Source organism: Paenibacillus sp. HGF5 (assembly GCF_000204455.1).
Taxonomy (GTDB): domain Bacteria; phylum Bacillota; class Bacilli; order Paenibacillales; family Paenibacillaceae; genus Paenibacillus_AQ; species Paenibacillus_AQ lautus_A.
Genome location: NZ_AEXS01000056.1, coordinates 57,672 through 103,060, shown reverse-complemented (window position 1 = coordinate 103,060; position 45,389 = coordinate 57,672). Strand labels below are relative to the sequence as shown.

Below are 45,389 nucleotides of genomic sequence, written 5' to 3'. Positions count from 1 at the left end.
TTGCCGATACGGCGCTATCGATTGGTGAAACTTCATTGGTAACGATCATGTTCTCGGAAGCGGTAACAGGCTTTACGCTAGCAGATCTGACAGTAGCGAATGGCACATTAAGCGGTTTGAGTACGTCCGATGGCGGGATCACATGGGCGGCGACGTTGACGCCAGTCCCTGGCATCACAGATGCAACCAATATCATTACGCTCGACAATACGGGCGTACAGAATGCAGCAGGTAAAGCGGGTAAGGGTACCTCCGATTCGAACAATTACGCGATCGATACACAGCGGCCGACCGCTACCATTGTAGTTGCGGACACGGCGTTATCTATTGGCGAAACTTCATTGGTGACCATTACATTCTCGGAAGCGGTTAGTGGCTTCGCCAACGGTGACCTGACGGTGGCAAACGGTGCGTTAAGCAGCGTAAGTTCAACTGACAACATGACATGGACAGCAACGCTCACGCCGAATTCCAATGTAGACTCGGCGACGAATACCATCACGCTTGATAACTCGGGGGTGACCGATTACGCAGGTAATGCGGGAGCAGGCTTGACGGAATCCAATTCGTACTCAGTGTTCACGGTGCCGGCATCTGCGGATTTAAGCAGTGTGACGTTATCGAACGGGACACTAAGCCCTGTCTTTGCTTCTGGAACAGAAGTGTACACGTCAAGCGTGCCTAATTCCGTTTCCTCGCTGACCGTAACCGCGACTGCACTCGATAGTCATGCCACGATGACGGTTAACGGTAATTTAGTAATAAGCGGGCAAACAAGTTCCAATATACTGCTGAACGTAGGATCCAATACGATTGTGATTGTTGTAACGGCAAGCGATCAATCGACGAGAACCTATACGATCACTGTGACCCGTGAGAATAGTTCCTCTACCGGTGGTGGTTCTTCTAATGGGGGAGGTTCATCCACTGACAGCGGTTCGTCTACGCCACCGGCTCTCATAGACAATACAGTTACATCATCCGATGGAAAAATCACGCTGCCAACAGGAAGACCTGGGTTGGTTAGCCTGGGGAAAGAAATCATCATTTCCATTCCGGCAGGCGCCACATCTCAGGAGCTGAAATTATCAATTCAGAAAATTCGAAATACCGAAGCTCTCTTAAAGAACAACGAGGTTTTGGCAAGCCCGGTGTTTGATGTTCTAACAAACGTCTCAGGGAACTTTAGCAAACCGGTGAAACTGACTCTAGCTTACGACGCTGCAAGCTTAAAGAGCGATCAAACGGCGGCCGTCTTTTATTTTGATGAAGTGAAAAAGGCATGGGTGAAAGTCGAGGGCGGCATGAAACAGGTGAATGATATATCCGTAGAGGTCAATCACTTTTCGAAGTATGCAGTACTCGTAGTAAATAAAGCCAACGGAATGCCCGTAGTCGACAAAACAACAGACTCGACAACGGAAATTTCCTTTACCGATATTTCCGGGCATTGGGCTGAAGTCAGCATTAAGGAAGCGGTACGTGAGGGGATCGTTGCGGGATATCCGGATGAAACGTTCAAGCCAGGCAACACCGTGACGCGTGCAGAGTTTTCCGTCATGCTGATGAATGCGCTGAAGTCGACAGATGCGGGAGCGGAGTTGATATTCACAGATACAGCATGGATCGGGGATTGGGCTAAGAAGGCAGTTTCGCAGGCGGTCCAGGCTGGCATTATTCGAGGCTATCAGGATGGCTCTTTCCGTCCAAATGCAAAAATGACTCGCGCTGAGATGGCAGCAATGATTGCGAATGCGCTCGAGCTAACGAACAAGGACATCCCCACAACCTCTTTTTCAGATGACAAGGCAATTCCTGATTGGGCGAAAAGCTCTGTTGAAGCGCTGAAGGAACTTGGTATTGTTAAGGGAATAGGCGCAGGCGAGTTTAATCCAAGCGCTCAAACCACGAGAGCAGAGGCCGTAATCGTTCTGATGAACATGTTAGGTCTATCCAAATAAAGTTTAGCGACAAATACAGAGTACACCGATCAAGTGTCCTCTGTATTTGCATTGAACGTAATAAACCGCAGATACGCTTGCTTGTTGTCATATACTCGATCAGTTCTGTAGCTTCCATGCTGGAGAGGGCCATGCTGGAATGGTATAATTTCAGAAAGGATGAATAGAGTGGGAGGCATGAACGATGAATGAGGAGCTTTTGGAGCAGCTGGAAGAGTGGCATGAAGAGGACGAATTTGAAGAAATCGTAGATGCGATTACGGAGATCCCGGAACAAGAGCGGGATTATGCGCTGATCAGCCATTTGGGCCGGGCGCTGAACAATCTCGAACGTTACGAAGAGGCGGTTGAGCAATTTCTGTCCATTCAGGAAGAGGGCAAGGACGATCCGCTGTGGCATTACCGCATTGGGCTCGCGTATTACTATTTGGACCGTTACGAAGATGCTCGGAGAGCGTTTGAAGTGGCTGATCATTTAGAACCTGGAGATGAGGATACGCTGGAGTTTCTGGAATGGATCCGGAACAAAACGGCTCCGAAGCCAGCAGAGAAGTCCAGTGCCGCCGTGTCTTATACGGATCCTGACGTACTGAATTTCTGGGATGACGACGCCCCGGAAGCTGACAAATACGTCTCGGCTCCGCCTACGGACGAGCTGATCGAATCCGTGGAGGAAACGCTGGTCTTCAAGCTGCCGGCATCTTATATTCAAGCCATGAAAATACATAACGGGGGTATTCCCCGAAACCGGAAATTCCCTATAGAGGGTGGAGCACAGGATTTTATTGAAATATCAGGTATTCTGGGAATCGGACGAGACAAGAAAAAATCCCTGTGCGGAAGCCTGGGCAGCCGCTTTATGATCGAGAACGGCGGGTATCCTGAGATTGGCGTGGTGATCTGCGATTGTCCGTCCCCGTCCGAGGTCGTGATGCTGGATTACCGTTCATCGGGGAACGATGGGGAGCCGGAGGTTATTCATGTGGACAAGGCCAGCGATTACAAGATCACCCGTCTTGCTGCGAACTTCGAGGCCTTCATTAGTGGATTGGAGTAAAAAGATAGGCAAGGCGAATTCACGATCCATGATCTCGCTTCTAACAAAGAAAGCATCCCCTGCAGGAGATGCTTTTTCTTTTTGCATACAGTTATCGTCATCATAGCTAGTTTCTAGTTCGGTTGGATTCGTCCTTAATGCAATATTTTGCGTATCCTAAAATATTCCAACCCATGTTAAAATGGATATAAAACAGACAGTTAGGGAGGCAATTTATTTGATAGGGCGCAGTGGAAATCCGACACTCAACGAAGATACCTTCGAGAAGAGTGGGTATTACAACAATCAAGAAACGATGACGATTGGCGGAACGGTGAACAAATCGTTCATGCTGCTCGCGCTGCTGATCGGGGCAGCGGTCATTTCTTGGGTTATGTTTTTTAACGGGTATGAGGTATTCCCGTTCATGATCGGCGGAGCGATCGGCGGTTTTGTCCTGGCGCTGATCATCAGCTTCGTGCCGAAGGCAGCACCGTATCTGGCGCCGATCTATGCGATCCTGGAAGGCTTCTTCCTGGGTGCACTATCCGCGCATTACGAATATCTGTACTATGGCATTACTTTGCAAGCGGCTTTACTGACGATGTGCATATTCCTGGGCATGCTGCTCGCATATAAGACAGGTTTGATCCGGGCCACGCCAGGCTTCAAAAAGGGGATTATCGCGGCAACGATCGGCATTGCGCTTGTCTACCTTTTTAGCATGGTTCTCGGCCTGTTCGGCGTAGCCGTTCCTTACCTGCATGACAGCACCCCGATCGGTATCGGAATTTCCGTTGTGATCATCATCATCGCCGCACTGAATTTCGTGCTGGATTTTAACTTTATCGAAGAGGGCGCTCAGCATGGAGCACCTAAGTATATGGAGTGGTACGGCTCGTTTGGTTTGCTGGTAACACTCGTCTGGCTGTACATCGAAATTATCCGGTTGCTGGCGAAGCTGGCGAATCGGGACTAAAGATGCGTTTGAACCAAACATCGCTGTCGAGGGATTCTCGATGGCGATTTTTTTATGAATGCAGCAATTAACCAGCAGAATAATAAATTTCCTTCAGTAAACCCTACAAAGAGCGACTTGTGTTTAAATAATAGGTAGATACCGTCATCATCAAACTGCATGAAGAAGGAGATCCCATGACCAACCGGAAAGCTTTGAACGATATAGGATGGAATTTTGACAATAGTTACGCGAAATTGCCGGAATCTTTTTTTACCAAGCAAGATCCTACGCCTGTGCGCTCGCCGGAGCTGATTGTTCTAAACGAACCGCTGGCAGCATCGTTGGGATTGGACGCCGATGCCCTGCAAAGCGCGGAAGGAGCGGCAATGCTTGCTGGCAACGAGATACCCGAGGGGGCCGAGCCGCTCGCCCAGGCATATGCCGGGCACCAATTCGGATATTTTACGATGCTGGGCGACGGCCGTGCGATTCTGTTGGGTGAACAAATCACGCCGCAGAAGGATCGCATGGATATTCAGCTCAAGGGCTCGGGCCGGACGCCGTATTCCCGGGGAGGCGATGGCCGGGCTGCCCTGGGTCCGATGCTGCGCGAGTATATTATAAGCGAAGCCATGCACGCGCTGGGCATTCCGACTACCCGCAGCCTGGCGGTTGTGGCGACCGGCCAGCCTGTCACCCGTGAAAGAGATTTGCCGGGCGCCATCCTGACCCGCGTGGCTGCAAGTCACGTGAGGGTGGGGACGTTTCAATACGTTAGGGGAGCGGGGACAACCGAGGATTTACGGGCTCTGGCCGATTACACTCTAAAGCGGCATTACCCGAAGGCAGACCTTGGAGACGGTGCCAACCGTTATCTGGTGTTGCTTCGGGAGGTCATCCAGCGTCAGGCGGTCCTGATCGCCAAATGGCAGCTTGTCGGTTTTATCCACGGGGTGATGAATACCGATAATATGACCCTCAGCGGCGAAACGATAGATTATGGGCCTTGCGCCTTCATGGATACCTTTGACCCGAATACGGTATTCAGCTCCATCGACTCTCAAGGCCGCTATGCCTATGTGAACCAACCGTATATTGCAGCTTGGAATCTCGCAAGATTGGCGGAAGCCTTGCTTCCGCTGCTGCATGAAGAGGAAGAGCAGGCAATCAAGCTGGCCGAGGGTGCGATTGGGTCCTTCACCGATCTGTATCACGAGCAGTGGCTTGCAGGCATGAGAGCCAAGCTGGGGATCTTCCATGAAGAGGAGGAGGACGAATCCCTGATCGAAGACCTGCTCAAGATGATGAAAAATCATCAGGCAGACTATACCAATACCTTCCGTGCGCTAACGTTTGACAAGCTGGAGGACACGCCTCTAAACGGCACGCCGGAATTAGCTTCCTGGTACGAGCGCTGGCAAGCAAGGCTTGGCCGTCAGCAGGAATCCAGGGACCAATCCCATCAGCTGATGCGCAGCAGCAATCCTGCGGTCATTCCGCGGAACCATCGGGTGGAGGAAGCGCTGGAAGCCGCGGAGAACGAAGGGGACTACAGCGTGATGAAAGAGCTGCTGGACGTTCTGTCTAATCCATATGCGCATTCCCCGGAACAAGCGGAATATGCGATCGTGCCCGAGCGTTCCCGTCCTTACCGAACCTTCTGCGGCACGTAAGGGAGGATAGCCGCCCGTGGAACGTCCCGAAGATGATGGCTGGATAGTAGAGGGCTCCCTTGGTCGCCCGATTATAACGCTCTTCCATCTGTGATCATCGTGTACCACGGGAAACGAATGCGAGATCCGAGATCCCTCAAGAAGACCGAGCAAGAAAGACCTTGCTTGGTCTTTTTTTATATATAAACACATCAAAAAAGCCCCTGGACCAAGCATCCAAGGGCTATAAATCGTATAGCTGTTTTATTCGAGACCTAATTCAACATCATAGCAGAGCCGAAAGAAATAGTCTATATTTTTGCCCGGAAATGCCATAGAGTGGGGGAGCCGGCAAAAACAATGGAATGGGGCGTGGTTTCTCGTGAGTTGGACTTGTCACCTCGATGAAACAGATGTACAGGAGTATGTCGGGAAGGTTCTAGGTACCGGATATACTGTGGCGGATGTAACGAAGATGCATGGCGGAGCGCAAAAGGTGGTCTATAAAATTCACTGTCGCAATGGATTTGCCTGCGTTCTGTATGTGTGGGATTTGACGAAGAATTATTTTCAGGAAGAAATAACGAACGAGCGTGTGCATGAACGATCCTTTGGCGGTCATTCGTTCGAAACCAATAACCGATGGTTAAGGAATCATGGTATTTCTACGCCTGCTCTATATGATCTTCACACGAGACAGGACCGTTACCCGTTTGACTATGCTCTTGTTGAATGTATTGAAGGACAGAAGGCAGAAGCTTACTTCCAAGATCCGGATCAACGGGCCCGGGATGAGGTCCTGGAACAGATAGGCAGCATGATCGAACGCATGCATGCAAACCACAGGCAGAGTTACGGAAAGCCCGATCAAAGCGGGAACCAACGGGAGCGATGCCATCTTGTACAGCTGGAAAATGCCAAGGAACAGCTGTCCTACATCGTCCTGCATAACGAGAGTATCCGGAAGAATCACGACAGGCTGCTCACTGTGCTGCATGAACTGGAATCAAGGATAGATTCACGCAAGCGATATGGCTTTATCCACGGCGAGTTGGGACCCGACCATGTCCTGGTCACAGACCGTTTAGAGCCCTATCTCATTGATATTGAAGGTGCGCAATTCTTCGACATCGAGCATGAGCATACATTTCTGGAGCTGCGATTCGGGAAGCATTATCGGTATTTCCAACAAAACGGGCTCGATCCGAATCGGATGCTATTTTACCGTCTGCATCACTATATCTCATTAACCTCGGGCGGCTTGAAGCTTCTTCACCGAGGATTTCCGGATCAGGTCTTTGCTTCAAATTTGGCTGATTATCATGCGCGCAACACCCTACGATTCATGGAGGAATGGCAGCTCGATAACTAGCCTTCTTGGGATCGACTGAAAACATCACGGACTCTTCGCTGCATAGGTTCTAAGACTTGGCTGCAAACTCCTGCTTATAGATTAGCTCGATCGTGCTAAGCAGCTCTGCACCTTGGCTTGAGAATTTTAAAGGCGTTGCTTTACCCTTGTTGAGAAATGCCCCCGTCGATTGTCGGGATTGACCTAGCGCTGCTTCATACAGACGTGAAGCTCCTTCACTGGGATGGGAGAAGAACAGGTTACGGATCGGGATCATGAATTTTGGCATCCCGGCGTTTTTGGTCATGGTTGTTTTATTCCCTCCCGGACAGACGCTTCGGATCGTAATGCCATCTGCCTGCATCGAAGTGGCGATCTCCTGAGTCCACAACGATAAGGCTAATTTGCTCGCAGCATAAGGCCCAATCAGCTTCTTGAACCCGACAGGGGACGCCAAGGTACGGTGATCGAACTGTTTGAGATACAACAACGCATTCGAAGACGTATTGATTACCGTCTTGAGGCTCCCCTTCCCAAGAAGGTCCTTCAGTTCCATCAAGATGATATAGGGGACGATAGAGTTTACTTCAAAATGCATCTCGCGCCCTTGTTGAGAGTAGGACAATTCGCCGAAGGAGACGCCTGCGTTATTAAACAGCAAGTCAATATGACTCTCGTGTTTCTTGATCTGATCCAATGAGGCATGGAGATCCGTGAAATCCGACAAATCAGCCTTGTACGTTCTGAGCTGCCGCAATCGCAGTGCATCTTGAATCCGTGCATCGTCCGTTGGAAAGACAGAACGGATCAAAGCGAGGACTTGCCAGCCTTCGGATAACAATCGCTTGGTTAGCTCCAAGCCAATGCCGGAGCTTGCGCCCGTGATCAAGGCGACGTTATTCATTCTTTTCTCTGTCATGTGTAAATCTCCTATACTTCAGATTCTTTGCTGGCCGCCTTGTCGGGATTAAGCAGGGACTGATTTTGGCTCAACTTGTCATCGATGAACCGCAGAATGCGCTGCAGGTCCGAAATCTGACCGGTAATTTTTTGACGGTAATTCTGGAGCATGGCATTCAGCTCCGGAACGGATTGAATATTTTCCTTAAAGGGAAGATGCACATAGGCTTTCATATCCTCCAGCGACATTCCTGTCTTCTTCAGGCATGTGATCAACTCCATAATTTCGGCATCCTCTATGTGATAGACACGATGGCCGTTATCCTTTCTTTTGGGAGAGGGGAGGAGTCCGATTTTTTCGTAATGGCGAATGGCATCCTCGGTCAATCCGGTTCGTTCAGACACTTGTTTGATGGAGAATGTTTCTCCCATAGGGTCACCTCTTTTCTGCAGCTCGTAACGGGTTGTAACGTTATCGTACAACTTGGTGTTAACACCAAGTCAATATCTATTTTTTATTTATGGAGCGGCCCTATCCGCCTTTACAGATCATTTACGTCTCTGTGCCCTTTGATGAAATGGATCATAACGTATTGCCAGATTAATCTTTTGGAAATGCTTATATAAAGACTATTATCTTTTCAGTTGTTATTTCTCTAGCTGCTTCTAGAAAGGGAGAATGAAATGCAAGCTTATGCATTGCCTATTTTCATTGCGATCTCCGTATGTTTTTTATTAGCGTCCTTTCTGACGCTTCCTTGGGCCGTTTATCAGTATCGTAAACATGGGTACTTTAGCTTTTGGAGAACATTACTTATCTTAAGTTTTATCTTTTATGGATTAAGTGCTTTCTTTTTAGTGATTTTTCCACTCCCCAGTGCTCGGAATAATTGTGCTTCAATGGATCCCGGTACGATTCTCATTCAATATCGACCTTTTCAATTTATACGGGATATTCAGCGTGAAAGCGGATTTCATTGGACGAACCCTTCAAGTTATCTCCATTTGTTAACAACGCGGGCCTTTTATCAAATGTTTTTTAATGTTTTGCTTTTGTTTCCTTTAGGTGTGTTTCTGAGGTATTTTTTCAAGGGTAAAGCAAAATGGTTTCATGCTGCTCTTATTGGCTTTGGTGTTTCGCTTTTCTTTGAAATAACCCAACGAACCGCTTTGTTTGGCTTTTTTGAATGCCCCTATCGTATATTTGATGTAGATGATTTGTTGACGAATACGGTTGGGACTGTACTTGGCTTTATACTCGCCCCCATGTTTTTGGTGTTAATACCATCGCGGGAAACCCTTAGTGAGCAAAGCCACTTCTTTCACAACCAGAGAAAAGCAACCTTTGGTGCCCAAATCATGGAGGTTCTTCTAAATATTATGATTGCCAGAGTGATAACCAGCTTTATATTCGGGTTGCTGAAGAGTCGAGGATTATTTGTTGACGAGATCATCTTTGCCATTGTTTTCTTTGTGTTGATGGTCGTTATCCCTGTGATTTGGAAGGGAAATACGGTGGGCTCTAAGATCGTTCGCATGAGATTACTTCCGGAAAAGGGGAATTGGATAGGAAGCTTGAGCCGACGTTACGCCATTGTCTATTTGCCTTTATTTTGCTCAGCCTTATCGGAGATATTTTCTAATCATATGGGAGTGGATCTTCTAGCCAACCTTTTTGCAATTGGGGTGGTTTTCCTTACAGGTCTGTTATGGTTCTTTATCTTCTGCCATATCGTGATAAGATGGATCAAAAAGGACAAAGTTCTCTACTTTAATCGATACAGTCACATAGAGGCGGTTAGAATCACGGGTGAAAAGTGATCAATGTAAAAATTACGGATGCATGTGGAACCAAGAATAAGTCGATTGCGTTATTAAATCGAGACGATTCCGGTTTCCATAGGAAGTGGCATGGTGAATACGGAACAGATGGGAGCTGAGGGAGCATGAATTTTGATATCAAGGAAGCCGTTGAGATTCTGGAACGAACCCCCGTCACCTTGGAGCACATGTTATCCGGTTTATCGGATGGATGGCTTAGGAGCCATGAAGGGGAAGGCACCTGGAATGCGATGGAGGTGATCGAGCACCTTATCGAAGCTGAGCGGACCAACTGGATACCGCGGCTGGAGTTTTTGCTGCAGGAAGGGGAGGGTAAGCCGTTCCCGCCCTTTGACCGTTACGCCCACTTGAACGAGGCGGCGGAGCAATCCATCGATCAAAAACTGCAGGCGTTCGAGGCTATCCGTGCTCAAAATCTGGCTAAACTGAAGGTTCTGATGGATTCGGCGCCGGATTTCGAACGGACGGGTCTGCACCCGGCATTCGGCGTGGTGAAATTAAGAGAGCTGCTGTCGACGTGGGTGGTTCATGATTTAACGCATACGTCTCAAATTGTGCGGGTTTTGGCCGAGCGATACCGGCATGACGTGGGGCCATGGATCGAGTACTTGGGAATTCTGAAGAGACGATAATGATGTCAATCGGCAGGCCCTACCCTCTATACAGCCGGGGGAAAGCACCGCAGGAGTCTTGCCTACATAATAAAAAGCCGATGAACCGCATTCGACTGCGAGGATCACCGGCTTTTTTCACGTATAGAGTTGGTTGCTACCAGAACTTCGCTCCCCAAGACGGGGGTGCAGCTCCACTTAAGGCAGGCACCGCTGTTACCGTTTGGCGGCTTGCTGACGCTCGTTCAAATGCTCACTCAAATAGTTCACGATGCCGTCCTCCGCATCCTGCGAATACTGCCAGACCATCGCGCCCGCGAGATTCTTGCTTTGGATGTAGCTCACCTTCTCCTTCAAGGCCTCCTGATCCTCGTAACTGATGAAGGTATGGCCGTCATAGAGGTAGGCAGCCTTGGCTTTGTTGTCATAGTAGCGCTTGAAGCCATTTTTATTCAGGTACGCTTTCTCGATCTGCTTATAATGGAGATTTACCTTGTCGATGTCGATGGGCGTTCCGGGAGCGAACAGGCCGTTCTTGGCACCCTTGTTTTCCTTCACGTTCTTCCAGCCGTATGAGTAGGCTGGGATGCCGAGCAGCAGCTTCCTGCCGTCGATGTCGTGGTCCAGGTACATGGAGATGATGCCGTCAACGGAGTGTTTGGATTTGCCCTGGCTGTCCGCGTACAGATTGGAGTTAAAGCCCGTGGTATCCGACCACTTGCCTGTCAGGTCGTAGGTCATGACGTTGATGAAATCCACGTATTTCTCCACTTTTTTGACCTCGACGTTCTGGAAGTACCAGTCCTGCGTTCCGGAAGCGAAGGTCAGCAGATACTTCTTGTTCTTGTGAGGCAGCCTGTACAGCTTCTCCCGCAGCTCCTTCATCAGACTGGTAAAATTCTTCGTATCCTCCGGCCGTGCCTTCTGCGTGTTCCAGGCATGGAACGCCGGATACTCCCAGTCGATATCCACGCCATCTAGGTCCAGCTCCTTGACCAGGTTGATGATGTTCTCGGTGAAGAGGTACCGGTTGCCGTCCAACGAAGCGTCGGAGAAGCCGTCTGCCCCGTAGCCGCCTATGGCCAGCACCATTTGGGTCTTCGGATTCGCCGCCTTCAACTGCTTGATGTTTTCTTTGATCTGGTTGTTGGTCGTGCTGTCTTCATGGAAGTAGAGCTCCGTTCCCTTGATCTTCGCAAAAGCGATAAACGCAATGTCCACGCCTTTCTCCGATAGCTTGATATTTCGGTAATCCTGCCAAGCCTCCACGTAGACCGCCGTGATTTTCCGTTCCTCCGCCGCGGAGATCTGATAGAAGTAAAGACCCATGCCTGCAAGCAGCACCACAATGAATATTTTCGTATATATCGTTATTCTCATCGTCCTTTAACCCCGCCCGCCGAATAGAATGTAGGTTGCCGTTTTGCTTAGGTTCAGCACCTTGACGGTGATGTAGCTGATGGCGAAGATGATGGTGATATTCACGATCAGACTAAGGGAGGCTTCCAGGAACGTGGACTCGATTTCGGTTCGGCCGGATAGCATCATTTCAACCAGCAGGTGAATCAGGTAGATGCTGAAGCTGGCCCGGGAGAGCGAGCTGATCAATTTCTGGATTTTATGGTTCACTTTATCGCTGATTCGGGCTTCCTTCTCCTTGAAGAAGATAAACAACCCGACAGCCATGAAGAACGTGGTGATGGAGTAATTGCCATAGAACATCTCATCCAGTACGCCGCTGCGCAGCGATACGAAGTAGGTGGCAACCGGCGTGATAAAAAACGAGACGATGCCTAGATTGTACAGGATGTTTTTGGCTTTAAGCGGCAGCTCGAAATGGAAGAGATAGTACCCCAGAATGAAATAACCCAGAAATCCCATGAAGAACGGGATGTTCATGATCGGAATGTTGATGTATTGATCCGTTGCGCGGAAGACGGCATCCGAGATGAAACGATAGGCGATGCTGACGATGAACCAGAGCAGCAGATAATACCGCAGATCCTTCTCGCTGCACGATTTGATGAATTTGCTGATCAGCGGCACCGTCATATAGATGGCAATAATAGCGTATAGGAACCAGAGATGGACGTAATTTCGGTCGGTCAGCAGCCGGTAGCCGAAGTCGATAACGAACTCGTACGCACTCAGCTTGCTTCGCATCAGATAGTATTGATTGTACAAGCCGTAGATGAGCGACCAGGTCAGGAGGGGGATGAGCAGCGGCACGACGCGCTTCGTATAGAACTCACGGTAGGAGGTTATCTTCGTCCGCAGAATCATCGCTCCGCTGATCATGAAGAAGACCGGGACGGCAAAGCGGGAGATGGAGTTGAATCCATTGCTGATCCACCATGAGGAGGAGTGGAAATCATTCGTGCTGGTCAGCACCTCCGCCGTGTAGTGCAGGATAATGACGGCTACGATAGATAGAATTCTTAGAATATCGACATAAACAATTCGTTTGTTGGGAACCATGCGGTTTCGGCAGTCTCCTTCACTATAATTTAGTTCGATCCAGCGGCAATGTTCTGGCTGATGGCGGCCACGCCTTTGCGCTCCACGAATCCCCAGCCCTCATCATTGTCAAAATATTTGAACGTGCCCGCAATGTTGATGTACAGCAGCAAATTCCGATAGGTTAGCAGCTCCGCTTGGCTGAACAGGAACATCCTCACGTAATCGCTAAACGCATAGGTGCTGCCATATTTACGGCATAAGTACAGAGAGATGACGACCTGCGCGGCATTCAGCACCACGCTCATCAGCAAAAAGATAATGGCATGCCATAGGTTCCCGCCCACAACCAGCGTCTGTCCCAGATAAAATATCGTGGTAAACGCCGAGAGCGTCCCCAGCATAAATCCGTCAATCGCAAAGAACAGACTCACGTTGACGCTGAACTTTCGGGACAGCCTGGACCAATAGATCAGGATGCAGTCAATGAAGGCCTTCTGCCAGCGAATGCGCTGTTTATAGAAGTTCGGGAGATTCTCCGGGCATTCGGTATAGCATACCGCTTCCGGGGCGTAGACGAGTTTTTCTTCAGCCGATGGGCCTTGATGTATTCATGGATTTTCAGGGTAATGTCGATATCCTCCCCCACCGTGCTGCGGAAGCCGTCGACATGAACGAGAACCTCTTTATAGAAGGCGCCAAAGGCACCTGAAATTACCACGATCGAATTAAAATACGATTGCGTGAGCTTGCGGACGTAGAAGCCGTGCGTATAATTGATGATCTGGCTTTTGATGAGCCCTTTTCCGCGAAACTTCTCGACGATGGCACCATTCTTGTCCCGGACGGCCCCCTGCACGATTTTGACCGTACCGCCCAGCGCAATGATATCGTCATCGTGAAAATATTGATTCACATACTTGAGCGAGTCGGCTTCCAGCATGCTGTCCGCATCCAGGGTGATGACGATGTCGGAGACGGCATAATCGATGCCAGCATTCAGCGAGTCGGCTTTCCCGCCATTCATCTTATCGATAACGTAAATATGGCGGTATCGATTGGAACGATAGAATCCTTTTATTGGCTTATAGTTCAGCTTGCTGTCGGCCGTCCTGGCATTCGGCTCTAAATCCAAGAGCTCGTCTAGGGCGGATAAGGTTCCGTCCTTGGAGCCGTCGTTGATGATCATGATCTCATAGTTGCTGTAGCGCAAGCCCGCCATGGCATCGATGCAATTCCGGATCGTCAGTTCTTCGTTGTAAGCGGGGACGAGCACCGTGATTGATTTTTCGGCGAGATCGGAATTCAGTTTCTTCACCTTGCTGCACATCAGCGGTATGAATGTGTAGAGGGCCTGAAACACGAGAAACACGCCGGCTAATCCATAAAAAAAGTACTGCAAACTCCTCACTCCTCTCTTTCTCTGTCTTTTTGTGATGAAGACCAGTATGATGCGCCTTGGGCCTACTCTATGGGGTAGCGGATTAGAGCGCTTTTTCTGTCCATTCGATGTCAAGGGATAAAATCGGGCATAGAGGGATAAAATCATACATTTATATACTCCAATTCCATATAAATACAAATAACATCTTATGAAATAAACTATCGCAATCGTGCTAGAAATGTAAACCCGCTCCATGGATCAAGAAAACGAATACATAGATGCTTTTCGAGAACAGTCTCTGTATAGGTTCGTCTTTCTATATTTTAGGCGGCTAAAGCGATTAAGCATCTATGTACATGGAGCCCGTTCATCTTTCGCCTAACTTCGATTCAACTCGTCTTAAATCGACAAACATTCGGCAAAATGACTTGATATTTACATAGGGTCCCTTAGAATGGAGAGAAAGATGGAAGAGCATAGAGGAGTTTATGTCATGAATGAGGTTATTGCACGGAATCACGTGAAGGTGCTGGGGACAGGGGAGCGTACGCTCATGCTGGCGCACGGCTTCGGCTGCGACCAGAGCATGTGGAGATACATCCTGCCTGCCTTCGAACCGTTTTATCGTATCGTGCTGTTCGATTACGTGGGCTCGGGCGGTTCTAATTTGTCGGCGTATACATCGGAGAGGTACGGCAGCCTTCGCGGTTATGTGCAGGATGTGCTGGACATTGTGGAGGCGCTGGAGCTTCGGGACGTGATTTTTATAGGCCATTCGGTCAGCTCCATGATCGGGATGCTGGCATCGATCGAACGTCCGGAGTATTTCGCTCAATTAATCATGATCGGGCCATCTCCGCGATATCTGAATGATGACGGGTACGTCGGAGGATTTGATAAAAGCGATGTGACGGAGCTGCTGGATATGATGGAGATGAATTTTGCCGGATGGGCAAGCTTCCTCGCGCCGATCGCGATGAAGAACCCGGAGATGCCGAAGCTGACCCAAGAGCTGGAGCGCAGCTTTATTTCGGCGGATCCGGCGATTACGAGGGAGTTCGCCGAGGTCACCTTTTTCTCGGACTGCAGGCAGGCGTTATCCCAAGCTACGGTTCCCTCGCTGATCCTGCAGTGTTCGGATGACAGCATCGTCCCTATTGCGGCAGGCGAGTATTTGCACAGTCATCTGGATAACAGCACGTTCCGCTTGATGGAGGCGAAGGGGCATTATCCCCATATCAGCCATCCCGAAGAGACGATTGCGTTGATACTTGACTATCTGAAATCTGAAGCAACATATACAGGCTAACGGGAATGTACTTGGAAAGGATCGATCGATTAGCAATGGATGAACGATTGAATTATGCGCCATGCGGCTATGTCTCCATCACCCACGAAGGCATGGTGGCGGATGTCAACCAGACCTTCCTCGACATGATGGGGTATCGGCTGGAGGACGTGGTGCCGAAGCATTTTGAAGCTATGATGTCGACGGCGAACAAGCTTATATTCCACTCTTACTTCTATCCGCATATCAATCTGGACGGGCATGTGGAGGAGCTGTTTATCCGGCTGAAGAACAGCCGGGGGGAATCGGTACCGTTTATATTGAATGGACGCAAATTTGAGCGTGAGGGCCAGGAACGGCTGGACTGCGTATTGGTGCAGATGGGCAAACGCATCGATTATGAAATGGAGCTTCGGACGGCCAACAAGCAGATCGAGAAGGCTTATTGGGAGAAAGACCAGGCATTGGCCGAGCTGCAGCAGATCCATGCCGAGATTGAACGGAAGCAGACGGAGCTCATGGAGATTAACGCGGTTCTGTTGGAACTGTCGAATACCGACAAGCTGACCGGATTGAAGAACCGAAGATTCTTTCAGGAGAAGCTGGAAGAGCAGCTGATGCAGTATAACCATAACCGGATTCCGCTCTCGTTGTTCATCATCGACATTGATCATTTTAAGCGCGTGAACGATACTTGGGGACATGGGTATGGGGATGAGGTTCTGTTTAATGTAGCAACCATTCTGAAGACCCACGCCATCGAAGGGGAGACGGTGGCCCGCTATGGCGGAGAGGAGTTTGTCATGATCCTGCCGGAAACGGATGCGGAGAAGGCAAAGGCCGGCGCGGAGCGGTTACGGCGGGCAGTCCAGGATTTCAGCTGGAAAACGGGCAGCATGACGATCAGTATCGGCATTATCACGGCCACTCCGGACGCCAATGAAGCGACGCTCCTGCAAAAAGCGGACGAAGCCCTCTATGCCTCCAAGCAAAACGGACGAAACCAGGTTACCCATTATGAGGATTTGAGGCTCCAGGGATATTCGCCTTAATACATTCTGTTCATCAAAAAGCCATAACCAAGTTGAGCCTAAGCTCGCATGGTTATGGCTTATAGAGGTTCAGGCCCCCGAGCCTTGTTAACCTATTTTTTGCGTGAGAGGCGAAACTACATAAAATCGTAAAAGTAACGGATGAAATGAAAAAAGATCGGCGAGGTATACGTCAGGCTGTCGACGCGGCTCAGGTAACTTTTCTTCAAAGCATCGAATCGTCCGTCATCCCCGATTAATAAATCGCGCTTCAGCACGGAAACCGTTAAGCTGCCGAAGAAGCCGGCGAGGCTGATCAGCATGCCGGACAAGAGACCAAAGGTCGGGCTGAGCGGCGTCAGATAGGGATAGATGAGATAGGAGCATCCGGTGGTAACGAGAAACGCGCACGCAAAGCCTTCCCAAGTGAGATTCGGGTTCGATGTCGGCACGATTCTCCGTTTGCCGAAATAGAGGGAAGCGATCGTGTGCACCACATCGTTCAGCTGCGTTAAGACGACGAGAAACAGCACGAGCCCAGCTCCATACTGGGGCGTGGCAAACTGAAAATAGGCCAGGTGGCTGAGACCGAATACCATGAGCATCAGTCCCCACTGGGTCGAGCTGACGCTGCGCATAAATCCGACGGTGCCCTTGTTGATCAACCGCGGAAGCGGCAGCACCAAGAATACATAGATTGGAATGAACACGATGAACATCCCGTACCATTCGATATAGATCCAATAGAATTGGACGGGTATGGTTAGATAAGCCCACAGAAATAAACGGCGGTCGGCCTTCCGGGTTTTGATCATCGAGAAATATTCTTTGAGCGTAAAGAAGGTCAGCACCATAAGGGATAGCAGGGATACAACGGGATTCAAAAGGGTCGCCAAACAGAAGATGACGAGCATGCCCCACCAGGTTTTGATGCGGAATCCTACTTCGGTATAGTCGATATTCGGCTGCGTCTTGCTCATCACGTAATACAGGAGCTGGATGACCGATAAGACGGAGAATATAAGGATCAAGGTTAAAAGCGAGCTTTCCATATGCCTGTCATCACCAACTTGTCACGGGGTACGATTCTTGTTCTACTAAAAGAATCATATGTTATTATGAAGGAATAATTCAATACGGATAAGGGGAAATTTCGTAAATGGTAGACGATCAATCGGTCTTTATATTGCTTACCAATACCGGAACGCTCTTTACGAAAGTCATTCAGGGTTATACGAGAGCGCCTTATAATCATGCCTCGATCTCCTTTAACCGGGAGCTGTCGGAGTTATATAGTTTTGGGAGGAAGAATCCGAACAATCCCCTGAACGGCGGGTTCGTGAAGGAGGATTTGAAGACGGGAACGTTCAGCAAGTACCCCAACACGACCTGCGTGATCTATGAGCTTCAGGTATCCGAACGCGACATCGCGAAAATGAAGCGGGTCCTGCAGGCTTTTATCCGAAAGGATAAAAAGTATTTCTATAACATATTGGGCGTCCTGGGCATCGCCCTGAAGGAACCGATCGAATTCAGCAATTCCTATTTCTGTTCGCAATTCGTGGCCGAGATTCTGCAGCGCTCCGGAGTAAGGTTATGGGATAAGCTGCCTGCCTTGGTGACGCCGGACGATTTTCGCCAAAGCGAGCGCCTGCAGTTGATCTATGAAGGGAAGCTGAGCGAGTATGAGCCTTGAACTTCACAAGGCATTGCCGGCTTTCGGCGGACATGGCCAAGCTGTACGGGGACGGTAGCCAAGACATTTTCATGCGTCGGCAGCGTCAGCTTGTTCTATTCGAATGACCACGAGATAAGGAAAAGCCCGCTTAGTCTGTAACCAGATGAGGCTGGGCTTTTTGTAGTTCGTGGATGATGAAGGTCGGAAGCCCCTTCCAGCAGCAAGTACTGGAGATTAAACAGCATTTGCTATAAAATGGAGTTATGAAAATGAAATGAAGTTTCATCTAATGAAACGGTAAGTCGTTGGTGTCAGGATTCGCTTATATCTTGGATGGGAGCGTGGTTTAGGATGAACAGCAAGGAACGGTTTTCGAATCGCGTGGATTCGTACACGAAGTATCGCCCGAGTTATCCGCAGGAGGTCATGGATTATCTGTATGGCACGGTGGGACTGGATGGCGAGATCGCCGATATAGGCGCAGGGACGGGGATATTCACGAAGCTGCTGCTGAAACGGGGGAGTCATGTGACCGCCGTGGAGCCCAATCAGGCGATGCGGGAAGCCGCCGAGTCGGACCTTGGCGGCGAGCCCGGCTTCCGCATGGTTTCCGGTTCGGCCGAAATGACGGGACTGCCCGATCAATCGGTGGATCATATCGTGAGCGCCCAGGCTTTTCACTGGTTTGACCGTCATGCGGCCCAGGCGGAGTTTCGGCGGATTCTGAGGCCGGGCGGGAAGGTTGCCCTGATATGGAATTCCAGGCTCACGGAGGGAACGCCGTTCCTGGAGGCATATGAGCAGTTGCTCCTTACCTATGGCACCGACTATAAAGAAGTGGACCAGAAGAATATTGGTAATGAAACGCTTGCGGCCTTTTTCCGGTCAGGAGATATGAAGGAGGCGAAATTCTTCAATCGGCAGACATTCGATTATGAAGGCTTATGCGGCCGCCTTCACTCGTCATCTTATGCTCCCCTGCCCGGGCATCCGAACTACGAGCCGATGATGAAGGAGCTCCAAACCATCTATGAACGGAATGAGCAGGATGGCTGCGTGTTTTTTGACTACGAGACGAAGGTGTACTGGGGAGAGGTTTAAGTCCTTCCGGAGGTAAATATAGAATGAACAAGACCGATCGATTACTGGCCATCCTGCTTGAGCTGCAGCAGCGCAAGGTTATGCGGGCCGAAGATTTGGCATCCCTATTCGAAACGAGCGTCCGGACCATCTACCGGGATATTCAGGCTCTTAGCGAAGCAGGCGTACCCGTGATCGGAGCCCCCGGGCAAGGATACTCGTTAATGGAGGGGTACTTCCTGCCGCCCATCATGTTCACGGCGGAGGAAGCCGTGGCGCTGCTCATAGGAACGGATTTCGTCGAGCAGCGCTTTGACGCAGAATATGGCAAGAAGGCTAGGGCTTCCCGCAAGAAGATAGAGTCCATTCTGCCGGACCGTGTCCGCGCAGACGCTGCCCGGGTTCGAAAGACCATGCGGCTCCTTGCTCCCGGCAGCAAGGCAGCTTTAGGAGAAGAGGGGGATTATCTGGAATCGGTTCGTAGGGCCATACTTGAGGAACGGAAGCTAGAATTCCATTACGTGAAGAACATGCCGGATTCCAAAGGCAACCGAAAGAGCTTTCGCTCGGCGGCCCCTTATGGCTTGGCCTTTCTTCAAGGCTCATGGACATTGATTGCCTGGTGCGACCTCCGGCAAGGCATTCGCCATTTTCGGTTGTCCCGCATGAAGGATCTGACGATCCTTGAGGAGCGCTTTGAGATGCCGCCGGATTTTCATTTGGAGAATTATCGGCCACGGGATGACCGCAACCTGCTGGTACGGGTTCTGGCAAGTCATGGCATCGCGGATCGAGTAAAGGAAGCCGGCAACTATTATATGGAGACTTTAGAGGAATGCGAGGAAGGACTGCTTGTGAGCTTTCGCGTCCGCCGTCCGGAGGAGATCCTGCATTGGGTGCTGAGCTGGGGATCGGCTGTCGTTGTGCTTGAACCCCAATCCTTCCGAGACCGAATCCGCGACGAAGCGGAGAAGATGTTTAAACGCTACTGACATGACGTTGTCAGTAGCGTTTTTGTATATTCGGTACAAAGATGATGAAGGAGTTTTTGATATGAATACAAAGGAAGCATTGCAGCGTTTTGAAGAGACGGTGAAGGTTTATGTGCAGGAGCTGGATGGATTCAGTGAGGAGCAATTAAGATATAAGCCGGCAGAGGACGAGTGGTCGATCGGGCAAATGTACCAGCACTTGATTCAATCCGCACAGTATATGCATCTGCGTAACATCGACCAGTGCTTGAAGATGAATGGAGATGCGGCAGCTTCCCCGGCCGGAAAAACGGAGCAGGGAGCGGCAATATTCGAACAGGGCAGTTTCCCGCCCATCCGCATTCAGGTTCCACCGTCTCCACAGTATACGCCGGAACAGCCTGAAAGCAAAGAGCAGCTGGTTCAAGGCATGAACACCGTCCTCCATCGGATGAAAGAAACCGAACCGATGCTTGGAGAAGCATCCCTGAAGCCTACCGTTTCCCACCCGCGGTTCGGAGGATTGCATGCCCAAGAGTGGTTTTTGCTTATCGAGATGCATTATCGTCATCATATTCGACAGCTGAATCGGTTGAAACAGGCGATAGCGCAGCGGGTATGATGACATATCAGGCTGCGGATGTCCGAATACAACAAGAGAACGGTCAAAGTGCTTTGACCGTTCTCCATAGTATCTCCTTCTGAACATTCGGATGATGGATCCGCCGCTGCATGAATCGGACCATGTCCGCATTGTCCGCTTCGACGAAGAATATCCAATCTTTGTATTGCCCTTCACGTACAATTCGCCGGCTAGCCTCGGCCAGAAGCGCAATTCCGCGCCCTGTTCGTTGATGGGACTGCCTCACAAACATCGTTTTAAAGAGCAAGGTTTGTACATGGAATGGCTCCAGTATCATCCAGCCTATGATCGCGTCCCGATACCGCAATGCCAGGCTCCGCTGCCGGTCGATCAAATCTTCTTCGGCAAAAGGATCCAGGATGGGCGGATACCAGTCGCCGTTTCCTTTGGCAATCTCCACTCGTTCCTTGCACGTAAGCTCTTGAAACGGAATAACGAGGTAATCGCCGGGCAGCTTCAGAGACTGGATCCGCGGCAGTTCTTTCAGGATGTCAAAGGAACCGTTCCATACATGGATACCGGGTGCAGGCTCAGGAAATCCGCATGACTGAAGAAAGGAAGCTTCCAACGAAGGAACATGGCTGGACCCCAAATATTCGGTCCTGATCCAACATATCCCTTGCTGCCTCAGCAGCGATTCGAGCATGCCGCACAGCTGGTGCCCAATCCCCTGCCGTCGGCAGGGTTCGGTTACGACAAGTGCTTGCAGGTTGGCTGACAATTCCGTACCGTTCCGCTTTGCAATCGCAAGTCCAAGCGGCATGCCTGCGCCGATCGCTCCCAATGCGATGCAGTTCGGAGGCAGAACGCGCAGATAATCCCGCAGCTCAGGGGGGACCAACGAGCTGAACTCTGAAGGCAATGCGCCTTGGTAAGCGCGAACCTCAATGGATGTTTTCATGGCAATTAGAATGCATCAATTTCAATAACTTGTGGCTTGTGATTTCGAACAAAATCGTTCAGACCGTTGACGTTGATTTTGAATTTACCACCAGGCGGGTTGGTCGATATTTTGGCAATACCCGAAGGCTGAAGAGTGATGTGAATGACCTTTTGGCCGGTAATTGCCGAGATAGAGAAATCTTGTTGAGATAGCTGAATTAAATCGGTGAAATCTCCACTTGGTGAATGCGCGATATTCATTGATAATGGCGTTTGTAAATTATATATGTCATTATTAATAGCCTCGTCTATTCTTAAAGTGAAGAGCCCATTATAGGGATCATAGGTGGCTTGGGTTACCGTAGGAGCCGTTAGATCAAACTTTACGGGCAACTCCACCCGACTTGTCTCATTGTCGTTCTCAATCACTTTGAAAATGAGTGAAGTTTGTACTGATTCATCAGCTTTTGCAGTAGGCTTCACCGAAATTCCATAATGGGATTCGTTGGTCAATTGCACAATGGTTGGATCGGTAGACTCGATCTCAATATGACCAATCACTTCACTACTCTGAATGATGTCGAATGCTAGCTGGGCGTCATTGTATTGATATTGAATAGGTGCATGGTTTCCATCGCGCTGAACCTGAACCAAATTCTTAATGTTCCGCTTGGTGTATGTGTCACCCGGAGTATTAAAAACATCGTCTGTTATTGTAACCAAGCTGCTTACAGAGTTGATAGGGCTGTTCAGAATAAACACGTCATCCTGTTGGGCAAGCGATATCGTTAACGGCTTAACCTGAAGGTTCCTGAAAGCTCCCATAAAGGTAGACAGACTGTTATAACCTTCAGCGAGAGTCTGGGGTGTTGCATCCGGATTCTCAGCTGCGGATGATGCGAATTGAATCGCCCCGTTAAGGCTTTCGACCGCCTCTTGCGGATATTTGCCCAACGTGTTTCCGATCTCGGCGCTTTCCATCAATGTCATGGCTTCCGCAATCAGATCGTCCAGCATTTCCTTTACGTTGTCCGGTAAATAAGTAACGGATGCGGGACCTACAACAGGGGAAATTTTTCCCGTGAGGCTGCCGACTGAAGCACCGGAATCAAGAGGGTTAAAGGCTGCTTTTACGGATCTCCCGAGCGGTAATGTCTCCGCAAGCACGATCTCCACTTTATTCTCTATGATGCGTACATGTTCTATGGCTTTCGGGAATTTTAGAGTTCCATCCTCGGTATAAACCGAAAAGTCCTCAACCGCAGGAACAAACTGAGGATTCAGGTTCTCGTTATAGGCGAATACAAGGGTGCGCTGATCGGAAAAATAAAGGGTAGGCTGTTCCATCACCCGTGCCTGCAGCACGATCGTGGAGGTAGCCGCAGATACGTTGCCTGCAGAATCCACTGCATAGACTTTATAGCCGCCCAAGGCCAATTGGGTTGTTGTGATGGCGGTTTCCGCATTGGCGGAGGCTACGATTGCCTTGTTAGCGAGCTTCTCGGCCACCAACGATTCCAGTTGGGCTTTGGTAGTGGCTGTCTTTGAAGCGGGAACAAGATACACGATGCCTGATTCGGTGCTTTTAACGATAACGTGCAGATCAGCCATGACCGGAGAGGTTGAAACCATGGTCACCGTAGGTGGTGTCGTATCGGATTGGCTGGGCGTGCCGGGATTGCTTGGAGCGGTAGAACCGCCGCCGCTAGAATTGTTATTGGTAGTAGGTGGTGCCACAGGCTTTTCAGTGGCTGGAGGAAGTGTTGGATTGCCTGGTTCCGGTGTCGTATCGGGAATTTGAGGGAGCTCGTCCTTGGCTTTTAGGAAGCGGCTTGCTACTAAGGCTACCGATTGCCTGTCCGCACTGCCGGCAGGATTAAACGAGCCGTCCGTTAGGCCATTGAGCAGCTTTAGTTCAACGGCGGCAGCAACGGCATCCTTCGCGTAGTTCGAGATTGAGGCTGCATCGCTGAAATTCAAATTACCCAGTTCGGCAGCCTTTCCGATTGCATCTACACCGAGAGCCCGGATGAATAGGACGGCCATATCCTGTCGTGACAGGTTCTCTCCTAAGCCAAATTCCCCATTGCCCTGGCCTTTGATTAAGCCGGCTTTGACTGCAGCCTCCACGAATTTGTAAGAATAATGAGTGGCCGGTATGTCGCTGAATGTTGGTGACGGAGGCGCTGATGTTACGTCCAGAGACAAAGCCTTGGCCAAGATAATGGCGAAGTCCTGCCTGTAAATCTTACCGGTAGGATCAAACGTGCCATTGCCTTTCCCATTGATGATTCCTTTGTCGACAAGCTCCAGGATAGCATCCTTTGCATAAGAATTGGAGATGTCCGTAAGCGATGTCGGAGCTGCGTGCGCAGGGAAGGCGCAAGCACTCAGCAATGCTGCTGTGGTCATCACTTTTACGATTAATTTGTGTTTCAAGCATGTTCCCCCTTGTTTTGATGTATACCGTAATCCAGTTCTTTCGCTGGATTCGTGATTCTATAATATAGTTCCAGGTTCTGGGTTGGCAATCATTTTTTCCGGACTAAAGAACTATTGAATATAATACAGAGAATCTGGGCCGATTCCTTTCTATTTATGGCGGGTTATATGGAAATTTTCTTGCAAGAAGATTGTTTGAGACACGCTTGGTCCGGGTACTGGTACACGAGTGAACAATGAGTCGAAAGGAGCGGATGACCGTGGAAGTACATGTCAGATCATTTTTCGTGAATGATGATGGAGAGGTTCCCAACAATCCCGACCTGCCTGTCATTGTGTATAATGGGGTATTCGCGGATGACCCGAGCGGGTTGGAGGCAGCCTTTAAACGGCATCACTGGAGCGGCAGCTGGTCAGGCGGCGTATACGATTACCATCATTATCACAGCAATACGCACGAAGTCTTGGGCGTGCGGTCCGGAAGCGCGACCGTCCTTGTGGGCGGGGATGCAGGGGAGCGGTTGGAGCTTGCTACAGGTGACGTGATCGTCTTACCGGCGGGTACTGCACATATGAAGCTTACCAGTACGCCCGACTTCGAAGTGATTGGTGCCTATCCCGAAGGGAATACGCCGAACATGAGGGAGCGGAACCCGACGGATCGGACCCAGGCGATCAACGAAATCCAAAGCGTGCCTGTTCCGGATACGGATCCTGTCTTTGGAGAGGAAGGGCCTCTGCTGCATAAATGGGTGAAATAACCTAAGCATGCGACATTATTAGAAACGAAAAGACTCCCGCTTGCCGCAAGCAGACGGGAGTCTTTCTGCGCGTTACAAAACAGCACGTTAGCCTCATGCCGGTTCGCGCACGACCTCTACCTCTCTAATGCTTCCTGCTCTACCCTCTGCTCAAAGTCCTGTGCGGTTCAAACCTTTTTGGAAATTGTAATGCACCCGTGCCCATGCTATCGTAAAGGATAGAAGGTCAAGTTGCAGTCAGTCTTCTCATTATTGCTACCGGAGGTGCAGTTTATGAAAGCGTTGTTTATTGGAGGAACCGGAACGATCAGCACGGCGATTACGAAGCAGCTGCTGGAACAAGGATGCGAGTTATACTTGCTCAATCGAGGGAACCGAAACGACACGTTGCCCGAGGGCGCACATATTTTGCAAGCCGATATTCATGACGAAGACCAAGTAGCGAAACTGATTGAGCATCTCGATTTTGATGCTGTAGCCGACTTTATTGCATTCGAGCCGGCCCATTTGGAGAGGGATTACCGCCTATTTGCAGGAAAAACCAAACAGTTCATCTTTATCAGCTCGGCTTCAGCCTATCAAACACCCCTATCCGATTATCGCATTACGGAAGGGACGCCTTTATCCAATCCATACTGGGCGTATTCCCGAAACAAAATAGCCTGTGAGGATTATCTGATGAAGCAGTATCGGGAGCATGGCTTCCCGGTGACCATTGTAAGGCCAAGCCATACGTACGATGAGCGGTCCATTCCGCTCGGCGTGCACGGCAGCCAGGGAAGCTGGCAGGTCGTGAAGCGCATGCTGGAGAATAAACCGGTCCTTATTCATGGAGACGGGACATCGCTGTGGACCCTGACGCATAACCGCGATTTTGCAAAAGGCTTCATCGGCCTGATGGGCAATATCCATGCCATCGGGGAGTCGGTGCATATTACCTCTGACGAGTCGCTCACCTGGAATCAAATTTATGAAATCATTGCGGATGCCCTTGGCGTACAGCTGAATGCGGTGCATGTCTCTTCCGAGTTCCTGGATGCTACCAGCACGCAGGATTTCCGCGGGTCGTTACTGGGAGACAAAGCGAATACGGTGGTGTTCGATAACAGCAAGCTGAAGCGGCTGGTCCCTGAATTCGTGGCAACCATCCGTGCCGATCAAGGGATCAAGCAGACCGTGGACTATATTTTAGCCCACCCGGAACATCAGCGGGAGGACGCAGAGTTTGATGCGTGGTGCGATAAGGTCATCTCCGCGCTGGAGAAGGCCAAGTCGATCATTACGGGGTAAAGCTTAGGATAGGATAGGTATGGACGGGATACATAAAACGGAGGACACCCAGTTCTGGGTGCCCTCCGTTTTGATATCAATGCTCTCTTCTATTGAGAGCGGAAAGGCTTAATCTTTCAGAGGCGGAAGTATATAGCGGGCATCTGTTTCGGATATAGGGTATAGTTATTGTAAAAAAGAATGGAGAAACGAAACGATGTCTACTTTGCCGAATTGCCCGAAATGTAATTCAGAATATACATATGAGGATGGGAACCTCCTGATTTGCCCCGAATGCGCTCATGAATGGACCCCGGGGTCCCAAGCGGAGCATGATGAAGATGCTAGGGTCATTAAAGACGCGAACGGAAATGTACTGGCCGACGGCGATTCCGTAACGGTAATCAAAGATCTTAAAGTAAAAGGCAGCTCATCCGTATTAAAAATAGGCACGAAAGTGAAAAATATACGTTTGGTTGACGGCGACCACGATATCGATTGCAAGATCGAAGGATTCGGGGCCATGAAATTGAAATCGGAATTCGTTAAAAAGAGTTAAGATGTGTTAGCACGGTTCCATCATGAATAGCAGCAGCAAAAACCCTCCATCAAGGAGGGTTTTTCTCGTCTAACCAGGGCTTTTGCAGCCTATTGCGGCAACAAATGAGGAGCAGTCTCGTGATGGCCTTATGGTACAATGACAGGATGGGCTTGCTTCGTATAGAAGCTCCCCGAATAGGTGAAGAAAGCAGGTGCAGCGTGGATATCATACTGTTTGCGGTTATTATATTCGTGGCGTCGATTCTCCAGACCAGTACCGGTTTTGGGTTCTCCATCCTGGCTACGCCGTTTCTCCTGTTGTTGTTCCGGCCCGCCGAGGCCATTCAGATTAATCTGATTCTATCGCTTGTCATATCGGCTGCCCTGATTGCCAAAATCCGCAAGGACATCGATTACGGCATCCTTAAACGATTGGTGATCGGAAGCGCGGCAGGTCTCACTCTGGGCATCGTTGTTTTTTCGCTCATCGATATCGTCTATCTGAAGCTGGGCGTCAGTCTGATCATATTGGCACTGACCGTCATGCTGATGCTGAAGTTTAGAATAAACCAAAGCCGCGGCAGGGATTTGGCGGTGGGAGGACTCTCAGGTTCTCTAACGACGAGCATCGGCATGCCGGGTCCGCCCCTGCTGTTATATTTTTCGGGCACCGATACGCAGAAGGCCAAACTGAGAGGGACGACCCTGGCCTTCTATTTGTTCATCTACTCCCTGAGTTTGATCATTCAGGTGATCGTGGCGGGAACGTCCAAGACGGTCTGGGTATCAAGCGGAATGGCGCTGCCGCTGGTATTCATCGGGCTGTTTATCGGACAGCGTTTATTCAACGTCATCAACCAGCGCGTGTTTCAGATCTTTACCTATATCATTTTGATCTTTACCGGTGTGTATATGCTGATCGACAGCTTGTAACCATACCAAAGAAGATGGCAGAATCATCATTTGGACTGCTCGAACAGCGTCTCGGCCAGCAAGGGAAACAGGTTATCAAAAGCATGCGTATTCCCGTCAAACACGTATCCCCCCGGATAAGCGGGATCCTGGTCCCGGAGTTGGAGCATGCGTTCATGCAGCTGCTGCGCCCATGGGAGGTCTTTGGTTTGCAGCGCCAGAATGATGGCCAGGCCGTAAACGGCAGGCGACTCGTAATCCGCGTCCGGTTTGCGGCTTTTACGGGTGTAGCGGCCTGCCAGCCGCTGATGCTGGCGGAATTCTCCCTTCAGGAACGCTATAAGATCTGTTGGCGGATGATTCATCTCGGCGAGATGGATGCCAACGATCAATTGGTCGATCAGATTGACCGATGCGTCGTATTCATATTGGCCGGTGCCGATGTGAAAGGTTTTGGGATAGAAAACGCCGTCCGAAGGCATATGAGCGAGCAGGTTTCGATATCGTTCATAATCCTGGGAGGATAGGATTCCGTTATTATGCATTTCGCGCAGTGCCGATAAGTCAATGTAGACCAGGCTTAACGCGGCGGCGGATTCATCCCGTGCAAAATCATGATAATCGACGAGGTAATCTTCGGTTTGAACCGCAAGGAGTGCAGACCCGATCTTTTTTGCCAATTGAAGGTATTCTTCCTCGCCCCAGCGATTGAATGCATTCAGCAGGGCATCGAGGATGCGCAGATCATCGCCTAACGCATTGGTTGTGACTTCGGATTGACCGTCCGGCCTGAGCTTCCATTGGATATAAGGCTCTTGCTCCTGATTAAGAAAATAGGTGGTAAGAAGCTGGACACTGTCGTCGAACCGGGCTCGATTGCCGGATACCACGGCAGTCTGCATCCAAAGCCCGAGCGACTCGGATAACGCTTCCCGACCGGCAACGATGTCCGGATTCTCGGAAGCAGCGGGTTTAAGATAGGTGGCAATGGTACCGTTATCGTTTGTCATATGCTCTTCAATGAACGCTGCGGTCACGTCAGGATTCTCCTTGTTCTGGGTGATCCAGCAGGCTATAAGGACGATGCCGGCAAGGGCAAGAACGATGATGATCGCAAGTAGGACTTTCTTGCGCGTTGAAATCCGGTTTGTCATAGGTTCACCTCGACCATACTATTTCGATATTCAACAGGTTAAAGCCTTCAAGGAAAGACTGGGCGGCGGTGAACATAGCCCCTGGCTGTAGGAACGGTTATACAACACTAATAAAGGCTGTACCTGATGTTGGAAGCTCCAAATCATCAAAGGTACAGCCTTTCTTGTATAAGCGCAGCGATTATTGCAGACTGACAATGGTTAGTCCTTGATCCTGCAGGCTCTTAATGATCTTCGGTAACGCATCCACGACCGCCTGGGATTCATGCAGGAGAATAATGGAGCCTGAAGCTTCGATATGCTGGACATAATCCAGGATTTTATCCTCGTCGCGGGTCAGCCAATCCTCGGGATCCCGGTTCCAGAGCACCACTTTATTGCCCTGCTGGCGGCTTAACGCCTCGGTCCGGTCATCAAAGGCACCGTAAGGCGGACGGAAGAGCACCAGCTTCTCATCGGTAATATGCTCAATGAGATCGGCTGCGCGGGTCAGTTCCGCCTTTTGTTCTTCATAAGTAAGGCTTGGCATCTGGCTATGGGTCATCGAATGGCTGCCGACGGAGTACCCGTTGGCATGGATGGCCTTGACGTAGTCCGGATGTTTTTTCACATTGGTGCCGACAAAGAAGAACGTCCCGCCAACCTCGTGTTTCTTCAAGACGTTCATGATATCCATGGAATGCTTGGATGGCCCGTCATCGAACGTAAGGGCGACATACCCTTTGGGGATGCTGTAGGAGATGAAATCCTTAAGCTCCAGCTGCGGAACGGCAGCCGAAGTCTTGATCTCCTTCCTCGGTTTGCTATCAGCTTCCTTCTCCACGGAGGCGGATACAGGTTTGGCGATCATCGCATTCCGGTTCTCGGCAAGCAATTGGATGACCGTTTCAACCTCCGCTGCGGCGGTTATCGCAGCTTCATGCCGGATGTCACTCGGGTACGAGTAATTAAATGAACTTAGCAATACTACAAAAATCAAGCTCATCAAGGTTGCGCTTGCCAGCTTAAGCGGAAGCCGATGCCGCTTCCTTGCAGGGCGCGTGGCGTTTCGATTTCCATCGGTCTGCACCTCTTCGGACTGATCCGGTTCGGATGGAGGCGCAGACAGGAAGGACAGGGTAGATACATCGTCCAAATGCCGGATAGCTTTAATCGCCTCTAATTCGTTCCTGAAGTGAACGGAGCAAGCAAATGAGAATCGCTCGCCATGGTCACGATATGTACGCGTAATGGAGCCTATGTATTGCTGTTGGATGGCATCCCATGTTGTATGTAAAGATAATCGGTATTTGTGAACCCCGTTAAATTCCGACACGGTCGCTATATTCGCTATGGTTTCATGATCGGTTAACCACAACAGCTCCGCCGATTCCGAGAAGGATAGCTTGATTCGCAGAGCGAAAGCCTCGGTATCCCTCTCGATCGCCAGCAGCTCAATGACTTTTCCATAGGAGTCAGACATGACGGCCCTCCTTTCTCTAGATGTTCATGCAGTGATTATGCTTATTCCGATGGTGTGTTGGGAGCCGATGTTTTTGGCGAGAAGGAGAAGGACATCTTCTCGGTAAAATCATTGATGGTCTGCATCAACTTGGCTTTATCGTCCAGAATGTTCTGGTACTGCTCCGCATACTTCTGGTTTGCAATCTCCAGCTCGCGCACCTTCTCTTCAAGAGCGTTGATCTTGAGCATGCTCTGATATTGGGTGTTGTTAGACTCTTCGTAGAGCTTGTTGTACTTGGCGGTTTCGGTCTCCAGCTGGTTGGAGAGCTTCTCGTACGCCAGGTTCGATGTCAGCTGGTATTCCTTGTAATCCTCCAATAGCTGGTCGTAACTCATCTGTTTGTTGGTCAGCACGTTCTCGAGCTCGCGGATTTCCTTGTTCTTCTCCTGGACCAGCTGATCGCGCTTGATCTGTTCGTGCTTATACCGGTTGATCGTCTCGTTGGCGGTAAATAGCTGATCCTCCAGGCCCTTGTTCTTATAGGACAGCAATTGACGCTCCTTCAGCATGTTCTCGATCGAAACGATGACGTCGAGGCCGATTTTGTCCTGGTTGTCCTTGGAGAAAAGATGCTTGCTGCTCTCCGCGGCGGGCAGTTCAGGCTCCGCGGAATATGCCGGCTCTTCTTCGATGGTTACGGCAATTTCCTGGTGTTCGGCGCTGTTCTTCTCGGGTTGGTTCTGGTTCGAGCGGGCATTCTTAAACCAGGCCATTCCCTTTTTTTCTGTTTCCCTGGCCAAAATATCAACTCCTATATATTTCAATGAATGCAGCATGAATTTAGGATAAAAGACCCTATTAATAGTCATCGGTAAAAACACCCTAAAAACTTTGCCCTTTGACCCTATGAAAATAAAAAAAAGCCCCGCAAGCGAGAGGGGGCTTTTTAGATGGCGGATCTTCCGGTTTATGCGGCCTTTCGACCCGCCTATATTCATGAATTGAAACGAAAGCGATGCTTCGACTTATTCCGTCTTCTTTATGGTCAGCTCCGGGGCGATAACGTCGACCCGGTTCGTCCAAATCCCGCCGCTGTAGTCGTCCGGCAGCCTTTCCAAATCCGCTACGGAGTCGAAGCCCTCCGACCAGCCGCCGCCCCCGGCCACGAGGATGACCCGCGTATTGATGCTGTCCATCCGGTTTAGGAATTTATCCGGCCATCCCCATAAATAACGGGCATATTTATCTGGTATATGCAGCTGGGTGTTACGGCAAACCGAAGGAAGGTAGCCGCTCCAGCCGGCCCCGGCGTAGGATACGAGACAGCTCTTGAGCGTATCCATGGACATGACGCGCAGCGAGGGGAGCTGCGATTTTAACGTGCGGATCGGCTGGTCGTCCCCGTAAACGGTCAGCTGGCTAAGACGCTTCACCGGCAGACCGGACAGATAATCGGCCAATTGTTTTCCCTCTTCAGGATCCGTGCTTTTGATATGGATCAGAAACGCGCCGTCCGGGAATGCCTCCAACACCTCGTCTAACGACGGAATCAGCCCGACTCCCTTTCCCCGAAAAGGATAAGTCGCTCCCTGGTCGGCCGTGTAGCCGTACCCGATGTCTATGTTTTTCAGCTCGTCCATGGTATAATCCTTGACCGAGCCCTCCACGTTGGTGCGGCATTCCAGCGTCCAGTCATGGAACACGGCGAACTGGCCGTCTTTGGTCGGTTTGATATCCAGCTCCACAATATCGGCGCCTGCCTCGAAGGCGGCTCTCATGGACGGAATGGTGTTCTCCAGGTAAGCGTGCTCCGGCACATAGATGCGGGAGGCGGTACACGTGTCGGCTTTAATGCCTTCCATCGTGAAGGTCTGCCCAAGCCCGCGATGCGCCAGCAGAAGCGGCTCGCCGTCACGGTCTTTGGTGAACAGAGATGAATTGTTAACGAACAGAAATACAAACAGCACAACAAAAAACAGCATGATTTTCTTCCATCTTTTTAGTTTTCGCATGATCCAATCCCCCAAAATCGTATACAATATGCAATAGTAGATTTATATTTTTCTCTGTCTCTAAACGAAGTTCTCTATTTATATCCTTCTACATTAAATCTTAGTGATTTTGGGCGCATACTCAATGGCTGGAACATAACAATTGCATAATAACGAACTAACAAATACGAATGAGCGAGTATATGGGAACAGGAGGGAGCATGATGGACAAATCCTCCTTTTTGATGGTGGAGCGGGGAAATCCCTACGAGCGCGGAGACGTTATAGCTTTGACCAAACCGATCACGGTGCTTGGCCGCAAGGGCCAGCATTTTGATCCGGATATCGCGTTTGACAATATTTTTGTGTCCCGGCGGCATGCGGCGCTGCTGCATCGAAACGGGAAGTTCAGCATCAAGGATCTGAACAGCAAGCACGGCACCTTCGTTAATCAGGCACGGCTGGCTCCCCATGATGAAATACCCCTTCAGCATGGAGATACCATCGTGCTTGCGGGAGATCTGATCGTGCTGTCCTTCTCCATCCTCAGCATGGATGAGACGATGGACATTACCCCGCTGATCAAGCAGTTGGCGGCGGTTGAGGGCTCCGGCGGGCTTAAGCTGAATCCTTTCAAGCAGGAGCTGGTATACGGCGAGGACGTGTACGTTTTTTCGGAAAAAGAGTACAAGTGCATAGAGCTGCTCGTCAATCACCAAGGACAGTTCGTGTCCAAGGAGCAGCTCAAGGCATACGTCTGGCCCGAGCGAAGCTACGGGACGGACGAAGTGCCGGATGTGAGCTCGGAGGAGCTGAATGCGCTGATCTACCGGGTCCGCAAGAAGACCAGAGATATTTTGGCCATTGAGAGCATCCGCGGAAAAGGCTATATTTTGCAGTCGACGGCTGAATGACCATCGCAAAAACAAAGACGCAATGAAATCTAAGGAACCATGCAAACGGCAAGCCCTTCCTCCATGCAGGAAGGGCTTGCTTGCATGAACAGGACAAATTCGATGGCGGTGAGAGGGAAATGACAGGCCCCAGCGAACTGTTATAGCATGGAAGTTTCGAATGAAACGATAATCGAAAGGGATGTGCAGAGGGGATGAACATGGAGCACGTACAGCAAAAGGGTATTGCCGTTAACCAGTTAGGTTATCGGGGCCGGGACGCCAAGATTGCCGTCATTGCCGGTCAGGGCGGACGGTTTCGCATCGTCAATGCGCGAAATGGCGAGGTCGTTTGGCAGGGGCAGACGGCGCCTGCCATAGAGGATGCGTCCAGCGGGCAGACGGTAAGCAGAGGGGATTTTACGGCATGGGAAGCACACGGTACCTATCGAATCGAGATGGAGGATGGGCAGTCGTCGGAAGCTTTTGTCATTGCCGACGATGTATATGAGGATGCCCACCGAGCAATTCTGAAAGCGTTTTATTATTTCCGGTGCGGGACAGCTTTGGATGAGCCGCATGCGGGGCCTTGGAAGCATGAAGCCTGCCATCTCACGCCGGCCATCGTTCATGGACATGAATCGCGGCGGGTGGATGCTTGGGGAGGATGGCATGATGCCGGGGATTATGGCAAGTACGTCGTGCCTGGCGCCAAAGCCGCCGCCGACTTGCTGCTGGCCTTCGAGCTGTACCCCGAAGCGTTTGCCCAGCCGCTGCCGCTGCCGGAAAGCGACGGCCGCATGCCGGATGTGCTGCATGAATGCCGGTATGAGCTGGATTGGCTGCAGCGCATGCAGGATGAGGAATCGGGGGGCGTGTTCCATAAGCTCACGACGCTGCAGTTTCCAGCGGGAGATGTCATGCCGGAAGACGATACGCTCCCGCTGTACTTGTCGCCGATCTCCGCAACGGCAACCGGCTGTTTTGCCGGTATCATGGCCATGTCGGCACGGATCTATTCTCCCTATGATGAAGCCTTCGCCGCGGGCTGCCTGAAGGCAGCGGTGCGGGCTTGGGCATGGCTGGAGGAGCATCCCGACGAGCCGGGCTTCCGCAATCCGGCTGATATCGCTACAGGCGAATATGGCGATGGCCAGGATGCGGACGAACGGTACTGGGCAGCGGCAGAGTTATACCGTACAACGGGGGAAACGCTATATCATGAGGCGTTCCAAGCTTTAGCCAAGCAGGACTCCTTCGGAAAATACGAGCTGGGATGGGCGGACATGGGGGGGTACGGGACGTTTGCCTATCTGATGTCGGAGCAGGAAGAAGAGCCCGAGCTGGCGCAAGAATTGATGGCGGGCTTGCTGCGGCGTGCGAATAAGCTTGCTGCTGTCAGCGATCGGGACGGCTATGGCCTCTCGCTTCTGCCGGATCAATATATCTGGGGCAGCAATATGCTGGTCATGAACCACGCGATGCTCCTGCTGGTGGCGGGAAGACTGTCGGGTTCCGAAGACTATGAGCGGCATGTGCACGAGCATGTGCACTATGTATTCGGTGCGAACGTGATGGGGACAAGTTATGTTACCGGATATGGGGCGAGACCGATCCGACATCCCCATCACCGTCCTTCCGAAGGCGACGGCGTGGAGGAGCCGGTTCCGGGCCTCGTCTCCGGCGGTCCGAACAAGGGACTTCACGACGATTATGCGCGTGAGCACTTGGCCGGCAGGGCGCCCGCAGCCTCTTTTGCCGATGTGATGGAGAGCTATTCCACCAATGAGGTGGCTATTTATTGGAACTCGCCGGCCGTGTTCGTGCTGTCTCATTTTGTATAGAAAGAAAAGCTTGCTGAAGAAAAAGAAACGCCGAGAGATTCTCGACGTTTCTTTTTGATATCAGCCTGTTATGGCTAACCTCTCGATCTTCCCTTCACCAGCGGATGAAGCGCCGTGGCAGCAATGCTGCAGACGATGCCGACGACGGTACCGGTCACGATGCTGCTGATGAAGGCGAAAGCTCGGGTCAAAAGGCCGCTGGCTGCTTCAGGGAGGTCGGCCAGGTTGCCCCCTAAAGCCGGCGGCGTTTCGAAGGCCATATTCCATAACAGCTGATGCGTGATGCCAAGAAAGAGCCCATAGACGGCTCCGATGGCCATTAAGGGCAGAAAAGGATGTTGAACGTGATGCCGCTTGCGGAGTACATAGAGTATCCAGACGATCGGGGGAATGAAGACAAGCAGCCGGTTGATGATCCCGTGGGGATCGACCCATTGCAAATCGTGGGCAATGACGCGGGGAACGCCGAGCAAAGCCAGCAGTATGATAGAGAGCATTGGCAGGCCCATGTTATTTCTTCTTCGTATGTTCATGTCGCAAGATACCTCCAGAATGTTGGATTTTCGATTCACGATGTTAGCCGAGATGGCTTTAGTTTACCGAAGGCATGTTGTGAACTTATGACGAGGGTATACGCAATCCGTGAAATTACGTCCCTTCGCTAGAAACTTGGAATATACAGGATCAAGGAGCGGGCTTGTTCTACGAATGAAACCGCGTCAGGACTGCATTTTCATAAGGATGACATGATCCATTTAAAATTTGTCAACAATATTCTTGACGAAACCCGCTTTTCCTTTCGTTGAGCCTTTTGCCGGGCTGACTTAACATAGAGGTGTCAGATGAAAGCAACACTACAACATTCAGCTTTATTTTCAAATATGACTAGGAGGTCAGTACGATGTCCAACGAGACAAATACAAACGCTTCCAAAGGCATTCGCGTAAGGGTTCAGCAGCTCGGCCGGCTCCTTAGCGGCATGGTGATGCCGAATATCGGTGCGTTTATCGCTTGGGGCCTGATTACGGCTCTGTTCATCCCAACCGGCTGGTTCCCGAACGAGAAGCTGGGAGCTCTGGTTGGCCCGATGATCACTTACCTGCTCCCGCTCTTGATCGGTTATACGGGCGGACAAATGATCCACGGCAAACGGGGCGCGGTTATCGGTGCGGTTGCCACGATCGGCGTTATCGTCGGAGCAGAGATTCCGATGTTCCTCGGTGCCATGATTGTCGGTCCTCTGGCAGCTTGGGTCTTGAAGCAGTTCGATAAGCTGATTGACGGCAAAATCAGATCGGGCTTCGAGATGCTGGTGAACAACTTCTCGCTGGGTATTATCGGCGGTGCGCTGACGCTGCTGGCATACACCGGTATTGGTCCCCTTGTACAGGGCATTACCAAGGTGCTTTCAGCAGGCGTTGACGTGTTGGTCGATGCCAACCTGCTGCCGCTGGTTAACATTATCATTGAACCGGCGAAGGTCTTGTTCCTCAATAATGCGATCAACCACGGGATTTTCAGTCCACTCGCTACGGAGGAATCGGCACGGATCGGCCAATCCGTTCTGTATATGCTGGAATCGAATCCGGGACCTGGATTGGGCATTCTCCTCGCCTTTTGGTTCTTCGGACGCGGTTCTGCCAGATCCTCCGCGCCAGGGGCGGTTGTGATTCACTTCCTGGGCGGTATCCATGAGATCTATTTCCCGTATATTTTGATGAAGCCGGTTCTCATTCTGGCCGCTATTGCGGGCGGCGTTGCCGGAACGTTCACCTTCCAGATTCTTGGGGCAGGACTCGTGGGACCTGCATCGCCGGGAAGTATCCTTGCTTATTTCGCCATGGCGCCTAAGGGCGGCCTGGTTCCGGTACTGGCCGGTGTCCTTGTTGCAACGATTGTCTCCTTTATCGTAGCAGTATTGCTGCTGAAAACGGGTAAACAAACAGAAGAAGAACCGAATTTGGAAGAAGCATCCGCCAAGATGAAAGAAATGAAAACCGGCGGCATGAACGACCAGGTGGCTCCGGCTTCCGCGGCTGTGGCCAATCTGGACAAAGAGAACGTGAATAAAATCGTGTTCGCTTGCGATGCCGGCATGGGCTCCAGCGCGATGGGCGCCTCGGTACTAAGAAAGAAACTGCAGCAAGCGGGCGTCAATATTACCGTTGTGAATTCGGCGGTAAGCGAAATCCCGGATGACGCGGATATCGTCATTACCCAGAAGACCCTCACCGAGCGTGCCATCGCGAAGAATCCGAATGCCGAGCATATCTCGATCGACAACTTCCTGAAGAGTCCGAGATATGACGAGCTGGTGGAACGACTCAAAGACTAACATAAGTTTGAACCATATGACACGCTGGCGTATTTACGCCGGCGTTGTCTCCATTTCATGAAGAAGGGAGCCATGGATCTGGGACACATTACTGCCCGCCAGCGACAAATCCTTCTGCTCCTCATGAGCAGGACCGATGGCATGACGGCTGCAGAAATAGCCGCTGACGTTGGGGTCAGCGTCAGGACGGTTCACCGGGAAATGGAGGAGATCGAGAAAGACCTGCAAGGTACGGGCGTTGTGCTTCTCAAAAAGTCGGGAACGGGCATCCGGCTGGAAGAAGAGAAGCCCGAAGGGTTGTCCCTGCTGCGACGATCCCTGCTTGCGGGGAAGCCGGCCGATTATTCCGTGGAAGAACGCAAAATCCTCATGCTGTGCGCTTTGCTTGAGGCGGATGAGCCCATCAAATTGTTTGCTTTGGCCCATAGTTTGAAGGTAACCGTTCCGACTGTGAGCAATGATCTGGATGAGCTGGAGCCGTGGATGAAGCGGTTTAACCTGAAGCTCATACGGCGCCGGGGCTACGGCATCGAAATCGACGGCGGGGAAGGCGTAAGGCGAAGGGCGATTGGCAGGCTCGCCGAGGAATATCTGGATTATTCCGATCTTGTCGGTGACGGATACAGCGACACGCGGGAACCGGTGACGGCCCGGCTGCTGTCCATGATCGATAAACCGGCTTTGCTGGATGTAGAGAAAACCTTGTGGGATATGAATTGGGATTGGACGGAAGATCTTAGCGAGAGTGCCTACACTTCGACGCTGATCGCGTTATCGGTTTCCGTAAACAGGATCAAGCGGGGACGGGGCATGGAAGCTGCCGATATCGCGGGATACCTTCCTTCCTCTGTTTCCGTCGAGGAGGCGCGAGATTTTGTTGGTCGCCTTGGCGAGAAACTGGAGATGATTTTCCCCGAATCTGAAATGATCTATATCGCCTATTTGTTTGAGGCGGCGAAGAACATGTCCGAGGTCAGCGAACTGGTTCATGCGGACGTGGAAATGGTGGAGATCGCCCATCGCCTGATCGAACGGGTTCAGGGGCGCACCGGCATTCCGTTCCAGGAGGACCGCACGCTGCGGGCAGGTCTGGTGGAGCACATCGGGGCTGCACTGAAACGGATTCGGGAAGGGACCCGGATCCGAAATCCGCTGCTCAGTCCGATTCGGAAGGATTATGAGGAATTGTTCGGGGTCGTCCGGCGCTCGGTCGACGAGCTGAAGCTGGATTTAAGCATCCCGGATGAAGAAATCGGGTTTCTGGTTATGCATTTCGGAGCATCGAGCGAACGGCTGAACCAGCCGGGACACCATCTGAAGGCCATCCTGGTATGCTCCAGCGGTCTCAGCTCCTCCAGGCTTCTCGGGACCCGGCTGAACAAGGAGATGCCGCAGATCGAGGTGCTCGGCAACGTATCGTGGTATGAAGCGGCGCGGATCCCGAAGGAGCAATACGATCTCATCATATCGACCATTGATCTGCCGCTGCCGAAGGATCGATATGTAAGATTAAGCCCGCTGCTGACGGCGGATGATAAAGAGGCGCTGCTTCGATTCATCCAGAGCACATCCTTCGAGCCGGCCAGCAGCAGGGCTGCAATCAGCCGAATCGAGGAAGATCGTAAAGCTGCATCTTTCGAGCGGCTCCGCATGCAGGCCGCCCTGATGAACGAAATCGTATCGCTTCTGGACGGCTTCCATGTCTACCATCTGGATAATCTTCAGAATGATTTGCAGGGCACTTTGAACGAGGCTTTGGCCAAGGTATATGAGCAAGGGGCTGTCCGAGATGCGGAGATGGTGAAGGAGCGCCTGCTTGAACGCGAACGGATGGGTACCCAGCTTATTCCCGACACGACGCTGGCTTTATTCCATACGCGAAGCCGCTATATCACCTGGCCTTCGCTGTCCCTGTTCAGGCTGGCGCATCGAGCGCCGCTTGAGGATGGGGCCCAGGCGGGCGTCATTCTGCTGATGCTGGCACCGAAGCAGCTCCCGAAGGAGAGCCTGGAGGTGCTCAGCGAAATCAGCGCCATGCTGCTTCGCTCCGAGCTGATCGAGCTGATGGAGCGGGGCGGCGAGGAAGAGATTCGATCCTATTTGGCGGAAGAGCTTCAGCATTTTTTCAATCACAGACCATAGAAAGAGGGAGACTAACATGAATAACATACTGTCCAAAGATAAAGTCGTACTGAACGCAAAGGCTGACAGCAAGAGCGAAGCCATTCGCATGGCGGGGAACCTGCTGGTGCAGGCAGGCCATGTATCGGCCGATTACGTGGATAAAATGCTCGAACGCGAAGAAATTGCGTCCACTTACATGGGCGGGGGACTTGCGATTCCCCATGGCACCAAAGAAGCGAAAGGCATGGTCATCTCCACGGGATTGTCGATCGTTCGCTTCCCGGAAGGCGTGGATTTCGGCGGAGACGAGCCGGCGTTCATCGTCATTGGCATCGCGGCTGCCGGCGGCGACCATATGGAGATTCTGACGAATGTGGCCATGATTTTCACGGATGACGAGAGCATTGAGAAGGTCATGAACGCTTCCAGCGAGGAGGAGATTCTGGCCATCTTCGAGGGAGGAATGGGCGCATGAAGGCAGTCCATTTCGGAGCGGGCAACATCGGACGCGGTTTTATAGGGCTCTTGCTGTCACAGGCCGGTTATGAGGTTTGTTTTGTCGACGTAAACGAAGAGCTGGTATCAGAGCTGAAGGCGCGCGGGGAGTATCCCGTAACCCTGGCCAGCGAAGGGCAGGAGACCACGGTGGTCAAAGGCATCACCGCTCTCAATAGCGCCTCGGAACCGGAAGCTGCCGCGCGTGCGGTAGCGGAAGCGGATCTCGTCACGACGGCGGTCGGCGTCAACATCCTCAAATTTATCGCCGGCACCATTGCCGAGGGGCTGAAGCTTCGGCTGCAAACGGGCTCGGCATCGCCGCTTCATATTATTGCATGCGAGAACGCCATCGGCGGCAGCTCGCAGCTGAAAGAGCATATCTATGGGAAGCTTGATGACGAGACGAAGCGTAAGGCTGACCAGCTCGTGGCTTTCCCGGATGCGGCCGTAGACCGGATCGTGCCGCTGCAGCAGCATGAGGACCGTCTGAAGGTCGTGGTGGAGCCGTTCTATGAGTGGGCGGTGGATCGTTCGCAGATGTTTGAGGATTATGTCCCTGTTGAAGGCATACACTACGTGGACCGCCTGGAGCCATACATTGAACGCAAGCTGTTCACGGTGAATACCGGTCACTGCTCGGCTGCGTATGTAGGCTTTCTGAAAGGCTATGAGGCGATCCAGGACGCCATGAAGGACGAAGCGGTGGCAGGCCATGTCCGCGCGGTGCTCGAGGAAACGGGAGCTGCGCTCATACACAAGCACGGCTTCGATCCTTCCGAGCACCAAGCGTACATTGACACCATCCTGGAGCGTTTTCGCAATCCCGCGCTGACCGACGAGGTGTCCCGCGTTGGCCGCTCCCCGATCCGGAAGCTGTCCCCGGGCGACCGTCTGGTTTCGCCGGCTATGTTGGCTTTCGAGAGCGGACTCGAGTATAAGAGCCTGGCAAAATCCATGGCGGCGGCCCTGCTGTTCGATGTTCCGGAAGATCCGGAAAGCGTGGAGCTGCAAGCCTCCGTCCGGGATATCGGCGTAAGCGACACGGCTTCCCAATATACCGGCATTGCCGGAGAGCATCCCATCATGGGCGAGCTGATGGAGCAGTATGAGGCCTTGAAGGCCGAGCTCGAAACGAATGCATAATGATTTGAAAGTAAGATCATAAGCCCCTGGTTCTCCTCGCGGAGACATCTGGGGCTTTATGCATAGCGGCCAGGTTCACATGCATTAAAATCTGTTCGCTTCGTTGGCGCTGATCGGTCGAAACTACCATTAGGTATTAAATACCAAATATTCCATCCATAATATTTCAGAAAATTTTCGCTTATTTTCGAAATAAAGAGTACACTAGAAGTAAGAAACTACAAAATGGATGTGATGAGCATGGCAGAAGAACTGATCTTGACCCAGGAGGGCTATGACAAACTCCAGGAGGAACTTGACGATCTCAAGTATGTAAAACGCAAAGAATTAGCGGAACGGATCAAGCTCGCGATCAGCTATGGTGACTTGAAGGAGAACAGCGAGTACCACTCGGCCAAGAACGACCAGGCGTTTATGGAAACGCGCATCATCATCCTGGAAAAAACGCTTAACAACGCCCGGATCGTCGACGCTAAGGATATCAGCTCGACGACGGTGAATGTCGGTTCGAACGTCGTCCTGAATGACATCGAGTTTTCGGAGAGGCTTGAATATCAGGTGGTCGGCCCGGCTGAAGCGGATGTGGCGAACAATAAAGTTTCTTATGAAAGCCCGCTCGGCAAAGCGCTGATGGGCAAAGCGGTAGGCGATAAAGTCCACGTGGAAGCGCCGATGGGCATCGTGAAGTACGAATTGCTGGAGATCAAGGCGTTGTAGCACCGATGGATCAACGTATATATAGATGCAAAAAGGCGTAACCGTGCACATGTCCGGTTACGCCTTTCTTATGCTCGTCCCGGTTAAGGGATCGGCTTTTCATGCCTGTTGGAGCCCTTTAGGCATTAGCCGTCACGGCCTTGCGCTCATACATATAGCAGGCTGCTCCCAGAATGAAGGCGAGCGCTACCAATCCGGCGCCCACCCAAGGCAGGGCCGTTAAGCTTAGATGCGTAATGACCAATCCCCCGATAAAAGCGCCCGCCGCATTTCCGAGATTGCCTGCGGAATGGGTTGCTGTGGAGGCCAGTGCAGGAGCGGATTGGGCCAGACTCATCACGCGCACCTGCATTCCCGGCATAACGGCGAAAGAGGCGGCTCCCCACAGCACGATGGTCAGCACAGCCGTGAACGGGTGATGGATAGTCATCGTGAGGATGGTCAGAATGACGGCCGTCGCAAAGTAAACGCCCAGGATGGAGGGCAGCAGCTTCCAGTCCGCCAGCCTGCCGCCTACGATGTTGCCGACGGTCACGCCGATACCGAACAGGATCAGAATCCAGGTGACGCTGGGTTCCGCAAAGCCCGTGATCTCAATCAGCAGGGGCGCGATATAAGTGAAGACGGCGAACAGGCCGGCATTGCCAAGCGCGCCAATCAGCAGGAAGAGAAGAAGCTGGGGTCTAATGATGGCCGTGATCTGCTGAACGATGCTTGTCGCTTGCTCCTGCCGTATCTTAGGTATGAAAATCAGGATGCCGATCAATGCCAACACGCCCATGATGGCAATCGCGCCGAATGAAGCGCGCCAGCCCATCGTTTGGCCGATGAAGGTACCAATCGGAACCCCGATGATATTGGCTATCGTTAATCCTGCCATCATGATGGACACCGCTCCGGCACGCTTGTCCGGCCGCACCAGATTGGATGCGATGACAGCGCCCACGCCGAAGAAGGTCCCGTGCGTCAGCGCGGTCAACATCCGGGCGCCCATCAGAACGGCATAGTTCGGAGCGAAGACCGAGATGCCGTTGCCCAGGATGAACAGGCCCATGAGCAGCAGTAACAGCTTTTTCTGCGGAATTTGGTTAGTAAGGACGGTCAGAATAGGAGCCCCGACGGCTACCCCGAGAGCATACATCGTAATCAGCTGCCCGGCAGAAGCGATGCTGACATTCAGATCATCGGCCACATTGGGGAGGATCCCCATAATGACAAACTCCGTCATGCCAATGGCAAATGCACCCACGGTGAGAGAGAGTATAGAGATGGGAAAGGGTTCTTTGCCGCCTTTTTCCCCAGTGGCATGTTGCGAAATATCCATGGTGTTCAAGTCAACCTTTCTGCTCTGTATGTTAAAGATATAATCCCAATCTCGATTATCGGTTTTATAGAGGGACTGTTACATATTATTTAACGTAGCGGGAGGATAATCAAGAACTTTATTTTTCGTAAAACAGGGGCATCCTGTTAAGGTAGACTCTTCCATGAACAGGAGCTTGTCCGTCATGTAAGAGCTTAAGAGCGCCATTGCAGGCGCTCTTCCCATAAGCAGGCGCTATAGAGGTGCCTGTGGGAGCAGATTGACCCATTCCTTTTGATATAAGAGCATCAGAAGCAGGTGAACGACTCGATACTTCTTAAGTCGAGCCCTGAATATACCCACATCCATCCCGTCCAGCGGAAGCCGGCAACCGAGGTGCGGCCAACAAAAGTCGGGAAAAACCAGAAGCCGGGTCCACGTGTCGGCCAAATATAGGTATTTCTGAACAAACAGCCCCTGATCGCTCCAGGATCAACTGCGAAGGTACTGGCCAAAGGCTGTTGGGGGACAGATGTTGGGGGCGGGGAAGTGGGCCCTTGCATCGGTCCCTGGGGTCCTTGCGGCGGCATAAATGCCATAATGAATTCACTCCTTAATCGGGTAATTAGGTTTGGAATTACGTGGGACGCTGCCGAATAACGATGTAAGCCTAGATCTTCTTCTAGATGTAAAGCAAGGTGATGACAAGCAATTCGAAGAGGACAAGTGGCAGGATTACATTATTATAGTAACTGGGACCGAAGCCGCGCTGGTTTCCGTATCCGGGCATGCTCAAGTACAGAATTCCCTTTTCGCAATGCATGATCGTACCTTCAAAAACATCGCCGTCAAGCGTTTCGACGCGAACCAGCTGGTTCGCATGCTGCTTGCATAGATGGTGGATATGATCGCGAACCGATTTGATGCTGTGCTTCATGCTGGGTTCAGCTTGATATAAGGTTTGCTCCTGGTGTCCGGGATATTGAATGCTCATATGGAAAAGACCCCCATCGTGAATTAGTCATACATAATCTCATCCTATGCAAATGCCCAGAGAAGGGTGTTAAGGGTCTGTTGTATTTTCCGCATGGGCAAATGAGCCGATCAGTGATACGATTTAGGTCAATACATTGAATAGAGGAAGTGAACGTTAGTCGTGATCCATATAACCATCCCTAAGCCGGACGTCACCATAACCAAGCAGGATGCTCCGGAACTGAGCCATATTTACGGATTTACGGATTTTCACCTGATTCCGAGAGACCGGGGCGGGATTTTCATGTTCTACAACAGCAAAGGGGAGCTTCTGTTCGTTGGCAAAGCAAGAAAGCTGAGACCGCGGATCAAGAAGCATTTTGAAGACAGCGTCTCCCCGATCAAGGAGCATCGGAACGAAGTGGCGAGCATCGAGGTTTGCGTCATTGAAGACGCCGTGCATAGAGAGATATATGAAACCTACATCATTAATGAATTCAAGGCCAAATACAATGTGGACAAGGTGTTCTTTCGATAAGGAATACGAATAGTAAAGCGAAGAGGAGCAATAAGCGAGGTCAGGTAAGGAGCCGCGTTTGTTGCTTTTTTTTGCGCTGTGATAAAAATAAATTGAAAAAACGTCTAAATATTCCTTTACAGGAATATTCCCTTCATGGTATATTTAAGACGAGAAGAACGGCAGCAAAAAAGAAGCCGAAAAAAGAGGTGATGATGGTGACGGTAACAGAGAGAACAGACATTCACCGTAAACGCTGTAACAGCGGGTCTGTACCCGTCATCACGACAAGATGGAACTGACCACATTTAACGCATTAGCCGAACCAAGCCGTTTTCGCATCGTGAATCTCCTGCAGAAGGGGCCGCTTACGGTAGGGGAAATCGCCGAACGTCTTGACATTCGCCAGCCTCAAGCCTCGAAACATTTGAAGGTGCTGCTGGATGCCGGACTGGTCGAGGTGAGGGCGGATGCAAACCGACGGAATTACATGCTGCGGTCGGAGCCGTTTCAGGAATTGGACCGTTGGCTCGATAATTACCGCAGCATATGGAACGAACGGTTTGACAACTTGGATGATTACTTGGAGAAGCTTCAATCGGATATGAAGAAACAAGAATAAACACCATCTAATTCGAGGAGGAATAGATAATGACAAGCAAAATGATTACACGGGTAGAAGGTCAAGTGATCGTACTGGAGCGCGTATTTAATGCACCAAGAGAGCTGGTATTCAAGGTGCTCACCGATGGAGAGCATCTGAAGCAGTGGTGGGGACCTCGCGGATGGGAAGTTACCG

The 45,389-nt window shown here is 51.1% G+C and carries 41 protein-coding genes and 1 pseudogene (1 of these 42 only partly in view); 27 read left to right on the top strand and 15 right to left on the bottom strand.

All coding sequences use genetic code 11. From position 1 onward, the window contains the following. The 5 genes from HMPREF9412_RS31680 to HMPREF9412_RS09395 all read left to right on the top strand — a co-directional run. A partial coding sequence (locus HMPREF9412_RS31680) for an Ig-like domain-containing protein (RefSeq protein WP_009591168.1) occupies positions 1-1,961 on the top strand: 1,961 nt, incomplete at its 5' end. Between the two features lie 184 nt (positions 1,962-2,145). Further along, positions 2,146-3,018 (top strand): SMI1/KNR4 family protein, encoded by an 873-nt coding sequence (locus tag HMPREF9412_RS09410; RefSeq protein WP_009591166.1) that lies wholly within the window; start codon positions 2,146-2,148, stop codon positions 3,016-3,018. Between the two features lie 217 nt (positions 3,019-3,235). Continuing rightward, on the top strand, positions 3,236-3,976 hold the full coding sequence (locus HMPREF9412_RS09405) for a Bax inhibitor-1/YccA family protein (RefSeq protein WP_009591137.1): 741 nt from the start codon (positions 3,236-3,238) through the stop codon (positions 3,974-3,976). A gap of 176 nt (positions 3,977-4,152) precedes the next feature. Beyond that, positions 4,153-5,631, top strand: coding sequence for a protein adenylyltransferase SelO (locus HMPREF9412_RS09400; protein WP_009591221.1), 1,479 nt, complete (start codon positions 4,153-4,155; stop codon positions 5,629-5,631). Positions 5,632-5,992: 361 nt separating this feature from the next. Next, on the top strand, positions 5,993-6,982 hold the full coding sequence (locus HMPREF9412_RS09395) for an aminoglycoside phosphotransferase family protein (protein ID WP_139083909.1): 990 nt from the start codon (positions 5,993-5,995) through the stop codon (positions 6,980-6,982). A 49-nt stretch (positions 6,983-7,031) separates the two neighbouring features. Here HMPREF9412_RS09395 and HMPREF9412_RS09390 read toward each other — a convergent pair whose 3' ends face one another. Together HMPREF9412_RS09390 and HMPREF9412_RS09385 are read right to left on the bottom strand one after the other, a co-directional pair. Beyond that, entirely contained in the window at positions 7,032-7,880 is an 849-nt protein-coding gene (locus HMPREF9412_RS09390) for an SDR family NAD(P)-dependent oxidoreductase (RefSeq protein WP_009591167.1), read from the bottom strand. An 11-nt stretch (positions 7,881-7,891) separates the two neighbouring features. Beyond that, positions 7,892-8,293, bottom strand: a complete 402-nt coding sequence (locus HMPREF9412_RS09385) for a MerR family transcriptional regulator (RefSeq protein WP_009591199.1) — start codon at positions 8,291-8,293, stop codon at positions 7,892-7,894. Between the two features lie 252 nt (positions 8,294-8,545). On the opposite strand from HMPREF9412_RS09385, the gene HMPREF9412_RS09380 reads away from it, so the two are divergent. Next, entirely contained in the window at positions 8,546-9,682 is a 1,137-nt protein-coding gene (locus HMPREF9412_RS09380) for a VanZ family protein (RefSeq protein WP_009591141.1), read from the top strand. A 125-nt stretch (positions 9,683-9,807) separates the two neighbouring features. Continuing rightward, entirely contained in the window at positions 9,808-10,335 is a 528-nt protein-coding gene (locus tag HMPREF9412_RS09375; protein WP_009591219.1) for a DinB family protein, read from the top strand. A gap of 195 nt (positions 10,336-10,530) precedes the next feature. On the opposite strand, the gene HMPREF9412_RS09370 is transcribed toward HMPREF9412_RS09375, so the two are convergent. The 3 genes and pseudogenes from HMPREF9412_RS09370 to HMPREF9412_RS09360 all read right to left on the bottom strand — a co-directional run bounded on the left by HMPREF9412_RS09370 (position 10,531) and on the right by HMPREF9412_RS09360 (position 14,173). Continuing rightward, positions 10,531-11,694, bottom strand: a complete 1,164-nt coding sequence (locus HMPREF9412_RS09370; RefSeq protein ID WP_009591188.1) for a glycoside hydrolase family 18 protein — start codon at positions 11,692-11,694, stop codon at positions 10,531-10,533. Between the two features lie 6 nt (positions 11,695-11,700). Next, the gene (locus HMPREF9412_RS09365; protein ID WP_009591154.1) at positions 11,701-12,792 is read right to left on the bottom strand and encodes an acyltransferase; all 1,092 of its coding nucleotides are present in this window, start codon (positions 12,790-12,792) and stop codon (positions 11,701-11,703) included. A 29-nt stretch (positions 12,793-12,821) separates the two neighbouring features. Continuing rightward, positions 12,822-14,173: pseudogene (locus HMPREF9412_RS09360) on the bottom strand (glycosyltransferase family 2 protein). Positions 14,174-14,648: 475 nt separating this feature from the next. Between HMPREF9412_RS09360 and HMPREF9412_RS09355 the strand changes: the two are divergent. Continuing rightward, positions 14,649-15,464 (top strand): alpha/beta fold hydrolase, encoded by an 816-nt coding sequence (locus HMPREF9412_RS09355; protein WP_036671764.1) that lies wholly within the window; start codon positions 14,649-14,651, stop codon positions 15,462-15,464. A gap of 35 nt (positions 15,465-15,499) precedes the next feature. Further along, positions 15,500-16,495, top strand: coding sequence for a sensor domain-containing diguanylate cyclase (locus HMPREF9412_RS09350; RefSeq protein WP_009591132.1), 996 nt, complete (start codon positions 15,500-15,502; stop codon positions 16,493-16,495). A 116-nt stretch (positions 16,496-16,611) separates the two neighbouring features. Here HMPREF9412_RS09350 and HMPREF9412_RS09345 read toward each other — a convergent pair whose 3' ends face one another. Further along, the gene (locus HMPREF9412_RS09345; RefSeq protein WP_009591157.1) at positions 16,612-17,526 is read right to left on the bottom strand and encodes a phosphatidate cytidylyltransferase; all 915 of its coding nucleotides are present in this window, start codon (positions 17,524-17,526) and stop codon (positions 16,612-16,614) included. Positions 17,527-17,633: 107 nt separating this feature from the next. Between HMPREF9412_RS09345 and HMPREF9412_RS09340 the strand changes: the two genes are divergently transcribed. The 4 genes from HMPREF9412_RS09340 (at position 17,634) to HMPREF9412_RS09325 (ending at position 20,825) form a co-directional block, all read left to right on the top strand. Beyond that, the gene (locus HMPREF9412_RS09340; RefSeq protein ID WP_009591201.1) at positions 17,634-18,170 is read left to right on the top strand and encodes a hypothetical protein; all 537 of its coding nucleotides are present in this window, start codon (positions 17,634-17,636) and stop codon (positions 18,168-18,170) included. A 333-nt stretch (positions 18,171-18,503) separates the two neighbouring features. Then, complete coding sequence (locus tag HMPREF9412_RS09335; protein WP_009591145.1) at positions 18,504-19,253, top strand: class I SAM-dependent methyltransferase; 750 nt, start codon at positions 18,504-18,506, stop codon at positions 19,251-19,253. A gap of 23 nt (positions 19,254-19,276) precedes the next feature. Beyond that, the gene (locus HMPREF9412_RS09330; protein ID WP_009591224.1) at positions 19,277-20,224 is read left to right on the top strand and encodes a helix-turn-helix transcriptional regulator; all 948 of its coding nucleotides are present in this window, start codon (positions 19,277-19,279) and stop codon (positions 20,222-20,224) included. A 61-nt stretch (positions 20,225-20,285) separates the two neighbouring features. Continuing rightward, positions 20,286-20,825, top strand: a complete 540-nt coding sequence (locus HMPREF9412_RS09325; RefSeq protein ID WP_009591134.1) for a DinB family protein — start codon at positions 20,286-20,288, stop codon at positions 20,823-20,825. A 43-nt stretch (positions 20,826-20,868) separates the two neighbouring features. Here HMPREF9412_RS09325 and HMPREF9412_RS09320 read toward each other — a convergent pair whose 3' ends face one another. Further along, on the bottom strand, positions 20,869-21,747 hold the full coding sequence (locus tag HMPREF9412_RS09320; protein ID WP_009591197.1) for a GNAT family N-acetyltransferase: 879 nt from the start codon (positions 21,745-21,747) through the stop codon (positions 20,869-20,871). Between the two features lie 5 nt (positions 21,748-21,752). Then, complete coding sequence (locus HMPREF9412_RS31675) at positions 21,753-24,167, bottom strand: S-layer homology domain-containing protein (protein WP_009591135.1); 2,415 nt, start codon at positions 24,165-24,167, stop codon at positions 21,753-21,755. Between the two features lie 263 nt (positions 24,168-24,430). Here HMPREF9412_RS31675 and HMPREF9412_RS09310 point away from each other — a divergent pair, with 263 nt between their 5' ends. From HMPREF9412_RS09310 to HMPREF9412_RS09295, 4 genes are all read left to right on the top strand, one after another. After that, on the top strand, positions 24,431-24,931 hold the full coding sequence (locus tag HMPREF9412_RS09310) for a cupin domain-containing protein (RefSeq protein ID WP_009591225.1): 501 nt from the start codon (positions 24,431-24,433) through the stop codon (positions 24,929-24,931). Positions 24,932-25,204: 273 nt separating this feature from the next. After that, positions 25,205-26,221, top strand: a complete 1,017-nt coding sequence (locus HMPREF9412_RS09305) for an SDR family oxidoreductase (RefSeq protein WP_009591229.1) — start codon at positions 25,205-25,207, stop codon at positions 26,219-26,221. Between the two features lie 196 nt (positions 26,222-26,417). Then, the gene (locus HMPREF9412_RS09300; protein WP_009591139.1) at positions 26,418-26,759 is read left to right on the top strand and encodes a zinc ribbon domain-containing protein YjdM; all 342 of its coding nucleotides are present in this window, start codon (positions 26,418-26,420) and stop codon (positions 26,757-26,759) included. A 200-nt stretch (positions 26,760-26,959) separates the two neighbouring features. Continuing rightward, on the top strand, positions 26,960-27,673 hold the full coding sequence (locus HMPREF9412_RS09295) for a sulfite exporter TauE/SafE family protein (RefSeq protein ID WP_036671775.1): 714 nt from the start codon (positions 26,960-26,962) through the stop codon (positions 27,671-27,673). A 26-nt stretch (positions 27,674-27,699) separates the two neighbouring features. On the opposite strand, the gene HMPREF9412_RS09290 is transcribed toward HMPREF9412_RS09295, so the two are convergent. From HMPREF9412_RS09290 to HMPREF9412_RS09275, 4 genes are all read right to left on the bottom strand, one after another. Further along, complete coding sequence (locus tag HMPREF9412_RS09290; RefSeq protein WP_009591160.1) at positions 27,700-28,806, bottom strand: glycosyl hydrolase family 8; 1,107 nt, start codon at positions 28,804-28,806, stop codon at positions 27,700-27,702. A gap of 181 nt (positions 28,807-28,987) precedes the next feature. Next, positions 28,988-30,268: a polysaccharide deacetylase family protein gene (locus tag HMPREF9412_RS09285; RefSeq protein ID WP_009591184.1), complete on the bottom strand. Its 1,281-nt coding sequence runs from the start codon at positions 30,266-30,268 to the stop codon at positions 28,988-28,990. Between the two features lie 41 nt (positions 30,269-30,309). After that, positions 30,310-31,050 carry a hypothetical protein gene (locus tag HMPREF9412_RS09280; RefSeq protein WP_036671760.1) on the bottom strand — a complete coding sequence of 247 codons (741 nt, stop codon included), beginning with the start codon at positions 31,048-31,050 and terminating at the stop codon, positions 30,310-30,312. A 225-nt stretch (positions 31,051-31,275) separates the two neighbouring features. Next, entirely contained in the window at positions 31,276-32,262 is a 987-nt protein-coding gene (locus HMPREF9412_RS09275) for a glycerophosphodiester phosphodiesterase family protein (protein ID WP_009591186.1), read from the bottom strand. Positions 32,263-32,462: 200 nt separating this feature from the next. Here HMPREF9412_RS09275 and HMPREF9412_RS09270 point away from each other — a divergent pair, with 200 nt between their 5' ends. Then, positions 32,463-33,155 (top strand): FHA domain-containing protein, encoded by a 693-nt coding sequence (locus HMPREF9412_RS09270; RefSeq protein ID WP_009591169.1) that lies wholly within the window; start codon positions 32,463-32,465, stop codon positions 33,153-33,155. 200 nt (positions 33,156-33,355) lie between these two features. Then, on the top strand, positions 33,356-34,978 hold the full coding sequence (locus tag HMPREF9412_RS09265; RefSeq protein WP_036671756.1) for a glycoside hydrolase family 9 protein: 1,623 nt from the start codon (positions 33,356-33,358) through the stop codon (positions 34,976-34,978). 74 nt (positions 34,979-35,052) lie between these two features. Here the strand turns inward: HMPREF9412_RS09265 and HMPREF9412_RS09260 are convergent, their stop codons facing one another. Next, on the bottom strand, positions 35,053-35,511 hold the full coding sequence (locus HMPREF9412_RS09260; protein WP_009591211.1) for a hypothetical protein: 459 nt from the start codon (positions 35,509-35,511) through the stop codon (positions 35,053-35,055). 368 nt (positions 35,512-35,879) lie between these two features. Between HMPREF9412_RS09260 and HMPREF9412_RS09255 the strand changes: the two genes are divergently transcribed. The 5 genes from HMPREF9412_RS09255 to greA all read left to right on the top strand — a co-directional run bounded on the left by HMPREF9412_RS09255 (position 35,880) and on the right by greA (position 41,795). Beyond that, positions 35,880-37,313: a PTS mannitol transporter subunit IICB gene (locus HMPREF9412_RS09255; protein WP_009591133.1), complete on the top strand. Its 1,434-nt coding sequence runs from the start codon at positions 35,880-35,882 to the stop codon at positions 37,311-37,313. A 72-nt stretch (positions 37,314-37,385) separates the two neighbouring features. After that, positions 37,386-39,455: a BglG family transcription antiterminator gene (locus tag HMPREF9412_RS09250; RefSeq protein ID WP_036671754.1), complete on the top strand. Its 2,070-nt coding sequence runs from the start codon at positions 37,386-37,388 to the stop codon at positions 39,453-39,455. A 16-nt stretch (positions 39,456-39,471) separates the two neighbouring features. Continuing rightward, complete coding sequence (locus HMPREF9412_RS09245) at positions 39,472-39,912, top strand: PTS sugar transporter subunit IIA (RefSeq protein ID WP_009591149.1); 441 nt, start codon at positions 39,472-39,474, stop codon at positions 39,910-39,912. Further along, complete coding sequence (locus HMPREF9412_RS09240) at positions 39,909-41,078, top strand: mannitol-1-phosphate 5-dehydrogenase (RefSeq protein ID WP_009591228.1); 1,170 nt, start codon at positions 39,909-39,911, stop codon at positions 41,076-41,078. Before HMPREF9412_RS09245 ends, HMPREF9412_RS09240 begins: the two co-directional genes overlap by 4 nt. Before the next feature lie 240 nt (positions 41,079-41,318). Continuing rightward, positions 41,319-41,795: a transcription elongation factor GreA gene (greA, locus tag HMPREF9412_RS09235; RefSeq protein ID WP_036671773.1), complete on the top strand. Its 477-nt coding sequence runs from the start codon at positions 41,319-41,321 to the stop codon at positions 41,793-41,795. Between the two features lie 118 nt (positions 41,796-41,913). On the opposite strand, the gene HMPREF9412_RS09230 is transcribed toward greA, so the two are convergent. Next, the gene (locus tag HMPREF9412_RS09230) at positions 41,914-43,119 is read right to left on the bottom strand and encodes an MFS transporter (protein WP_009591142.1); all 1,206 of its coding nucleotides are present in this window, start codon (positions 43,117-43,119) and stop codon (positions 41,914-41,916) included. Between the two features lie 661 nt (positions 43,120-43,780). After that, the gene (locus HMPREF9412_RS09225; RefSeq protein WP_009591136.1) at positions 43,781-44,092 is read right to left on the bottom strand and encodes a hypothetical protein; all 312 of its coding nucleotides are present in this window, start codon (positions 44,090-44,092) and stop codon (positions 43,781-43,783) included. A gap of 162 nt (positions 44,093-44,254) precedes the next feature. Between HMPREF9412_RS09225 and HMPREF9412_RS09220 the strand changes: the two genes are divergently transcribed. The 3 genes from HMPREF9412_RS09220 to HMPREF9412_RS09210 form a co-directional block, all read left to right on the top strand. Continuing rightward, on the top strand, positions 44,255-44,611 hold the full coding sequence (locus HMPREF9412_RS09220) for a nucleotide excision repair endonuclease (RefSeq protein ID WP_009591150.1): 357 nt from the start codon (positions 44,255-44,257) through the stop codon (positions 44,609-44,611). A 271-nt stretch (positions 44,612-44,882) separates the two neighbouring features. Further along, positions 44,883-45,212 carry an ArsR/SmtB family transcription factor gene (locus HMPREF9412_RS09215; protein WP_009591218.1) on the top strand — a complete coding sequence of 110 codons (330 nt, stop codon included), beginning with the start codon at positions 44,883-44,885 and terminating at the stop codon, positions 45,210-45,212. Positions 45,213-45,241: 29 nt separating this feature from the next. Continuing rightward, on the top strand, positions 45,242-45,389 hold the start of the coding sequence (locus HMPREF9412_RS09210) for an SRPBCC domain-containing protein (RefSeq protein WP_009591206.1). The gene runs 362 nt beyond the window's last position; 148 of the gene's 510 nt are visible here — the first part of the coding sequence; its start codon is at positions 45,242-45,244; its stop codon lies off the right edge, out of view.

What these genes read in the sequence shown, in the direction of transcription:
- HMPREF9412_RS09335 (WP_009591145.1), top strand. Translation starts at nt 18,504, where the DNA reads ATGAACAGCAAGGAACGGTTTTCGAATCGCGTGGATTCGTACACGAAG.
- HMPREF9412_RS09355 (WP_036671764.1), top strand. Translation starts at nt 14,649, where the DNA reads ATGAATGAGGTTATTGCACGGAATCACGTGAAGGTGCTGGGGACAGGG.
- HMPREF9412_RS09230 (WP_009591142.1), bottom strand. Translation starts at nt 43,119, where the DNA reads ATGGATATTTCGCAACATGCCACTGGGGAAAAAGGCGGCAAAGAACCC.
- HMPREF9412_RS09375 (WP_009591219.1), top strand. Translation starts at nt 9,808, where the DNA reads ATGAATTTTGATATCAAGGAAGCCGTTGAGATTCTGGAACGAACCCCC.
- HMPREF9412_RS09225 (WP_009591136.1), bottom strand. Translation starts at nt 44,092, where the DNA reads ATGAGCATTCAATATCCCGGACACCAGGAGCAAACCTTATATCAAGCT.
- HMPREF9412_RS09240 (WP_009591228.1), top strand. Translation starts at nt 39,909, where the DNA reads ATGAAGGCAGTCCATTTCGGAGCGGGCAACATCGGACGCGGTTTTATA.
- HMPREF9412_RS09340 (WP_009591201.1), top strand. Translation starts at nt 17,634, where the DNA reads ATGGTAGACGATCAATCGGTCTTTATATTGCTTACCAATACCGGAACG.
- HMPREF9412_RS09380 (WP_009591141.1), top strand. Translation starts at nt 8,546, where the DNA reads ATGCAAGCTTATGCATTGCCTATTTTCATTGCGATCTCCGTATGTTTT.
- HMPREF9412_RS09250 (WP_036671754.1), top strand. Translation starts at nt 37,386, where the DNA reads ATGGATCTGGGACACATTACTGCCCGCCAGCGACAAATCCTTCTGCTC.
- HMPREF9412_RS09365 (WP_009591154.1), bottom strand. Translation starts at nt 12,792, where the DNA reads ATGGTTCCCAACAAACGAATTGTTTATGTCGATATTCTAAGAATTCTA.
- HMPREF9412_RS09390 (WP_009591167.1), bottom strand. Translation starts at nt 7,880, where the DNA reads ATGACAGAGAAAAGAATGAATAACGTCGCCTTGATCACGGGCGCAAGC.
- HMPREF9412_RS09245 (WP_009591149.1), top strand. Translation starts at nt 39,472, where the DNA reads ATGAATAACATACTGTCCAAAGATAAAGTCGTACTGAACGCAAAGGCT.
- HMPREF9412_RS09345 (WP_009591157.1), bottom strand. Translation starts at nt 17,526, where the DNA reads ATGGAAAGCTCGCTTTTAACCTTGATCCTTATATTCTCCGTCTTATCG.
- HMPREF9412_RS09325 (WP_009591134.1), top strand. Translation starts at nt 20,286, where the DNA reads ATGAATACAAAGGAAGCATTGCAGCGTTTTGAAGAGACGGTGAAGGTT.
- HMPREF9412_RS09285 (WP_009591184.1), bottom strand. Translation starts at nt 30,268, where the DNA reads ATGTCTGACTCCTATGGAAAAGTCATTGAGCTGCTGGCGATCGAGAGG.
- HMPREF9412_RS09410 (WP_009591166.1), top strand. Translation starts at nt 2,146, where the DNA reads ATGAATGAGGAGCTTTTGGAGCAGCTGGAAGAGTGGCATGAAGAGGAC.
- HMPREF9412_RS09330 (WP_009591224.1), top strand. Translation starts at nt 19,277, where the DNA reads ATGAACAAGACCGATCGATTACTGGCCATCCTGCTTGAGCTGCAGCAG.
- HMPREF9412_RS09305 (WP_009591229.1), top strand. Translation starts at nt 25,205, where the DNA reads ATGAAAGCGTTGTTTATTGGAGGAACCGGAACGATCAGCACGGCGATT.
- HMPREF9412_RS09300 (WP_009591139.1), top strand. Translation starts at nt 26,418, where the DNA reads ATGTCTACTTTGCCGAATTGCCCGAAATGTAATTCAGAATATACATAT.
- HMPREF9412_RS09290 (WP_009591160.1), bottom strand. Translation starts at nt 28,806, where the DNA reads ATGACAAACCGGATTTCAACGCGCAAGAAAGTCCTACTTGCGATCATC.
- HMPREF9412_RS09320 (WP_009591197.1), bottom strand. Translation starts at nt 21,747, where the DNA reads ATGAAAACATCCATTGAGGTTCGCGCTTACCAAGGCGCATTGCCTTCA.
- HMPREF9412_RS09370 (WP_009591188.1), bottom strand. Translation starts at nt 11,694, where the DNA reads ATGAGAATAACGATATATACGAAAATATTCATTGTGGTGCTGCTTGCA.
- HMPREF9412_RS09265 (WP_036671756.1), top strand. Translation starts at nt 33,356, where the DNA reads ATGGAGCACGTACAGCAAAAGGGTATTGCCGTTAACCAGTTAGGTTAT.
- HMPREF9412_RS09400 (WP_009591221.1), top strand. Translation starts at nt 4,153, where the DNA reads ATGACCAACCGGAAAGCTTTGAACGATATAGGATGGAATTTTGACAAT.
- HMPREF9412_RS09385 (WP_009591199.1), bottom strand. Translation starts at nt 8,293, where the DNA reads ATGGGAGAAACATTCTCCATCAAACAAGTGTCTGAACGAACCGGATTG.
- HMPREF9412_RS09350 (WP_009591132.1), top strand. Translation starts at nt 15,500, where the DNA reads ATGGATGAACGATTGAATTATGCGCCATGCGGCTATGTCTCCATCACC.
- HMPREF9412_RS09275 (WP_009591186.1), bottom strand. Translation starts at nt 32,262, where the DNA reads ATGCGAAAACTAAAAAGATGGAAGAAAATCATGCTGTTTTTTGTTGTG.
- HMPREF9412_RS09260 (WP_009591211.1), bottom strand. Translation starts at nt 35,511, where the DNA reads ATGAACATACGAAGAAGAAATAACATGGGCCTGCCAATGCTCTCTATC.
- HMPREF9412_RS09255 (WP_009591133.1), top strand. Translation starts at nt 35,880, where the DNA reads ATGTCCAACGAGACAAATACAAACGCTTCCAAAGGCATTCGCGTAAGG.
- HMPREF9412_RS09270 (WP_009591169.1), top strand. Translation starts at nt 32,463, where the DNA reads ATGATGGACAAATCCTCCTTTTTGATGGTGGAGCGGGGAAATCCCTAC.
- greA (WP_036671773.1), top strand. Translation starts at nt 41,319, where the DNA reads ATGGCAGAAGAACTGATCTTGACCCAGGAGGGCTATGACAAACTCCAG.
- HMPREF9412_RS09215 (WP_009591218.1), top strand. Translation starts at nt 44,883, where the DNA reads ATGGAACTGACCACATTTAACGCATTAGCCGAACCAAGCCGTTTTCGC.